The sequence below is a fragment of the Streptoverticillium olivoreticuli subsp. olivoreticuli genome (assembly GCF_003391135.1).
Lineage (GTDB): Bacteria > Actinomycetota > Actinomycetes > Streptomycetales > Streptomycetaceae > Streptomyces > Streptomyces blastmyceticus.
The window spans coordinates 4016761-4074431 of record NZ_CP031455.1 but is presented as its reverse complement, the minus strand read 5'-3'; the positions used below and the strand labels follow the sequence as shown (position 1 = coordinate 4074431).

The window sequence follows — 57671 nt, the reverse complement described above, 5'->3', positions numbered from 1 at the left end:
ACCCCGACGCCCCGGGCGTCGACTCCGACGCGACCAAGGTCGTCAACCTCGACCACCCCGTCCAGGTCGACGGCACCACACTGCGCCGCGTCGTCACCGTCTTCGAGCACCACCCGCCGGACCGCAACGTCCTCGCCCACGAGACCGGGCACGTCCTGGACCTGCCCGACCTCTACCACCGGCCCCAGGACGGCAAGGGCGACTGGGACACCCACGTCGGCGACTGGGACCTCATGGGCAGCCAGTTCGGACTGGCCTCGGACCCCTTCGGCTGGCACAAGTGGAAGCTCGGCTGGCTCGGCTCGCGGCAGGTCACCTGCGTCCGGGGGCGCGGCAGCAGCCTGCACACCCTCCAGCCGCTGGAGGCCCCGATGAAGCCGGGCGGCGACAACCGGACCCGCATGATCGTGGTCCGTACGGGCCCGGCGAGCGTCATCGCCGTCGAGGCACGCTCGGCGTCCGGCAACGACGCCGCCACCTGCGCGGAGGGCGTGCTCGTCTACCGGGTGCGCAGCGACACCGCCTCCGGCAGCGGGCCCGTGCAGGTGCTCGACGGCCACCCCGGGCACCAGGCGTGCTGGGGCGAGTCGGTCTACCCCGCGCTCGCGGACGCGCCGCTCGGCGTGGGGGAGTCCCTGCGCTCGGAGGCCGACGGGGTGCGGGTGTCCGTACGGGGGCGGACGGCGGGCGGCTCCTGGACGGTCGCGGTGACCCGGGAGTAACGCCGGACCGGCCCGCACGCTCCGCATACGACGAAGGCCCCTCACCGTGGTGAGGGGCCTTCGTCTGTCTGTGCGCCGCCAGGGACTCGAACCCCGGACCCGCTGATTAAGAGTCAGCTGCTCTAACCAACTGAGCTAGCGGCGCCTGCTGACGTGGAAGACTTTAGCACCCTGATCCGGTGGAACGAAAATCCATATGTTTCAGCGGGGAGAGTGCGCGGGAGCGCCGGTCACACGGCCGGCCGGGGCGTCGGCGTCCCCGTCGGCGCGACCGGTGCGACTCCTGAGGTCCGGGCCGGAGGTCTCCCGGGTGACCCGTACGCACGCCCACAGCAGCACCTCGGCGTCCGGCAGCCAGGGGTGGCGCACCTCGGGGGCGACCAGCCAGCGCGAGGCCGGGGGCACGGGCTCGTCCTCGGCGGGGGGATAGAGCGGGGGGACGGTCACCGCGTCGCCCGTGCCGTGACACAGCAGCGGGGGCATCGCCCGGGCCCACTCCTCCCAGGTGAGCAGCGCGGGCAGCCGCTGGGCGGCGCCGGGGGCGGCGAAGAGCAGCAGGCGGCCGCGCTGGACGGCGACCGGCCCGGAGCCGGGGCCGCTCGCCCATAACCGGTCCAGGACCTTCCGCCCGAACAGGGCCGGGAGCCCGACCACGTCGAACGCCGTGCCGCACGGCAGCACCATGGGGGCGCCCGGGTTCTCCGCCCACAGGGCGTGCACCTGGTGCGGCGCCGACCCGGCGGAGGCGAGCCAGTCGGCCCCCGCGAGCGTGACGTGGGCGGCTGCGGGCTGGTGGGCGGCGCGCCGCGGGGCGGTGCGCGGGGGCGTGGGGCGCCGGAAGCGGATGGAGTGCGGGTCGTTCGGCCAGGAGCTCATGTCCTATGGTCTGCGCCACATCCCCGCCCGCTCGCGGTAGTTGCCGGAAATCGGGACAGCGGGGCGGGTGGTGCGCTATCTTCCGCGGCGCATATGCCAACGGCCCATGGTCGGGGACCACGGGCCGGGCCGGTCAGTCGACGGTGCTGCTGCCCCGCTGCAGGCCGCGGCCGAACTCCACCATCTTCTTCGCGTAGTCCTCGCTCCACTCGGCGCGCTCCGCGATCACCGCGGTCGGCAGCCGGTCGAAGCGCCCGGGGTCGGCGAGCTGGGCCGCGGCCACCGCCTGGAACTCGGTCGCTCTGTCGGCCGCCGCGCGGAAGGCCAGCGCCAGCTCGGTGGAGCGGGCCAGCAGCTCACGCGGGTCCTCGATCGATTCGAGGTCGAAGAAGTGCTCCGGGTCGGCGACGGCCTCGGGCGGCTCGAAGAGCAGCTGCGCGGGCTTCAAGCGGCGCTGCCCACTGTCGCGCGCGCCGGGAGCCGGCTTCGGCTCGCACATGTACATACCTCCAGGATCGTCTGCACCGCCATCCATTGTCCTGCGCCGCGCAAGTGCGCCCACGGGGGAGGGGCTCACGGCCGCCGGGTGACGCGGTGTTCCAGCAGGTGCGCCCACACGGCGTGGTTCGCTTCCCAGCCATCGGGGCTGCGTCCATCGGCCGCCTCCGGCCGGCGGTCCGGGGGTGCCCGTTCGGATGTCCGGCTCACTGCCGCCAGGGGATGCGGTGTTCCAGCAGGTGCGCCCACACGGCGTGATTCGCCTCCCAGCCATCCGGGCTGCGTCCATCGGCCGCCTCCGGCGGCGTACCGGCCTCCGGCCGGCGGTCCGGGGCGCCCGTTCGGATGTCCGGCTCACTGCCGCCAGGCGACGCGGTGCTCCAGCAGGTGCGCCCACACGGCGTGATTCGCCTCCCAGCCATCCGGGAACTTCATCGTCACCCCCAGGCGCACCGGATCCGTCGACGGATGTTCGTCCAGCAGCTGGTCGACGCCCGCCCGGCCCACCACCACGCACGCGTGCCGGTGGCGCGAGGCCAGCACGCACAGCCGGCCCGTCTCCAGATGGAAGGCGGTCGCGTCCGGCCGCCCGGACAGCGGGTGCAGCACCACGGTCACGTCGAACTCCCGGCCCTGGAGCCGGTTCGCCGTGTCCACGGCCACCCCGCGCACCCCGAGACCGGCCAGCGCCGACCGCACGGCGGCCGCCTGGTCGCGGTGGGCCGTGCCCACCGCGACGCGGTCCGCCGTCAGCGGCACCGGGTCGGGGGAGAGCTCGCTCGTCGCCGCGCCGCCCCGGTCCAGCAGCCGCCGGACGACGTGCGCCACCGCGCCCACCGCCTCCGGATCCGTGCGCGGCGTCCGGCGGGCGGGCAGCTCCAGCAGGCCCCAGCCCGTCTCGGCCGCCTCGTCCAGCACCCGGTCCGGCGCCGAGCCGTCCGAGCGCACCCCGAAGGCCAGCCGCCGGTCGCCGGGGCCCGTGCCGCTGCGGAACGGGGTGTACGGATAGAAGGCCGCCGAGACCAGCGGCGCCGCCGAGGCGGGCAGCCGCCAGGAGACGGGCAGCCGGTGCTGGGGCAGGCCCGGGTTGTGGGCGAGCAGGGTGGACACCGCGCTCGCCGAGGGGTCGTACGACAGCCCGGCCCACTGCGCCGCGCCCTCCGCGCCCACCACGCTGAACGGGTCCAACTGCCCCGGGTCGCCGACGAACAGCGCCCGCTCGAAGAGCCCGGCCACCGCCAGCAGCGCGTCCGACCGCATCTGGTACGCCTCGTCGACGATCGCGTGCCCCCAGGGCCCGTCGACCTTGGTGTGCGCCCACTTCGCGGCCGTGGAGACGACCACGTCGAGCCCCGCGAGATCGGCCGCCCGCGCCGACTTCACCACCGACGGGAGCGCGTCCAGCGCCGCGTCGTACGGCTGCGCCTCACTGCTGTGCAGCCGCCCGACCGGCAGCTCCGGGTCCTTCGCGGCGAGCCGCAGCACCAGGTCGTCGACCTGCGCGTTGGTCTGCGCGACGATCATCAGCGGGCGGCCCGCGGCCGCCAGCTCCCGCGCGGCCCGTACGACCAGCGTCGACTTGCCCGCGCCCGGCGGGGAGTCGACGACGACGCCGCGGTGCGCGCCGTGCAGGGTGTCGCGCAGGATCGCGTCGGTCGCGGCGGCCGCCGCCGCGGACGGGTCGAAGACGGCGGCGGTGCGGGCCCGCGGCGCCGGGACGGCGGGCGCCGCGTCGGTCGGGTTCACAGACGGTCCTCCGTCGCGCTCATTAGGGGACCATCCCTTCTGCAGCCCTCTTCGGTAGGGTTGTGACCTCTCGGTCCCGGTGGGTGCATGGCTTGTGGCGCGAGCCATTCGATGGCCACTGTGAGTTGTGCCAGCCCCGCCGGGCCGAGGCCGTCTGATCGGCATCAGGGACACGCCCCGCAGAGGGCCGATTAATGAGCTTCCGGCAGACGTCCTCACCACCGGGCAGGTGCTCCGCGCACGACACAGGAGTACTTCTTTCGTGTTCATCGGATGGGACTGGGCGACCGAGACCCACGACGTGACTGTCATGGACAACTCCGGTGCCCGAGTTGCCCGTTGGGAGCTCGCGCACACCGAGGAGGGCATCGCCCGAACCCTGGCCAAACTGGCGAAGCACGGCAGTCCGGCGGATCTTCCGGTCGCCATCGAGACCACCCGCGGCCTGGTGGTGGACCGGCTGCTGGCCGCCGGGCACCCGGTGGTGCCGGTGCACCCCAACGCCTTCCACGCGATGCGTCCGCGCTGGGGCGCCTCCAAGGCCAAGACGGACGCCGGGGACAGTCTCAAGCTCGCCGACTACCTGCGCACCGACGGGCACTTCCTGCCCCGGCTGGAGCCGACCGAGCAGGTCACGATGGAACTGCAGGCCCTCACCCGGCAGCGGGCCGACCACGTCGCGGCCCGCATCGCCGCGATCAACCAGCTCGCCGCGCTGCTGGATACGCACTGGCCCGGAGGCAAGGCCGTCTTCTCCAGCCTCGACAGCGACATCGCCCTGGCGTTCCTGGAGCGATACCCCACCCCAGCCGCGGCCGCCAAGCTCACCGCCGGGCGCCTGGAAGCATGGTGCAAGCGCCGCGGCTACTCCGGCAAGAAGCCCGGAAGCGTCCTCATCGAACGCCTCCGGTCCTCGCCGAAGCCGGCCTCCCGGCTCAGCGACAGCGTGATCGCACAGCTGGTCCGTGTCCAGGTCCAGCTGGTCAAGGGCATCCGGGCCACGATCCGCTCGCTGGACGAGGCCATCGCCGACGCGGTCGCCGCCCACCCCTACGCACAGCTGTTCGCGACCATGCCCCGCATTGGGACGGTCAACCTCGGGCAGATCGTCGGCGAGATCGGTCCGATCCTGGAACGCTCCAAGACCAGCGAACAGTTCATCGCCGAAACCGGCGTCGTCCCGGTCACCCGGGCGTCCGGCAAGTCCCGCGTGGTGACCTTCCGTTACGCGGCCAACCGTCGCGCCCGCCTGGCCGTCGTCGGCTACGCCGACAACAGCAGGCACGCAAGCGACTGGGCTGCGAAGATCTACAACGACGCGCGGGCGAACAAGAAACGCCATCCACACGCCGCCCGCATCCTCGCCCGCGCCTGGCTGCGGGTGATGTGGGCCTGCTGGCGCACCGGCACCTGCTACGACCCCGATACCCATCGGGCCAACAACAAGATCAATCAGGATCCCGAGGCGGCTCTGGCGGCATAGAGGTTGACTCAGGGAACTCACAGGTGGTCCTCCGGAGTCACCGGATCGGGGGCTTCCACGGCCTCGCCCGGCGGGCCGCCGTGGGTCCAGGGTGTCCGCTCGGGGTCGGGCAGCTCGGGCCCGCCGCGGGGGGAGTGCTCGAAGAGGGTCCAGCAGACGCGGTCGCCCTTCTCCGGCACCGAGCCCGCGTCGGGGACCTTGCCCCGGCCCATGCCGCCGGTCAGCCGGACCGTCAGCGCGCCGGGCTCGCCCGCCACCGGGCCGACGAACTCCGCGGTCTGCGCCGTCGCGCCGTGCGCCCGGAAGATCTTCGCCCCCTCGGCGAGCAGCGGGCTGTCGTCCGTGCGCACCGTCACCAGGGGCCTCGGCCGCGGCACCTTCGCCGTCGAGTACTCCATCACCACCTCGATGACCTCGCCCGCGAACGCCTCCCCGGCGAGCCGCCGCGTGGCCATCACCAAGGGGTCGTCCAGCGCCTCCTGGGCGTCCAGCCGGGCCAGCGCGGTCTCCCGCGTCGCCAGCTTCCGGGCGGCCGTCACCGCGTCGTCCCGCCTCGGCTGCGGCGGCTCCCCGGCGCGCACGCGGTCGCGATGCGTGGTGTACGACCAGCGGTCCCGCTTCCACCGGTCGGCCACCCGCTCGCCCGCGCGCAGTTCCCGCAGCAGGTCGACGCCGTGCCACACGGCGTCCCACGTGGGCCGCAGCTGCGACTCCAGCAGGGCGCGGATCTCCCGCTCGGCGCTCTCCACGGCGGCCGCGGCGGCCCGCTGCCGGGCGCGGGCCATGGGCGCGCCCGCCCCGCCCGCCGCCTCCAGCGCCGCCGCTGCCTCCGTCGCTTCCGCGCGGGCGCGGTCGTAGCGGGACGTGGCGGGCGCCAGCCGCTTGTTGTCGAAGGCCGGGTCCGTCGCGGGGCCCGCCGGGGGACAGCGCAGCAGGCCGTCACCGTCGCGGTCCAGCTCCGCGCGCAGCGCCGCCTCGGCGCCCGTCGATCCCGGCGGCGGCGCGATCCAGGCGAGCAGCGAGCCCAGGTGCTGGTCCTCCGGATTGCTCTGCCCCGTCGCCCAGTGCCTGCTCAGCAGCTGCGTCATCGGCAGCAGCAGCGACGAACCGGGCACCCGCGCCCGCTCCCCGAAGTGCGTCAGCCAGCGGCCGAGCAGCGGCACGCGCGGGGGCGCGGGATACGCCGCCTCCGGGTCCTGCTCGGCGGTGCGCCGGAACCGCATGGAGCGCCCCAGCAGCCGTACGTACTCCACCGCGGCCGTCCCCGGCACCAGCAACTGCGGCGCCTCCGCGCACAGCTCGACCTCGACCGGCACCTTCTTGCCGGTCTCCGGGTCGGTCTCCTTGCGCTCCTCCGTCTCCACCGCGTCGGCGAACCCCTCGACATAGGGCAGCACCGCGTCGGCCAGCTCCGCGAGGAACGCGAACCGCAGGTCCCTGTCGCGCGGCTGCGCCACCACCAGCAGCCGGGGGGCGTCCCGGTCGGTGCCCACCAGCGCCCCCAGCGGGGCGCCCGCCTCACCGGCCGTGGTGAGGGGGACGAGGACGAGGGGCCGCTCCGCGAGGTGCCGGTGCCGCACGGTGGTCAGGGGCCGGGCCCTGCCGTCCCGCACGGCCTCCATGCGCGCGAGCGAGGTGATCAGCGACATGCGGCCTCCGTCCGTACGTCGATGGGGGCGCGGTGCGCCCGGAGGGGCGTCGTCATACGGCGGCCTCCGTGCCCGTGCCCGCCGAGGCCAGCGCCTCCGCGCGCAGGGCGGCCGCGCGGCGGAGCGCGGCGACGGCGGGGTCCTCGGGATCGCCCGCCCCGCCCAGGGCGGCGGACAGCACCGCCCCGACCGTGGTCAGCCCGCCCAGCTCCCCGCGCAGGCCGCGCCCCAGGGACTCCACCGCGCCCGCCTCCCGGGCCCGCGCCCGGCAGTGGAACGCCAGCTCGCACGCGGCCAGGCACTCCGGGGCGTACGCCGCCTCGACGCACTCGACGGCCTCCAGCAGCTGACCGGCGGGCCGCGTAGCCGTGCGGCCGTCCTCGGCGAGGCACAGGTCGAAGGTGGTGCCCTCGGGCAGGGCGGCCGCGATGTCCTCGACGCGGGCCAGCCGGCCGAGCTGCCGCCGGGTGGTCGCGAGCTGCTTGCGCACGTCGACGAGCTCCGCGGCCGGGAGGTTGGAGAAGTCCTTGGGGCAGACGAGCAGCACGCGCGCGTGCACGCGCGGGAGATCCTCCGTCCGCGCCGCCACCTCCTCCAGGGCGAGGACGTAGACCGCGGCCTGCCGGGCCGCAGCGCCCACCTTCGTGGCGTGCGCCGCGCCGTCGATCATCGCGAAGGACTTGATCTCCACGACGGTCCAGCTCCCGTCGGGGTGGACGACCACGGCGTCCGGCTCCAGATAGGCCGGGGTGCCCGCGATGCGCAGGGCCAGCAGGGGGTGGTCCAGGAGCGCCCAGCGCCCGGCGGCGGTGGCCTCGCGCAGGGCCAGCGCCGTACGCGCGGTGCGGCCCTCGGGACCGGCGGCACAGAGGTCGGGGGCGTCGACGGAGCCCGGCTCCGGCGCGGGCGAGCCGTCGCCCAGCCGCTCGTGCAGCAGGCGGATCAGGGCGGCCCCGCCGTCGGCCTTGACCCGCTGCTCGAAGGAGTGGCCCCGCACCAGCGCGAACTGCGACTGCCCGAAGGCCGCCGGGGCGCCCAGGGCCTTTGCCAGCGCCCCCTTGTCGATCCCGGCGCCGTCGAGCAGCATCCGGCGCCGGCAGCCGGGGTTGGCGGCCAGGGCCGCCAGGGCGCGGGCGTCGAGCGGGCGGGCGGGGACGTCCGGCCCGCGGAGCTCAGCGAGCCGCTGCCGCAGCGCCGTCGGCGCGGCTGTCCCCGGCCTCGCCGGGGGCCTGCTGTCGAGGGATCTGGTCACTGGCGTCCGCCTCGCGAAGTCTCTCCGGCGCGCCCCGGGAGCCGTCGCCGGCCGGGGAGCCGGAGGCCGCGGCCCGGGGAAGCGCTGTACCTGCCGAAGTCTCGCATCCGGCAGTGACATTCGCGGGCGTACCGGCAGTTTCCTTGCCTGTCGACCGGGAGAAACGGTGCCTGATCCGGTCGGCGGCCCGCACCGCCGGCTTGGCCAGCAGGAACCCGGCGCCCATGACGGCGGTCCCGGCGACGGCGTCCAGGAAGTAGTGGTTGGCGGTGCCCATCACCACGAGCGCGATGGCCAGCGGATAGCCGACACCGGCGATCCTCGCCCAGGTGGTGCGGCCGTGACGGAACATCACGACGCCGCACCACAGGGCCCATCCGACGTGCAGGCTCGGCATGGCGGCGTACTGGTTGGTCATCCCGCCGAGGCCCCGCGGGGCACTGGCGTCGCCGCCCCACCAGCCGTACTCGGCGTACATCCGCATGGTGTCGACGAAGCCCTCGGACGGGTCCAGCAGCCGGGGCGGGCAGGTGGGCAGCAGGGTGAAACCTATGAGGCCGATGAGGGTGGAGATCATCAGCCAGCTGCGCAGGAAGCGGTAGTCGGCCGGGCGGCGGCGGAAGGCCCAGACTAGGAGCGCGGGGGTGAGGATGTAGTGCAGGGACGCGTAGGCGAAGTCGGCGGGTATGCCGAGGGCCGGGTGGTCCGTGAACAGCCGGTTGAGCGGGTGCTCGAAATTTATTCGGAAGGTCTTCTCGAGGTCGAGGATCGACAGCCCGTGGTCGACGGCCGACTGCACATCGCCCCTGACCAGCAGGCGGCCCGCCGAGTACAGGGCGTACACCACGGCGATCAGTGGCAGCTCGGTCCACCAGCGCGGCCGCTTCCCGAGTGGTGCGGTGCGGTACATCCGGACGCTCTCCATATGTTCAGGCGGCCAACAAGCGCGCATGCCACCGTACGGTGTACGCCGCATCGTTCGCACACCGCCCCGCGACTTATCGGAAACGCCGAGTTCGCCCGCTGTTCGGCCGGGGTGGGCGGAGTGCGAGGAAGGAGACGCCGGGAACCACTGGAGGGTTGCCCGGGACGGGCGTGAGCGATGATGGAGAGCGAGCAGATCGTTTCTGTCGGAGATTGTAATTATCTGCCGGGATCTGTAGCCAAAATCACCGAAATCTTCTGAAGGGTCCCTCGTCATGGCACCGCGCATCCTGCTGGCCCGGCACGGACAGACGGAGTGGTCGCTGTCCGGGAAGCACACCGGCCGCACGGACATCCCGCTCCTCGACGAGGGCCGGCGCGGCGCCAAGCTGCTCGGCGAGCGCCTGCACCGCGCCCCCTGGGACGGGCTGCCCGACGTCGAGATCCGTACGAGCCCCCTGGTGCGCGCCAAGGAGACCTGCGAGCTGGCCGGCTTCGGCGACCGGGCCACCGACTGGGACGCGCTGATGGAGTGGGACTACGGCGCGTACGAGGGCATGACCCCGGCCGAGATCAAGGCGCAGCGCCCCGGCTGGCTGATCTGGCGCGACGGCGTCCCGGAGGGCGAGACCCTCGCGGAGATCAGCGCCCGCGCGGACGAGGTCGTCCAGTGGGCGCGCTCGGCCGACCGCGACGTGCTGATCTTCGCGCACGGGCACATCCTGCGGACGATCGGCGCGCGCTGGCTGGGCCTCGACGTGTCCTTCGCGGCGCGCATCCGCCTCGACCCCACGTCGCTGTCCATCCTGGGCTGGGCGTACGACGCCCCGGCGATCGAGCGCTGGAACGACACGGGGCACTTGGCGTGAGGCAGCGGATGTGAGCGGCTGGGCCTCGTCGCCCTTCTGCGGGCCGTGTCGCCCGCACCACCGCTCCTCCATCGCCGGACGGGCCGGGTTGCCACGGATCGCGGTCGCGGAGGGTCAGCCCCCACTCGCCACCGCGTGCCGGTAGCGGGCGAGGAAACCTTCCGCTTCGCGGGGGTGGTGGCGGAGCCGTCGGGCCGTCGCGGCCAGCATGGTCCGGATCCGCGTCGAGTGGATCTCCGTCAGCAGGTCCAGCGCCCGGTCACCCGCGGCGGCCGCCGCGTCCGGCTCGCCGCCGTGGGCCAGATCGCTCGCGAGCTGGGTGGTGAACAGCGCGATGTTGCGGGCGAAGTGCGGATTCTGCAGGTCGACCGCGCGCCGCGCGTGCTCGGCCGCGCGCGCCCAGTCGCCGAGCGCGGACCAGCACTGCGCCTCCAGCCCCTCCAGCTCCGCCTCGCCGAAGAAGGACATCCACTCCGGATCCGCGGCGGCGGCCCCGCGCCCGAAGAGCGTGCGCGCCCGCGCCAGCGCCTCCTCGCACGCCCCCCGGTCCCCGAGCCCGGCCCAGCCGCCCGCCTCCCGCAGGGTCAGCAGGGACATCAGCCGCGGCGACGCCAGCCGCCGCCCGGCGCGCTGCGCGGCCTGCGCCGCCCGTACGGCCTCCCGCGGGCGCCCCGCGTCGCGCGCGAGGAAGGAGGTGTTGCAGAAGGCGTGCGCCTCCAGCGCCGGGTCCCCGGCGACCCGCGCCGTGGCGAGCGCCTCCGCGTAGTGCGAGCGGGCGTCCGCGAAGCGGCCCGAGTCGTGGGCCAGCCAGCCGACCGAGATCGCCAGTTCGCCCGCCCCCGTGTGCAGCCGGTCCGCGACCGACTGCCGCCGGGTGTCCGCGTCGAGCAGCTCGTACGCGACCCGCAGTGGCCGCGCGGCGCGCCGGTAGAGGCCGTCCGCGCCGTGCCGGTCGTCCAGCAGCCGGATGCGGCGCACGGCCTGTTCGACGGCGGCGGCCTCGGTCTCGCCCGCGCGGCGCGGGGAGCGGGGGCCCGGGACGGTGCCCAGGGAGACCGCGGCCATCGCCGCGGTGCCGTTGGTCATGAACGCGCGACGCAACACGTCGCTCTCCTTGTGGCTGTCGAAGGGAGTGCCGGGAGCCCCGGGGATCCGGTCACGGACCGGGCCCCCGGGCTCCGGAGGCGGCGCCTCGGCGGTTTCGCGCGCCCTCTTGCCGCGTACCACGTTCCGCGGCGCGAAACCCATGTCGACCGGTTCCCTGCCGGGAAACATGTGCCGGAACACCCGCTCGTAGGCGTAGTTGGGGCAGCGGATCTCCCCGGACTCCACGCGCCCGATGTAGCGCGCGTCGCACGAGACCTGCTCGCCGATCTCCCGGGCCGCGCGCCGTACGGCCGCCGCGAACTCGCCCGGCGACCGGCTTCCCCGCAGCTGCCGGAACGCCTCGTTCGGGCAAGGTGGCGGTGACGAGGACGCGTGGGACGACGCCATGGCCGGCCCCTCTCCCTGGCGACTGCCGCCCCACGCGGTACGAGCGGGGCGTGGGCTTGTGCTGCCCGCTGGGCTGCCGGAGCGGCGGAGCTGCCGTTCGGCGGAGAAGACCGTACCGGCAACGAGGGGGCCACTACCGAGTGTTTGGCTACAAAACGGATATCTCACCCGTGATCCGCCATGAAGTGCCATCCTTTGTGACGGCATGGCGCCGTTGCCGTTGACGGGGTTCGCGCGTTGTACCTACGAGCGCGCTCGACGCGGAGTGGCACGGCGGAGGAGGGGTTTCCCTTGGTGGAGGCCGGAGTGGACATCAGCAGCTCGCGGACGACGGCCCTGCACCAGCCGCGGGAGGACCACAGCCCGTCGCCTTCCCCGTGCGCGGCGCAGGAGGCCGTCGAGGCCGGGCCGTGCGACCTGGTCACCGTGCCCGCCCGGCAGGGCCTTGAGGCGGTCGACATCCTGCGGCTGCGCGACGGCGTCGGCCCCGTGCTGCACGACGGCGAGTGCGACACCCTCGGCTTCCTGGTGCCGCCCGGCACGGCGGACGCCTGGGACGTCCCGGGCAGCGCCTGCACCCAGACGCACGGCCGCGGCTTCCAGGCCGACCCGGCGGAGCCGCCGCCCATCACCGGGACGGGCTGGCTGGTCGCGCCGGACGCGGCGATCTCGGACGCCACGGATCCCGCCGTCCTGCGCGCCGCGCTCGGGGAGGCGGCCCGCACGATCGAAGCGGTGGACCGCTGCCGCTAGGTTCGCCGTCCCTTCCGTTGACTGGGGCTCCGCCCCGGACCCCGAAGCACGCTTCGCGCGCTGTCCTCAAACGCCGGACGGGCTGAATTCCGTGCCCCACCTGGTTGTGGGCAGTTGTTCCGCAGGGCGGAACGGGTGGGCACAACCGACCACCGGGCCGCACCCGAGCGGGGGTCCGCGGCGGAGCCCCGGCCGCGGCGGAGCCGCGCATCAGATGTTGCGGGAAGGGGCGGGGCTGGGGAACAAAGCCCCGCCGCAGGCGGCGGACCGGCCCGTGGGGCGGCCCCGGGGGATACTGGTCCGATGGCGAAGAGCAAGAAGCAAGGAGGGCGCGGGCGCGCCACCGTGGAAACGGTCGGCGCGGACGTGGACGGCGGGCACGCCGAGCTCGTGCCCGACCGCGACCGCCCCCGCGGCTTCACCCTGCTGATCGACTCCGCACCGCAGTCCCACGTCGATCTCGACGACCCCACGTATCTCGAATTCGCCTACCAGCGCAGGCTCGGCCACATCGCCGACCTGGTGGCCCCGCCGGGCAGGCCGGTCCAGGCGCTCCACCTGGGCGGCGGCGCCTTCACCTTGGCCCGCTACGTCGCCGCGACCAGGCCCCGCTCCACCCAGCAGATCGTGGAGATCGACGCCCCCCTCGTCCAGCTCGTCCGCCGCGAGCTGCCCCTGGACGGCTCCTGGCGGATACGGGTGCGGGGCGGCGACGCCCGCGAGGGCCTGGCCAAGGTGCCGGACGGCTGGGCGGACCTGATCATCGCCGACGTCTTCAGCGGCGCCCGCACCCCCGCGCACCTGACCAGCACGGAGTTCGCCGCCGAGGTGCGGCGCGCGCTGCGGCCGGGCGGCTTCTACGCCGCGAACCTCGCGGACGGTCCGCCCCTGTCCTACGTCAAGGCGCAGATCGCCACCGTGCGCACCGTCTTCCCCGAGCTGTGCCTGACCGCCGACCCCGCGGTCCTGCGCGGGCGCCGCTTCGGCAACGCCGTGCTGCTGGCCTCGGACCACGAGCTGCCCATCGCCGAGCTGACCCGGCGGGCCGCCACCGACCCGCACCAGGGGCGGGTCGAACACGGCCGCGCCCTGGCCGACTTCACGGGCGGGGCGGCCCCCGTCACCGACGCGAGCGCCAAGCCGTCACCGGCGCCGCCGCCCTCCGTCTTCGAGTAGCTCCCGTCAGTACGGCGGGAGTTGACCCGTCCGCATCACCTGGGAGTACCAGCGGGCGCTCGACTTGGGCGTGCGCGCCTGCGTCGCGTAGTCGACGTACACCGCGCCGAAGCGCTTGCTGTAGCCGTACGCCCACTCGAAGTTGTCGATCAGCGACCACAGGAAATAGCCGCGCACGTCCGCGCCGTCGGCCAGCGCCCGCCGGACCGCGTCGAGGTGGGCGTGCAGATACGCGATGCGCTCCGGGTCGTGCACCGCGCCGTCCCCGTCCGGCTTGTCGTCGTACGCGGCCCCGTTCTCGGTGACCATGAGCGGCAGGCCGGGGAACTCGCGGGTGAAGCGCATCAGCAGCTCGTGCAGGCCCGTGGGGTCGACGGACCAGTCCATCGCCGTCCGCTTGCCGGGCGGCCGGTGGAAGGCGACGCGGTCGGCGCCCGGCCAGGGGGAGTGGCCGGCGGAGCCCTGGCCGTCGTCGCGGGGCGGGGCGTTGTCAGTGGCGGCTGATACCACTGTAGGTGCGTAGTAGTTGATGCCCAGAGAGTCGAGGGGGTGCTCGATGACGCCCGGGTCGCCGTCGTGCACGAAGGACCAGTCGGTGATGCCCGCCGTGTCGGCGAGCAGGTCGGCGGGGTACGCGCCCCGGAGCATGGGCTCGGTGAAGATACGGGTGGCGAGCGCGTCCACGCGCCGCCGGGCGTCCCGGTCCGCGGGGGAGTCCGTGCGGGCCCTGACCGCCGCCGGGTTGAGCGTCACGGAGACCTGTGCCCGCGAGGGCAGGGCCGCGCGCAGCGCCTGGGCGCCGAGACCGTGGGCCAGGTTGAGGTGGTGGGCGGCGCGCAGCGCGGCCACGGGGTCCGTGCGGCCCGGGGCGTGCACCCCCGAGCCGTAGCCCAGGAAGGCGCTGCACCAGGGCTCGTTGAGGGTCGTCCACAGCTCCACCCGGTCGCCCAGCGCCTCGGCGACCAGCTGCGCGTAGTCGGCGAAGCGGTGCGCCGTGCCGCGCTCGGGCCAGCCGCCCGCCGACTCCAGCTCCTGCGGCAGGTCCCAGTGGTAGAGGGTCAGTACCGGCCGGATGCCCCGGTCGAGGAGGTCGTCGACGAGCGCGCGGTAGAAGTCGAGCCCGGGCCGGGAGGCGGGCCCCCGGCCGCCGGGCTGGACCCGGGACCAGGAGACGGAGAAGCGGTAGGCGCCCAGGCCGAGTTCGGCCATGAGGCGGACGTCCTCGGCGCGCCGGTGGTAGTGGTCGGCGGCCGTGTCACCGGTGTCGCCGCCGAGGGTCCGGCCGGGCGTGCGGGAGAAGGTGTCCCAGATGGACGGGGTGCGGCCGTCCTCCTGGGCCGCGCCCTCGATCTGGTACGCGGCGGTCGCGGCGCCCCAGAGGAATCCGGGCGGGAAGTTCACGGTCATGGAAGTGCTCCCGGGTGGGGGGAAGTCGGAAGGAGGGGACGATGAGGCCATCAGCCCTTGACGGCGCCCTGCATGATGCCGCCGACGATCTGTCTGCCGAAGAGGGTGAAGGCGAGCAGCAGCGGCAGGGTGCCCAGCAGCGCCCCGGCCATCACCACCGCCTGGTCGGGTACGTAACCGCGGCCGAGCCCGGTGAGCGCGACCTGCACGGTGGGGTTCTCCTGGGTCAGCGCGATGATCGGCCAGAAGAAGTCGTTCCACGCCTGCACGAAGGAGAGCATCCCGAGCACGGCCATCGCGGGCCGCGCGACGGGAAGGACGATGTGCCACACCACCCGCAGGCTGTTCGCGCCGTCCACGCGGGCCGCCTCGATCAGCTCGGTGGGCAGCGCCTCCACGAGGTACTGCCGCATGAAGAACACCCCGAAGGCGCTGACCAGGGTGGGCAGCACCACCGACTGCAGCTGGTCGGTCCAGCCCAGCCCGGCGACGACCATGAAGAGGGGCACCACGCTCAGCTGCGGCGGGATCATCATGGTGCCGATCGTCAGCAGCAGCAGCGCGTCCCTGAACCGGAACCGCAGCTTGGCGAAGGCGAAGCCGGCGACGGTGCTGAACAGCACCGTGCCCAGCGCGATCGTGCCCGCCACCAGTGTGGTGTTGAACAGCGCCAGCCCCATGTGGGCGTCGCCCCACGCCGTCCCGAGGTTCTTCAGCAGCCTGCCGCCGAACCAGAAGGGCGGTGGGGTGCGGGCCAGCCGGGTGTTGTCGCGCGACGCGGCGATCGCCGTCCACACCAGCGGGAAGAGCGAGCCCGCGGTGAACAGCGTCAGCACCGCGTAGGTGACCGGCCCGCCGTGCAGCTGCCGCCCGGCCCGCCCGGTCGAAGTGATCGTCACATCAGCCCCTCACCGGGTCTTCCCCAGCTGTCGCGCGATCACGGCATTGACCGCGCCGATCAGCAGCAGGATCAGGAACATCGTCCAGGCGACGGCGGAGGCGCGCCCGAGGTGGAAGTCGTACCAGCCCTGTTCGTAGAGATAGAGCCCCAGCGTCTGGAACTGGTGCGCCGCGCCGCCCTTCTGCCCGCCCGCCCCGCCGAACAGCAGCGGCTCGCCGAACAGCTGCGTCGCCCCGATCGTGGAGACGACCACGGTGAAGAGGATCGTCGGCCGCAGCGCGGGCACGGTGACGTGGCGGAACTGTTGCGTCCGCGACGCGCCGTCCAGCGCCGCCGATTCGTAGAGCTCGTCCGGCACGGCCTGCATCGCGGCCAGGTAGATCAGCGCGTTGTAGCCCGTCCACCGCCAGATCACGATCGAGGAGACCGCCAGCTGGGAGGTCCACCGGCCGCTCTGCCAGTCGACCGGCCCGATCCCGGCCGCGCCCAGCGCCCAGTTGACCATCCCGTAGTCCCGCCCGTAGAGCAGCACGAAGACGAGCGTCGCGGCGGCGACCGAGGTGGCGTACGGGGTCAGCAGCGCGACCCGCCAGAAGGAGGCGGCGCGCAGCCGGAAGTGGAGCAGATGGGCCAGGCCCAGGGCCATCAGCAGCTGCGGGACCGTGGAAAGGACCCCGATGGTGAAGGTGTTGCGCAGCGCGTTCCAGAAGAAGTCGTCGTCCAGCAGCCGGAGGTAGTTGTGCGCGCCCGCCCACTCCATGTGGTCCGGCGACGACAGCTCCACCCGGTGCAGCGAGGCCCAGCCCGTGTAGAGGAGGGGGAAGACCCCGAAGGCGGAGAAGAAGAGGAAGAAGGGCGCGACGAAGGCGTACGGGCTGTAGCGGACGTCCCAGCGGCACAGCCGGCTGCGCCACGGCCGCGGCCGGGTCCGCTCCTTCCCCGGGCCCTCGGGCGGCGGGGCCTGGGTGTCCCGGGCCGCCTCGGCGGTCGCCGTCATGCGTCCACCGCGTTGTCGATTTCCTTCTGCGCCGCCTTCCAGGCCGCCCGCGGCGACCTGCCCTGCTGCTCGACCTGGGGGATCGCCACATCGGTGAAGGCCGTTCCGATCTGCTGCTCCTTGGGGCCGATCACCAGGGTCGGGATGTTCCTGGCCGCCTCCGCGAAGATCCGCCCGGTCGGCGCGCCCCCGAAGTAGGGATTGCGCGCGTCCCGGACCAGCGGCATGGCGTACGAGGCGGGGGTGGAGGGGATGCTCGCCTGCCGGTCGAAGAGCTTGGCCTGCTGCTCGGGCGCCGTCAGCCAGACCGCGAGCGCGACCGCCGCCGCCCGGTGCCGGCCCGCCCTGGGCACGGTGACGAAGGAGCCGCCCCAGTTGGCGGGCCGCGGCGCGGCGGCCACGTCCCACTTGTCCTTGCCCGCCGGGCCCGCCTTCTCCTTGATGTAGCCGAGCATCCACGGCGGACAGGCGACGGTGGCGAAGCGGCCGTTGGCGAACGCCTGGTCCCAGGGCTTCTCGAACTGTTTGAGCCGGGCCGTCAGCCCGCCCCGCGCCGCCTGCACGGCCAGTCGCCAGGAGGCCCTGACCGCCGGGCTCTTGCGGTAGACGGCTCTGCCGCGCCGGTCGTAGTAGCGCTCGGCGTATCCGTGGATGGACGCGTTGTAGATCCCGGCCGCGGAGTCGGTGAAGACCGTGCCGGACGGCGCGTTCCTCCGGTACGCCCTGCCGACGTCGAGGTACTTCTGCCAGTCACCGGCCCAGAGCCTGCCGACGCGATCGCGGTCCGTGGGCAGCCCGGCCTTCTGGAAGAGATCCTTCCGATAGCAGACGGCGATGGGCCCGATGTCCGTGCCGAGGCCGACCGTCCTGCCGTCGGCGGCCGTGGCCTGGGCCCACTTCCAGTCCAGCCAGTCGCCCTTGTGGACGCCCCGGGCCCGGGAGAGGTCCTCGAAGCGGTCGGCCTGGGTGGTGGCCACGTCGTGGATGTTGCCCACCTCCACGGCCTGGATGTCGGAGAGGCCGCTGCCCGCCGCGAGGTGCGTCAGCAGCTGGGGGTAGTAGGTGTCGTTCCGTTCGATCACGCTCTCCTTGATCGTGACGTCCGGGTGCAGCCGCTCGTACTCCGCGTAGAGGCCCGCCTGCTTGTAGCCGAAGACCCCGAAGGTGCCGACGGTGACGGTGGTCCGGCCGCCGCCGCCCGGCTCGGTGCCCCCGCCGTCCCTCGCGCAGCTGCCGAGCAGGGCCACGGCGAGCGCGGTGACGGTGGCGAGCGCGACGACGGCCGGCCCGGGGCGGCGCGGACCGCCCACCGGGGCGCTCACGGTTGCCCGGGACGGGATCCTTCGCGGGGGGTGCGGCGTTCCACCGGGTCACGGGCCATCGGTCACGACCTTCCGTCAGATGCCACGGCGCGCCGCCGGCCGCAGCGCGCGCCACTGCGACATCTGAGCCTTCCCCCGGACGGGCGCCGAACTCTCCCCGCACCGGCCCCGGCTCACTCCTAGGGACTACAGGCGCACGCCCCGGGGGAGCAGCCGCAAACGCCGAGGGCCCCGATCCGCTTTCGCGGATCGGGGCCCTCGATCAGGGTGAGTAACGGGACTTGAACCCGCGACATCCTGGACCACAACCAGGTGCTCTGCCAGCTGAGCTATACCCACCATGTCCGGTGTGTTTCCCACCGGCTGAGAAAAAGTGTACAGGGTCTTGAGGGGTGCTCGCTCCCAGGTGGTGCCTGTCCTGGGAGCGAGCTGCGTCACTGTCCCTGAGCGGGCAGCACGTGCCGGGCCGCGATGGCCTTCGCGGTGTCCGAGTCCGGGCCGGGCTGCGGCACGAAGATCGCCTCGCGGTAGTAGCGGAGCTCGGCGATCGACTCACGGATGTCCGCGAGTGCCCTGTGGTTGCCGTTCTTCTTGGGGCTGCTGAAGTAGGCCCGCGGATACCAGCGGCGGGCCAGCTCCTTCACCGAAGACACATCGACGATGCGGTAGTGCAGGTGGTCCTCCAGCGCCGGCATGTCCCGCGCGAGGAAACCGCGGTCGGTACCGACCGAGTTTCCGCACAGCGGGGCCTTGCCCGGCTCCGGGACATGCTCGCGGATGTACGCCAGGACCTGTCGCTCCGCGTCCTCGAGCGTCGTCCCCTTGTCCAGTTCCGCGAGCAGCCCGGAGGCCGTGTGCATCTGGCGGACCACCTCGGGCATGGTGGTCAAAGCCTCGGCGGGCGGGCGGACGACGATGTCCACGCCGTCGCCGAGGATGTTCAGCTCGGAGTCGGTGACCAGGGCGGCCACCTCGATGAGCGCGTCGTTCGACAGCGAGAGCCCGGTCATCTCGCAGTCGATCCACACCATGCGATCGTTCATGCGTCTCACCCTACGGGGCGTTCCCGCTGGCCGGGCAGGCGTGGGGTGTAGAGGTCCGACTCCGGCTTGCCCGGATCCGGCCCGCCGGTGGCGCCGAGATGGCCGCCACCGTGACCGCCGTGCGAGGCGGATTGTGCGATATGTCCTCCATGTCCACTATGTGGTGGCGGGGTGGTCATGATCGCACCGGAGACGGCATGGGCGCCGGCCAGGGCCGTCCGCCGCATCGCCATCACCGACGGCTCCCCGCTCCGCTGCTCGCCCAGCTCCGCCCGGTCGAACCGGTCGGAGCGCTCCGACCGGTCCACGCGGTCCGGCCGCTCGCCCCGCTCGGGGCGGTCGGCCGAGCTCTGTGGCCGGCGCGCCCGGTACGCGGCGCGGTAGGCGGCCGGGGAGGACCCCAGCTGCCTGCGGAAGTGACCCCGCAGGGCCACGGGCGAGCGGAAGCCGCAGCGCCCGGCGACCTCGTCCACGGAATAGTCCGAGGTCTCCAGGAGCCGCTGTGCCTGGAGCACCCGCTGGGTGATCAGCCACTGCAGCGGGGCGCTCCCGGTGAGCGAGCGGAACCGCCGGTCGAAGGTCCGGCGGCTCATATAGGCGCGGGCCGCCAGCGTCTCCACGTCGAACTGCTCGTGGAGGTGCTCCAGCGCCCAGGCGACGACCTCGGCGAGCGGGTCGGCGCCGATCTCCTCCGGTAAAGACCGGTCGAGATAGCGCTCCTGTCCGCCACTGCGGCGGGGCGGTACGACGAGACGGCGGGCCAGGGCCCCCGCCGCGTCGGCGCCGTGGTCGGTACGGACGATGTGCAGGCACAGGTCGATGCCTGCCGCGGTGCCCGCGGAAGTCAGTACGTCGCCGTCGTCGACGAAGAGCTCCCGGGGGTCCACATGGACCGACGGATAGCGCTTCGCGAGTGTGGGCGCGTACATCCAATGGGTGGTGGCGGGCCTGCCGTCGAGCAGGCCCGCGGCGGCCAGTACAAAGGCCCCGGTGCACAGCCCCACGATGCGGGCACCCTCTTCATGGGCGCGGCGCAGTGCGTCGAGTGCGGCGGTGGGCGGCGGCTGGGTGATCGACCGCCAGGCCGGTACGACGACGGTGCCGGCCCGGGAGAGCGCCTCCAGGCCGTACGGTGCGGTCAATTCCAGGCCGCCGGTTGTTCGCAATGGCACATCTTCGCCCGCGCACACCAGCAATCGGTAGCGGGGTACCCCAGCGTCCTGTCGGTCGATCCCGAACACTGAGAGCGGAATGGAGCTTTCGAAGATGGGGCCGCCGCTGAAAAGCAGCACTGCGACGATCTCCCGGCGGCGGCGTCCGGAGAGCTTGCGCGTGGTCTCCGGTACGGTCGTGGAGTCCTGGCTCATGGCGCTAAGCCCTGATCCACCGACGTGGTTTGGGGAGTGATCTTGTGACCGGTTTCGAGCCGGTTTGAGGTCGGTGGTTGGGCATGGGCAGGTTGTAGTCGCTGGTCTGCCCAGCTTTTCCACGGGTTCGGTTCCGGTTGGGCCCTGGCGGTGGGCGGGTCGGGTAGGGGCTGGTCGTGTCAGCCGGGTGGGCCGTGGACGGTGTCGAAGAGGTGTGTCCAGGCATGCTGCCAGGGCCAGTTGTGCGGCAGGTGCAGGGTGATGCGTCGTGCGGAGCGGGCGATCCGGGCCGGAACCTGGACCAGGTGGGTGCGGAGAGTGGCGGTGGTGGCCTTGGCGTGGAAGGCGGAGGCCAGTGCGCCGGCCGCCCGCAGCAGGTTGCAGGTCATCGCCCACAGGGTCAGCCAGGCGGAGTTGGCATGGAAGTGTCCCGAGGGCAGGTGGGCCAGGGCGGAGGCTTTGCTGTCGGCGATGACCTGTTCGACGACGGCGTGGTGGCGGTGTTCTTGCTCGGCCTGGAGGGTCCGGGCGGGATTGTCGGTGAAGAACGGGTGGTAGCGCCAGACGGGGAACAACTCGCCCTGCTCGCCCACGGTGGCGGGTTTGGCGAGGTCACGGACCCGGCGCACGATCAGCCGGGCCGTGACCCGCGAGGCTTTCCTGCGGCTGACGAAGGCGGCGTAGACGGGTATCTCGGCGACTTCGGCGTCCGAGATGAGGTCGCCGGTCTCCGGGTCGGGCACTGCGGTCGGGTAGGTGATCTGCTGCCAGGCGGTGTCGGGGATGCTGTGGATGGCCCGTTTGATGGAGGGGTTCATGCCGGTGGTGACCGAGAAGTGGGCGCCGGCCCGGCGGCAGGCGGCGATGACACCGGCGTTGTAGAACTGCGAGTCCGCGCGCAGGATGCGCATGCCGGTGCAGCCGGCCTCGACGGCGGTGGCCAGGGCCTCGCTGACGAGTTTCGGGGCGCCGCGGGAGTCGGCGGCTTTGCCGCGGCGCATCCGCACGGTGGCGATCACCGGCCGGGAGGCGGGGGTGCAGATCGTGGCGAGCAGGGGGTGCAGGGTGCGGATGCCTTTGAACCGGCCGTACTCGGCACCCTGCTTGGCCCGGCCGTAGACGCGTTTGTGGGTGGAATCGACATCGATGAATGCCTTCTCGTCGGAGCCGGGCAGCAGCGGGGTGTGCGCGGCCAGTTCCGCGAGGAACCTGCGGTGGACAGCGTGGAGTTGGAGGGCATGGCCATGGGTGAAGGAGCGGAGGAAGGTGCCCAGGGTGGACGGGGCACGGATCCCTCGGAACACGGTCGGCATCGCGCCGTGGCGCAGCGCGCCCAGGTCGTCGATGCTGTCGGCCCCTGCGGCCATGCCGGCCACGATGCTGGTGACCTTGGCGTCCGCCGCCGCACCCGCGCCGTTCTTCGCCCCGGTCAGCCTCACCTTCTCCGTCACCAGCCGGGGCAGACCGCACCGCCCGGCCAGTCGCATCACCGGGACCAGCCCGGCATGCGCGATCAGATTCGGGTCATCGAACACGGCGGAGACCGCCGCTGGCGTGTGGGAAACTTGCATCTCGGAAGTGCCTTGCTGATTATGCGTGCTGGAAGCCTGAAGAACTCCCATCATTGCAGGTCACAAGGCACTTTCTTGTTTTCCAAGACGTTATCCACAAGGCGTCCGGCGGTGGATCAAGGCTAAGCCCCCCTCGGCGGTCGAGTCCTCTCGGTCCTGCACGTTTCCCCTCGGTCCTGAACGGTTCCCCCGCCGGTCATGGCCAAGATCGAATCTACTGCGTCACACGGAGTCGCGGTGACCAGTTCACCACCCGGCTCTATGTCGACATGACAACTTGGCGCGAAGCGTTCGATCACGAAGCGTTGCACTTGCAGGGCTCGGTGAAAAGTACGCCTCTCGCCCATGCCCAATCCCCGTAGGGTGCAACCGCCCTCGGCGGTCCTTTCCTTGCTGGTCGACCGGCTGTTGGGGGCTGCTCAGGCCAAGGTGAGGGGTTCGGCCTGAAGTTGGCTGAAAAGCAACGGGTGCATATGTACGAAGGTGTCATTCACCGGGCGTACTACCCGGCGTATCGGTACGGGGAGAGCCCTGGGCGCCGCTCTGCGCGGGCGCGCCCGGATGGCGGTTGCCGCGGTGGCTGCCGGAGCCCGTGCGGCCGTGGCGGCCGCGATGCGGAATTGATGATTCCGGTGCGGGCGCGCTCGCGCGGGGCCCCGACGGGACGTGGGCGGCGGTGCGTTCGGACCGGCGCAGCAGCGCGCGGCAGACACAGGTGAGGGCCACCAGCCCGGCCGCGGTGCCGGCGGCGCCGCCGAAGGACTGACCGCACATCAGCAGGACCACAGGGACCAGCACACAGCTGAAGGCCGCCCAGCGGACCACATCGCTCACCGGATCGGGGGAGTCCGCCCCGGGGTCGTCGGCGCGGGCGTGATCACGGGTTCCGGGCACGGAGCGGCTCCCTGCTGGCGGCGGCTGACGGTGGTACAACGCCGGGCCGGGCGCCTGGGTCACTGCGCCGCGCGCATCAGGAGTACGGCCGCGTTGCGGCGAGGGCATTGCGCTGCGCGCCGCCCTCGTGCATGCTCCGGGGAACGCCCGGCGTCCCTGTGTCCCCGGGGCCGGGGACGGCGCCGCCGTCCCGTCCCGCGGGGGCCGTCCCGCCGGGCGGCCTCTGGGCACGCGGCGGGTGGCGCCGTACCCTGGAAGGTAAGTGCTTGAAAAGATGAATCCCGGACGGATTTTTCGTCCATGATCCTGCGGGACGCTCCGGGCTGCGTCTTTCCCGGCGCTCGCGCTCGCTCCTCACCCTGACAACTGCAACCAGTCCACCGCTGATCCCTCCGCACGAGGACATCCTTCGCCGAGACACCGATGGCCGGTCACGAATTCCCCGAACCCGCGGACCGCAAGCGGGTCGCCGATCACGCGGCGCACCCCGAAGCGGCGGAAGAATCACGCCATTCCTGCGATCCTGCGTTCCAGCACGGTGTCGTGGTGGGCTTCGACGGTTCCACGTCCAGCGAGCGAGCGCTTGCGTATGCAATCGGGATGGCCCGGCGCTCCGGCTCGGGCCTGATCATCGTCCATGTGGCCAACCGGCTGCCGACGACCGTGTGGGCGGGCTGCGAGCCGCCGGTCTTCGTGGACGTCCCGGATCACCGCACGGAGGTCCTGGGCCTCGAACTGGCCTGTGCGGACCACCTGTCCGAGGTGCCGTGGATCCTCGTCGAGCGCGGTGGCGACATCTGCCACGAGCTGGAGGAGGTCGGCCGGGAGTACGCGGCGGACGCGATCGTCGTCGGCTCCACCCACGGTCTGGTCGGCCGGATCTTCGGCTCGGTCGCGGGCCGGCTGGCGCGGCGCGCGCAGCGGCCGGTGGTCGTCATCCCGTGACGGCGGCCCGCCGGGTTCACGTCAACTTCCGTCGCCCGTGGGGGCGATGATCCCGGACCGTACATTGACGGCTGTTGAATCTACCCGCGCGTAGGGGGTGGGGAGCGGCTCGACGGCGGGTAGGAACCGGAGCGTGACGTGCCACCGGACGGGAGGTGACGGTTCCCGGAACCGGCGGCATCACCGCCGGCGGGAGAGTGCCGCCGGCAAGGGGAGGCAGCCCTCCCCGCGCGCCGGGTGGCACGCGCGAGGAGGGCTGTCCCGGACCCGCCGCAGGACAGGTGCGACAGGACCGAGTTCAAGGGGCGCGAGGGCCCCGGGGCGGGCTACTCGACGGTGACGGACTTCGCCAGGTTGCGCGGCTTGTCGATGTCACGGCCCATGGCCTTCGCCGTGTAGTAGGCGAGCAGCTGGAGCGGGATGCCCATGAGGATCGGGTCCAGCTCGTCCTCGTTCTTCGGCACCACGATCGTGTGGTCGGCCTTCTCCTGCACCTGGTGCGCGACGGCGAGGATGCGGCCGCTGCGGGCCTTGATCTCCTCCAGCGCGGCGCGGTTCTTCTCCAGCAGCTCGTCGTCCGGCACGATCGCCACGGTCGGCATCGCGGGCTCGATCAGGGCCAGCGGGCCGTGCTTGAGCTCGGAGGCGGGGTAGGCCTCGGCGTGGATGTACGAGACCTCCTTGAGCTTCAGCGAGGCCTCACGGGCGACCGGGTAGCCGCGCACCCGGCCGATGAACATCATCGACTTGGCGTCCGCGTACTCCGCGGCCAGCTTCTCGATCTCGGCCTCGTTCGCCAGGATCTCGGAGATCTGCGCGGGCAGCTTGCGCAGGCCCTCGATGATCCGCTTGCCGTCGGCGACGGACAGGTCGCGGATGCGGCCCAGGTGCAGGGCGAGCAGGCCGAAGGAGACCACCATGTTGGTGAAGCACTTGGTGGAGACGACGCAGACCTCGGGGCCGGCGTGGACGTAGATGCCGCCGTCGGTCTCGCGGGCGATCGCCGAGCCGACCACGTTCACCAGGCCCAGCACCCGCGCGCCCTTGCGCTTGAGCTCCTGGACGGCGGCGAGGACGTCGTAGGTCTCACCGGACTGGGACACCGCGATGTAGAGGGTGTCGGGGTCCACGACCGGGTTGCGGTAGCGGAACTCCGAGGCGGGCTCGGCGTCGGAGGGGATCCGCGCGAGCTCCTCGATCATCTGGGCGCCGATCTGGCCCGCGTGGTAGGAGGTGCCGCAGCCGAGGATCTTCACCCGGCGCACGGCGCGCGCGTCGCGGGCGTCGAGGTTCAGGCCGCCCAGGTGCACGGTGGAGAAGCGGTCGTCGATGCGGCCGCGCAGCGCGCGGTCCACGGCGTCGGCCTGCTCGTGGATCTCCTTGTGCATGTACGTGTCGTGGCCGCCCATGTCGTACGACTCGGCCTCCCACTCCACGGTGGTCGGCTGGGCCGAGGTGGAGGAGCCCTCGGTGGTGTACGTGCGGTAGTCGTCGGCCTTCAGGGTGGCCATCTCGCCGTCGTCGAGGGTGACGACCTGGCGGGTGTGGCTGACCAGGGCGGCGACGTCGGAGGAGACGAACATCTCCTTCTCGCCTATGCCCAGCACGACCGGCGAGCCGTTGCGGGCGACGACGATGCGGTCCGGGAAGTCGGCGTGCAGCACGGCGATGCCGTACGTGCCCTCGATGTGCCGCAGCGCCTCGCGGACCTTCTCCTCCAGCGTCTCGGCCCGGGAGCGGGCGATGAGGTGCGCGAGGACTTCGGTGTCGGTGTCGGAGAGGAAGACGACGCCGTCCGCGGTCAGCCGGGTGCGCAGGTCCGAGGCGTTGTCGATGATGCCGTTGTGGACGACGGCGACCTTCTCCTCCGCGTCCACGTGCGGGTGGGCGTTGACGTCGTTGGGCGCGCCGTGGGTGGCCCAGCGGGTGTGGGCGATGCCCGTGGAGCCCGCGAAGCGCTTGGGCAGGCGCGACTCCAGCTCGCGGACGCGGCCCTTGGCCTTGGCGGTCTTCAGGCCGCCCGCCTTGCCGCTCGCGTGCAGGGCGATGCCGGCGGAGTCGTAACCGCGGTACTCCAGGCGCTGGAGGCCCTCCAGCAGCAGCGGAGCGACATCGCGCTTACCGATATATCCGACGATTCCGCACATGGTGTTGACCCTCCCAGGCAAACGATCAGTGATGCTCGACGACGGCAGCAGCCGTCGTGTTCAGCCGTAGACGATGCGGCGCAGCTGCCGCAGCGAGAGTTCGGGCGGTGCCACCGCGCGGTGCGGCAGCTCTGCCGCGATCCGCTCGAAGATCTCCGCGTTGTGCAGTCCGCCGGACTGGAGCTCGCGGTGGCGGCGGCGCACGAACGCCTCGGTCGTCTCGTCGAAATACGCCAGGACGTCCAGGACCACCCGGGCGGCCTCGCCGCGCTGTAGCGGCGTGCTGCGCACCAGGTGGTCGACCAGGTCGTCATGGTGGGTACGGCGTTCGAGCACCCGTCGATACTGCGGGGTGCCGCGACCTTTGGCAAGAATCCTGCCCGATATCGGGCAGGGGTGGAGGGAAAGGGTGGGTAAAACGGGCAGAGGTCTGGACCAAGGGGGGTTCCGGCGGATCAGAAGCGCTTGATCACGGCCTGCTTCGCCGCCGAGAACTCCTCCTCGGTCAGGACGCCCAGCCGGTGCAGCTCGCCCAGCTCGCGCAGGCGGCGCAGCAGCGCGTCGTGATCGGACTCCGGCCGCGCCGCCTCCCCGGTGAGGGCGGGGCGCGGGGCGGACGGGTGCGGCAGCCGGCAGGTGACCGCCGCCGCGACCAGCGCCATCAGCAGGTCCTTCTTGAAGCCGTACAGCTCGATCGCGTGCGGGTCGGTCTTCGGCGGCGTCCTGGCCGTCCCGCCCGGCAGGAAGAAGCGCAGGTGGCCGTGGTCCAGCCCCCGCGCCGGCTGCCACTCCACCGCGGCGATCTCCGACAGCGCCAGCGACCGTGGGCCGGCCGACCGCTTGTCCTCGTCGGTCTTCCAGTTCCACTCCAGGCCGACCCGCTCGCCGTCGAAGCTCACGGTGCCGTCCCCGGCGCCCACCGACAGCGGCACGGCCGGGCCCGGCAGCAGATAGCGGTCCGTGGGCCCGTCCGGCACCTGCTCCACGACGAGGGCGTTGCGTACCTCGTCGACGAGGTACTCCGCCACGCCCGACTGGCCGGGGTCCACGGCCAGCTGGTACGGATCCGCGCCTTCCGGCAGCTGCCCGCGCGTGGCCTGGAGCAGCGGGTCCGCCCCGTCGCGCAGCCGCAGCCGGAGCCGCCCGCCCTTGCGGCCAGGCTCGAAGGAGACCCCGGCCACCGCCGCCAGCGGGACGGCCAGCTCACCCAGGGTCTGCCGGGCCAGGTGCACTCCGCGCTCCCGGCCCGGCACGATCCGTATCGTGGCGCCGTCGAAGGTCCACGTACCGTCCTTCTGAAAGATCTCAGCCATGCGCACGATTCTCGCAGGGCTGATCAACCGTCAGCGGGCGGATCAGAGGCCCAGTTCGCGGGCGATCAGCATCCGCTGGACCTCGCTGGTGCCCTCGCCGATCTCCAGGATCTTGGAGTCGCGCCACATGCGGGCCACCGGGTATTCGTTCATGAAGCCGTAGCCGCCGTGGATCTGGGTGGCCTCGCGCGCGTTGGTCACCGCGATCTCCGAGGAGTACAGCTTCGCGAGCGCCGCCTCCTTCTTGAACGGCTCGCCGTGCACCAGCCGGGACGCCGCGTCCCGCCAGGCGATCCGGGCCGTGTGCGCCCGCATCTCCATGTCGGCGATCTTGAACTGGATGGCCTGGTTCGCGCCGATCGGGCGGCCGAACGCCTCGCGCTCCTTGGCGTACTTCACCGACTCGTCCACACAGCCCTGCGCCAGGCCGGTCGCCAGCGCCGAGATCGCGACCCGCCCCTCGTCCAGTATCCGCAGGAACTGGGCGTAGCCGCGTCCCTCCTCGCCCAGCAGGTTCGCCCTCGGCACCCGGACGTCGGAGAACGACAGCTCCCGGGTGTCCGAGGCGTTCCAGCCGACCTTGGAGTACGGGGCCGCGACCGTGAAGCCGGGCGTCCCGGACGGCACGATGATCGAGGAGATCAGCGGCTTGCCGTCGGGCTTGCGGCCGGTGACGGCGGTGACCGTGACCAGGCCGGTGATGTCCGTGCCGGAGTTGGTGATGAAGCACTTGGTGCCGTTGATCACCCACTCGTCCGTGGCCTCGTCCAGCCGGGCGGTGGTGCGGGTGCCGCCCGCGTCCGAGCCCGCGCCCGGCTCCGTCAGCCCGAACGCGCCCAGCATCTCGCCGGAACACAGCTTGGGCAGCCACTCCCGCTTCTGCTCCTCGGTGCCGAAGCGGAAGACGGGCATCGCGCCCAGCGACACCCCGGCCTCCAGGGTGATCGCCACCGAGGAGTCGACCCGGGCCAGCTCCTCCAGCGCGAGGCCGAGCGCCAGATAGTCACCGCCCATCCCGCCGTACTCCTCGGGGAACGGCAGGCCGAACAGGCCCATGCGGCCCATCTCCCGCACGATCTCGTACGGGAACTCGTGGCGCTCGTAGAAGTCGCCGATCTTCGGCGCGACCACGTCGTGTGCGAACTCCTCGACCGTACGGCGGAGTTCCTCGTGCTCGGGGGAGAGGCGGTGGTCCAGCGACATGGCTCAGGGCTCCTGGTGGGAGAGGGCACGGACGGTGCGGGACGGGCTGGGACGGCCCAGCCGGTCGGCCATCCACACGCTGGTGGCGGTGAGCAGGCCGAGGTCGACCCCGGTGTCGATACCGAGGCCGTCGAGCATCCAGACGAGATCCTCGGTGGCGAGATTGCCCGTCGCGCTTCTGGCGTACGGGCAGCCGCCGAGGCCGCCGGCGGAGGCGTCGACCGTGGTCACGCCGTGCCGGAGCGCCGCGAGGGTGTTCGCGAGGGCCTGGCCGTACGTGTCGTGGAAGTGCACGGCGAGCCGGTCGGTCGGCAGCCCGGCGCCGTTGAGCGCGGTCAGCAGCGCGGTGACGTGGCCCGGCGTCGCCACGCCGATCGTGTCCCCGAGGCTCAGCTCGTCACAGCCGAGGTCCAGCAGGCGGCGGCCGACCCGCACCACCTGCCCGATGGGCACGGCCCCTTCCCAGGGGTCGCCGAAGCACATGGACAGATAGCCGCGCACCCGTACGCCCGCCTCGCGGGCCGTGGCCACGACCGGGGCGAACATCTCCAGGGACTCGTCCACCGTGCGGTTGAGATTGGCCTTCGCGAACGACTCGGTCGCGCTGCCGAAGACGGCGATCTCCCGTATGCCCAGCGCGAGGGCGCGGTCCAGGCCGCGCGCGTTGGGCACCAGGACGGGGAGGCGGGCCGCCACCCCGTCGAGCATCGGCACCAGCTGCTCGGCGTCGGCCAGCTGGGGCACCCACTCGGGGCGCACGAAGCTCGTCGCCTCCACGGTGCCGAGCCCGGCGGCGGCGAGGCGGTGGATGAACTCCGCCTTCACCTCGACCGGCACGACCGTCTTCTCGTTCTGCAGACCGTCGCGCGGGCCCACCTCGTGGATCCGCACGCGCGCCGGGAGGCCGGGCTCCGGCACGGCCATGGGCAGTCCCTCGATCATGATTCCTCCCGGGGGGTGACGACGGCCAGGACCTGGTCCATGGCGACCGTGGCACCGGCCGTGACGTCCAGCTCGGTGACGGTGCCGTCGTGCGGGGCGGAGATGACGTGCTCCATCTTCATCGCCTCCACCACGAGCAGGCTCTGCCCCGCGGTCACTTCGTCCCCGACGGCCGCCTTCACGACGGTGACGGTGCCGGGCATGGGGGCGGTGAGGGTGTCGGCCCCGGCGGCGCTCGCGCTGCCGCGCGCGTCTATGGGGTCGTGCTCCCGCACGAGCCAGGCGTCGCCGTCGCGCCCGAGCCAGGTCCCCTCCGGGGAGGGGGCGTGGGCGAAGCGGTGGGTTAGGGCGTCGAGTTCGACGGTGAGGGCGGTGGGGTCGAGCCGGACGACGCGTGTGGGCTGCGGCTCCGCGCCGTCCAGGGCGATCTCGGTGGCCGTTCCGATGTCGCGCACCCTGAGCGTCACCGGGTCGTGGCCCGCCACGCGGACGTGGTGCGGTGTCCAGGCCGGCTCGCCGCCGAGGCGCCAGCCGGTGGGTACGGAGAAGGGGTCCACCCACGTGGGGGGCTGGGAAGGGGCGGGGCCGGGGAACAGATCCCGCTGCCGCAGCAGCGCGCCCGCCGCGTACACCTCCCCCGGCACATCGGACCGCACGAGCGTCGCCGCGTCCCGGTCCACCAACCCCGTGTCGAGCGCCCCCGACACCACCGCCGGGTGCGCCAGCAGCCGCCGCAGGAAACCCGCGTTGGTGTCGACGCCCAGCACCACCGTCTCCGCCAGCGCCGCGCGAAGGCGGCGCAGCGCCGTCGCCCGGTCCGGGCCGTACGCGATGACCTTGGCGAGCATCGGGTCGTACGACGTGCCGACCTCCGTGCCCTCGGAGAGGCCCGAGTCGACGCGCACGCCTTCGCCCGCGGGCTCGCGCAGCAGCCGCACCGTGCCCGCCGACGGCAGGAAGTCGACGCGGTCGCCACTGACCCGCGCGGTCTCCGCGCAGATGCGGGCCTCGACCGCGTGCCCCGTCAGGGTCACGTCCTCCTGGGCGAGCCCCAGCCGCTCGCCCGCGGCGACCCGCACCTGCCACTCGACCAGGTCGAGCCCGGTGATCAGCTCGGTGACGGGGTGCTCGACCTGGAGGCGGGTGTTCATCTCCATGAAGTAGTACGAGGCGGGGTCGTCGCCCGGCACGATGAACTCCACCGTGCCCGCGCCCGTGTAGCCGCACGAGCGCGCGGCCTGGACCGCGGCCTCGCCCATCGCCGCGCGCGTTGCCGCATCCAGCAGCGGGGACGGCGCCTCCTCGACGATCTTCTGGTGGCGGCGCTGGAGGGAGCACTCGCGCTCTCCCAGGTGGACGACGTTGCCGTGGCCGTCGGCGAGCACCTGGATCTCGATGTGCCGGGGGCGGTCCACCCAGCGCTCGACGAGCAGCGTGTCGTCGCCGAAGGAGCCGCGCGCCTCGCGCCGGGCGGCGGCGATCTCCTCGCCCAGCAGCGCCTCGTCGCGGACGAGCCGCATGCCCTTGCCGCCGCCGCCCGCGGAGGGCTTCAGCAGGACGGGCATGCCGATCTCGCGGGCCGCGGCGGTCAGTTCGGCGTCGCTCAGCCCGCTCCCGGAGGAGCCGGGGACGACGGGCACGCCCGCCGCCCGGACCGTCTCCTTCGCGCGGATCTTGTCGCCCATGAGCGAGATCGCGTCGGCGGGCGGGCCGATGAAGACCAGGCCCGCGTCCGCGCAGGCCCGGGCGAAGCCCGCGTTCTCGGCGAGGAAGCCGTAGCCGGGGTGGACGGCCTGCGCGCCGGTCCTGCGGGCCGCCTCCAGCAGCCGCTCGACGGACAGATAGCTCTCGGCGGCGGCCGCCGGGCCGATCCGCACGGCCGTGTCGGCCTCCCGTACGTGCCGGGCGTCGGCGTCCGCGTCGCTGAACACGGCGACGGAGCGGATGCCGAGCGCGCGCAGCGTGCGGATGACCCGCACGGCGATCTCGCCTCGGTTGGCGACAAGGACAGTGTCGAACATGCTCCGCCTCACATCCGGAAGACGCCGTAGCCGGGCTCACCCAGCGGGGCGTTGGCACAGGCCGTCAGCGCCAGGCCCAGCACCTGACGGGTCTCCAGCGGGTCGATGACGCCGTCGTCCCACAGCCGGGCCGTCGCGTAATAGGCGTTCCCCTGGGTGTCGTACTGCTCGCGGATCGGGGCCTTGAACTCCTCCTCGGCCGCCGCCGGCCACTCCTCGCCGCGCGCCTCCAGCTGGTCGCGCTTGACGGTCGCGAGGACGGACGCGGCCTGCTCGCCGCCCATCACGGAGATCTTGGCGTTGGGCCACATCCACAGGAAGCGCGGCGAATAGGCGCGCCCGCACATCGAGTAGTTGCCCGCGCCGTACGAACCGCCGATGACGACCGTCAGCTTGGGGACACGCGCGCAGGCGACCGCCGTCACCATCTTCGCGCCGTGCTTGGCGATGCCGCCCGCCTCGTACTGCCGGCCGACCATGAAGCCCGAGATGTTCTGGAGGAAGACCAGGGGGATGCCGCGCTGGTCGCACAGCTCTATGAAGTGCGCGCCCTTCTGGGCGGACTCCGAGAAGAGGATGCCGTTGTTGGCGATGATGCCCACCGGGTGGCCGTGGATCCGGGCGAAGCCGGTCACCAGGGTCTGCCCGAACTCGGCCTTGAACTCCGCGAACCGCGAGCCGTCCACCACGCGCGCGATGACCTCGCGCACGTCATAGGGCGTGCGGGAATCCACCGGCACCGCCCCGTACAGCCCCGCCGGGTCGGCCTTGGGCTCCTCGACCGGCTCCACCGGCCAGGGCAGCGCACCGCGCTCCGGCAGGGTGGAGACGATCGTCCGCACGATCCGCAGGGCGTGCGCGTCGTCCTCGGCGAGGTGGTCGGTGACGCCGGAGACCTTGGAGTGGACCTCGCCGCCGCCCAGCTCCTCCGCGGTGACGACCTCGCCGGTGGCGGCCTTCACCAGCGGCGGGCCGCCCAGGAAGATCGTGCCCTGGCCGCGCACGATGACCGCCTCGTCGCTCATCGCGGGCACGTACGCGCCACCGGCCGTGCAGGAGCCCAGGACCGCGGCGATCTGCGGGATGCCCGCGCCGGACATCCGCGCCTGGTTGTAGAAGATCCGGCCGAAGTGGTCGCGGTCGGGGAAGACCTCGTCCTGCATGGGCAGGAACGCGCCGCCGGAGTCCACGAGATACAGGCACGGGAGCCGGTTCTCCAGGGCGATCTCCTGCGCGCGCAGGTGCTTCTTCACCGTCATCGGGTAATACGTGCCGCCCTTGACGGTGGCGTCGTTGGCGACGATCACCGCCTCGCGCCCCGACACCCGGCCGATCCCCGCGATCACGCCCGCCGCCGGGGCGGACCCGCCGTACATCCCCTCGGCCGCCAGCGGCGCGAGCTCCAGGAACGGCGACCCCGCATCCAGCAGGGCGTCGACCCGGTCGCGCGGCAGCAGCTTGCCACGGGCGGTGTGCCGCGCCCGCGCCTTCTCGCCGCCGCCCAGCCGCGCCGCGGCGAGCCGCTCCCGCAGCCCCGCGGACAGCTCGCGGTGCGCCGCCTCATTGGTCCGCCAGGAGTCGGACGCGGGATCCGCGGCGCTCCCCAGCACCGGTGCCTGCTGCATGTACTCGAGCTCCCTTGCTCGGTTAATGAGCGTTAACACATTGCCTCCAGGTTAACGACCACTAACGCCGCTGTCTAGAATCGATTTCGTGAACAACGCAGCCACCCGCACGTCAGCCCCCAACCGCCGCGCGCAGATCCTGGAGGAGGCCGCCCGCCTCTTCGCCGAGCGCGGCTTCCACGGGGTCGGCGTCGACGAGATAGGGGCGGCCGTCGGCATCAGCGGGCCCGGCCTCTACCGCCACTTCGCGGGCAAGGACGCGATGCTCGCCGAGCTGCTGGTCGGCATCAGCGAGCGGCTCTTCGCGGGCGGCCGCAAGCGGGTCGCCGAGGCCGTGGCGGCGGGCGGCGGACCGGCCGCCGTGCTGGACTCGCTCATCGACGGCCATATCGACTTCGCCCTCGACGACCGCGCGCTGATCACGCTCCACGACCGCGAGCTGGGCCAGCTGCGCGACAGCGACCGCAAGCAGGTGCGCTCCCTCCAGCGGCAGTACGTGGAGCTGTGGGTCGACGTCGTCCGCGGGCTGCACCCGGACGCCCTGGAGGCCGAGGCACGCGCCGCCGTGCACGCCGTCTTCGGCCTGCTCAACTCCACGCCCCACCTCGGCCGCCCCGGCGCGCTGCCCAGCCGCGCGGCCACGGCGGCCCTCCTGCGCCGCCTGGCGCTGGGCGCGCTCGCGGCCCTCTCGGACGGCTCGCCGGCCCGCGAGGACGGGCATCCGGCCTCTGGACAGTCCCGGTGACCGCCGGGTAACTTTCGCCCTGAGCAAGCGCTTAGTCGATACGCATGCTGGGTTGACACGCATACGGGGGGATGGCCATGCGTCGGACTGTGTACGGCGAGGACCACGAGGCGTTCCGGGAGACCATCCGCGACTTCGTCGCCGCGGAGGTCGTGCCGTTCTACGAGCAGTGGCGGGAAGCCGGTGCCGCGCCGCGCGAGTTCTACAAGAAGCTCGGCGAGCTGGGCGTCTTCGGCATCGAGGTGCCCGAGGAGTACGGCGGTGCCGGTGAGCACAGCTTCAAGTTCCACGCCGTCGTCACCGAGGAGTGTGCCCGCGCGGGCGTCAGCTTCGGCGGCAGCAGCGTGCACACCGCGCTGTGCCTGCCCTACCTCCTGAAGTACGCCACCGAGGAGCAGAAGCGGCGCTGGCTGCCGTCCTTCGTCTCCGGCGACATGATGACCGCCATCGCCATGACCGAGCCGGGCACCGGCTCCGACCTGGCCGGCATGAAGACCACCGCCAAGCTCTCCGAGGACGGCACGCACTACGTCCTCAACGGCGCGAAGACCTTCATCACCGGCGGTGTGCTCGCCGACCGCGTGCTCGTCTGCGCCCGCACCGCGCCGCCCACCCCCGAGGACCGGCGCTCGGGCATCTCCATCCTCGTCGTCGACACCTCCTCCGAGGGCTACGCGGTCGGCCGCAAACTCCAGAAGCTCGGCCTGCACGCCTCCGACACCGCCGAACTCTCCTTCACCGACGTCAAGGTGCCCGTGGAGGACCTCCTCGGCGAGGAGGGCAAGGCGTTCGGCTACCTCGGCCACAACCTGCCGCAGGAGCGGCTCTACATCGCCGTCGGCGCGTACGCCCAGTCCGCCGCGGCCGTCGAGTTCGCCAAGGCGTACGTGAAGGACCGCACGGTCTTCGGGCAGTCCGTCGCGGCGTTCCAGAACACCAAGTTCGTGCTCGCCGACTGCAAGTCCGAGGTCGACGCCATGGAGGCGGTCGTGGACCGGGCCCTGGAGGCGCACGACGCGGGCGAGCTGACCGCCGCCGACGCCGCCTCCGCGAAGCTCTTCACCACCGAGCGCGCCGCCGTCGTCATCGACAAGTGCCTCCAACTGCACGGCGGCTACGGCTACATGATGGAGTACCCCATCGCCCGCCTGTACGCGGACACCCGCGTCAGCCGGATCTACGGCGGTACGAGCGAGGTCATGCGCTCGATCATCGCCAAGTCCATGGGCCTGTAGCGGCCGGTAAGCCCCAGACGCCATGAACGAGCCCCTTACACCCCTGGACGACCTGCTCACCGTGCTCGACCCCGAGCAGATCGAGCGCGACATCTTCCGCGGCACCAGCCGCCCTTCGCTGGTGCCGCGCGTCTTCGGCGGCCAGGTCGCCGCACAGGCCCTGGTCGCCGCCGGGCGCACGGTCCCCGAGGACCGGCTCCCGCACTCCCTGCACTCCTACTTCCTGCGCCCCGGCGACCCCGAGGTGCCCATCGTCTACAGCGTGGACCGCATCCGCGACGGCCGGTCCTTCACCACCCGCCGGGTCGTCGCCGTCCAGCACGGTCGGCCGATCTTCCACCTCTCCGCGTCCTTCCAGACGTACGAGGAGGGGCTGGAGCACCAGGAGCCCATGCCGGCCGCGCCGGACCCGCTCTCCCTGCCCACCGCGGCCGAGATGCTCCCCCGCCACGCGCACCGCTTCGCCGACCCGCAGCTGCTGGACCGGCTGCTCGACGCCCGCGCGGCGGTCGACCTGCGCTACGCGGACGAGCCGCCGTTCGCCAAGGTGGGGGAGCCCCGTGAGGCGAAGTCGCAGGTTTGGTTCCGGACGAACGGCAAACTGGCGGACGACCCGCTGCTGCACATCTGCCTGGCCACCTACGTCTCCGACATGACCCTCCTGGACTCCGTGCTCCTCGCACACGGCCGCGGCGGCTGGGCCGTCGGCGACGTCGTCGGCGCGAGCCTGGACCACGCGATGTGGTTCCACCGGCCGTTCCGGGCGGACGAGTGGCTGCTGTACGACCAGGAGAGCCCTTCCGCTTCCGGGGGGCGGGCGCTGGCCCGGGGCCGCATCTTCACGGAGAGCGGTGCGCTGGCGGTATCGGTGATCCAGGAGGGCCTGGTGCGGGTCCCGCGGGGCTGACCGGGGTTTGTTCCCCACCCCGCCCCTTCCCGCAACTGGGGCGCGTGCCCCAGGCCCCCGGCCGCGGGTCCGTTGCCTCCCCCAGCGGCGGGAGCGGCCTGCGGCCGCGTCCTCAAACGCCGGACGGGCTGAATTCAGCCCGTCCGGCGTTTGAGGACAGCGCGCGAAGCGTGCTTCGGGGTCTGGGGCGGAGCCCCAGTTCGGGAAGGGGCGGGGCTGGGGAAAAGGCCCGCCGCAGGCGAAACAGGTCTACAGACCCGCCGCCGCCAGCAGATACGCCGTCACCGGCTCGTAGAACCGCGGATCCACCACATGGTCATCCAGCGGCACGGCCACCCGCAGCACCCCCTCCGCCTCCGCCAGGAAGAGCGCCGGGTCGTTGCTGTCCGCGTAGCCCACCGTCTCGATGCCGCGCTGCGCCGCGCAGCCCGCCCAGCCGTGGTCGGCGACGACCAGGTCGGGCAGCGGGCTGCCCTCCCGCGCGAGGGCGTCGAGGATGGTGGCCATCGGCGCGGGGGAGTGCGTGTGCCACAGCGTCGCCCCGCCCTCGAACACCGCGACGTCCGCGAACTGGCAGACCACGCCGTCGTCGGCCCGCAGCCCGCCGGGGATGCGGACGATCTCGCAGCCCGCCGCGCGCAGCGCCTTCGCCGTCGTGTGGTGCACGTCCAGCAGCCCGCCCGGGTGCCCGGTCGCGAGGAGCACCCGCTGCCGCCCCTCGGCCGCCTTGCGCAGCACCGTCGCCATGCGCTCCAGGGCGTCCACCGTCAGCTCCGGGTCGATCGTGTCCTGGCCCGAGCGGTGGGCGAGATCGTCGCTGACGCCGCAGCGCTCCGCCATCACGGCCAGCACGTCCTGCTCGTCCGTCCAGCGGTCGCCCAGCTCCAGGCCCAGCCAGTGGCGCCGGTCGCCGGACGCGAGCCTGCGGTAGTGGTCGAGGTTGTTCTCGCGCGGAGTCGCCACGGCGCCCGCGATGCGCGTACGGACAAGGTGGTCGATCAACGCGGCACGGCTCGGTATCGGCATGCGGCTCATTCTCTCCCCCGACGATTTTTCGATGGACGCGATGTCCATATGGCGGGGCCGGACCCTTCAGTACGTACATGTGCGGAATCCGCCGCCCTGCTTACCCTCGGGTACGTCCACAGCCGCCGCCCCGACGTTGATTCGACCGTAACGCGTCCGTGATTCGAGAGGCTCCAGAATGAGCACCACCCCCGCCCCCCGTGAACCGCGCGGCCCCGTCGACTCCTCCCGGATCCCGCGCTACGCGGGCCCGGCGACCTTCGCCCGCCTGCCGCGCCTGGACGAGGTCGGCACCGCGGACGTCGCCGTGGTCGGCGTGCCCTTCGACTCCGGCGTCTCCTACCGGCCCGGCGCCCGCTTCGGCGGCAACGCCATCCGCGAGGCCTCGCGCCTCCTGCGCCCGTACAACCCGGCGCAGGACGCCTCCCCCTTCGCGCTCGCGCAGGTCGCCGACGCCGGTGACATCGCCGCGAACCCGTTCAACATCAACGAGGCCGTGGAGACCATCGAGGCCGCGGCCGACGACCTGCTCGGCACCGGCGCCCGGCTGATGACCCTGGGCGGCGACCACACCATCGCGCTGCCGCTGCTGCGCTCGGTCGCCAAGAAGCACGGTCCGGTGGCCCTGCTGCACTTCGACGCGCACCTGGACACCTGGGACACCTACTTCGGTGCCGAGTACACCCACGGCACGCCGTTCCGCCGGGCCGTCGAGGAGGGCATCCTCGACACCTCCGCGCTGTCCCACGTCGGCACGCGCGGCCCGCTGTACGGCAAGAAGGACCTCACCGACGACGAGAAGATGGGCTTCGGCATCGTCACGTCCGCCGACGTCATGCGGCGCGGCGTCGACGAGATCGCCGACCAGCTCCGCCAGCGCGTCGGCGACCGCCCGCTGTACATCTCCATCGACATCGACGTCCTGGACCCGGCCCACGCCCCCGGCACGGGCACGCCCGAGGCGGGCGGCCTGACCTCGCGCGAGCTGCTGGAGATCATCCGCGGCCTGTCCTCCTGCAACCTGGTCTCGGCGGACCTGGTCGAGGTGGCCCCGGCGTACGACCACGCGGAGATCACGTCGGTGGCGGCGTCGCACACGGCGTACGAACTGACGACGATCATGTCGAGGCAGATCGCGGCGTCGCGAGGCTGACCGCTGGAGCTGCGCACCGGACCTGTGTCCTCGATCGCCGGACGGGCTGAATCGGCACTCACATCAGCCGAATCCAGCCCGGCCGGCGATTGAGGCCGCCCGCCGCAGGCGTGACGGACCCGCACTGTGCAACGGCGTCAAAGCGCCATCAGGTCCGCGCCGGCAGGCGTAAAGGCCCCGTCAGACCCGCGTCGGCAGGCGACAAGGGTTCGTCAGGACATCCGCGCGCCCCCCGCCCGGCCGATTGGGTGAGGTGATCATTCACCTCACCCAAAGGCCCCTGATGCTGCACCTGGTCCCCGAGCAGGACACCACCCCGCCCCCCGCCGTCAGGCAACGGCACAGGGCCGTGGCGGGCGGTGCCATCGACCCCAAGCAGCTGCTCGCGTCCCTTCCGGACGCCGTGCGGAAGCTGCATCCGCGGGTGATGGTCAGGAACCCCGTGATGTTCGTGGTCGAGGTCGGCTCGGTGCTCACCACGCTCTCCGCCGTGCTGGACCCGTCCGTCTTCACCTGGCTGATCAGCGGCTGGCTCTGGCTCACCGTCATCTTCGCCAACCTCGCAGAGGCCGTCGCCGAGGGCCGTGGCAAGGCGCAGGCGGAGACCCTGCGCCGCACGCGCTCCACCATCGTCGCCCGGCGGCTGCAGACCTGGCGGGTGGGCATGGACCGGCGCGACTGGGAGGAGCGGCAGGTGCCCGCCGCCGAGCTGCGGCCGCACGACGTCGTGGTCGTCGAGGCGGGCGGGACCGTGCCGGGCGACGGCGAGGTCGTCGAGGGGGTCGCCGCCGTGGACGAGTCGGCGATCACGGGGGAGTCCGCGCCGGTCATCCGGGAGTCCGGCGGCGACCGGTCGGGCGTCACGGGCGGTACGAAGGTGCTCTCCGACCGCATCGTCGTACGGATCACCTCCCGCCCCGGCCACACCTTCCTCGACCGCATGATCGCCCTGGTCGAGGGCACCAGCCGGCAGAAGACCCCCAACGAGCTGGCGCTCAACATCCTGCTCGCCTCGCTCACCGTGATCTTCATCCTGGCCGTGGTCTCGCTCCAGCCCATGGCCGACTGGGCGGGCGCCCCGCAGACCATCACCGTGCTGGTCGCCCTGCTGGTGACCCTGATCCCCACCACCATCGGCGCGCTGCTCTCCGCGATCGGCATCGCCGGGATGGACCGGCTCGTCCAGCGCAACGTCCTCGCCCTGTCGGGGCGTGCCGTCGAGGCCGCGGGCGACGTCAACACCCTGCTCCTGGACAAGACCGGCACCATCACCCTCGGCAACCGGGAGGCGGCCTCCTTCGTCCCCGTCCAGGGCGTCCCGCACGACCTCCTGGCCGACGCCGCCCAGCTCTCCTCGCTGGCCGACGAGACGCCCGAGGGCCGCTCCGTCGTCGTCCTCGCCAAGCAGTACGGGATCCGGGAGCGCGACGAGGGCGAGCTGGCGCACGCCTACTTCGTGCCGTTCTCCGCGCAGACGCGCATGAGCGGCGTCGACTTCGCCTGGGGGGACGAGATCTGCCGCATCCGCAAGGGCGCGGGCAGCGCGGTGGCGCAGTGGGTCGCCGCGCGCGGCGGCAGCGTCCCCACCGACGCCCGCTGGATCGTCGACTCCATCGCGGCGGGCGGCGGCACCCCGCTGCTGGTGGCCGTCGAGGACCGCGACGGCGCCCGCGTCCTGGGCGCGATCCACCTCAAGGACATCGTCAAGCCCGGCATCGCCGAGCGCTTCGCCGCCCTGCGCAGCATGGGCATCAAGACCGTCATGGTCACCGGCGACAACCCGCTGACCGCCAAGGCGATCGCCGCCGAGGCCGGCGTCGACGAATTCATCGCCGAGGCCACCCCCGAGCAGAAGCTGGCCCGCATCCGGGAGGAACAGGCGGGCGGCAACCTCGTCGCCATGACCGGCGACGGCACCAACGACGCCCCGGCCCTCGCCCAGGCGGACGTCGGCGTCGCCATGAACACCGGCACCTCCGCCGCCAAGGAGGCCGGGAACATGGTCGACCTGGACTCCAGCCCCACCAAGCTCATCGACATCGTCGAGGTGGGCAAGCAGCTGCTCATCACCCGCGGGGCGCTCACCACGTTCTCGATCTGCAACGACGTGGCGAAGTACTTCGCGATCGTCCCCGCGATGTTCGGCGGGGTCACCGGCTACGAGGGCCTGGAGAAGCTCAACGTCATGGGCCTGCACAGCTCCACGTCGGCCATCGCCTCGGCGATCATCTTCAACGCCCTCGTCATCGTCGCCCTGATCCCCCTCGCCCTGCGCGGCGTCCGCTACGTCCCCTCCACCGCGCACGCGCTGCTGCGCCGCAACCTGCGCGTGTACGGGCTGGGCGGGCTCGTCGCGCCGTTCGTCGGCATCAAGGCCATCGACCTGCTGCTCCAGCTCGTCCCCGGTATGTGAACCGGACGTTCACCGCGAGTTCCGGCAACCTCGCTCCCGCCCGGAGCGAGGGCCTCTACCGTCGGCAGCAGCCGAAGACCGCCCGATTCCCAGGAGGCCCGCCCGTGCGTATCCGACCCGCGCTCGCCGCCGCCACCGCCGCACTGGCGGCGGCCACCTGTCTGACCGCCGCCACCGGTCAGGCCCAGGCGCACGGCGCGTCGCGCGCCTGCTCGCCGTACGCCCGGATCGACGGCTTCTCCGACGGCCTCGACAAGACGACGTTCCAGGGCGCGTTCGTGGGCAACCTCTCGGCGCTCGCGGTCGACCGGGACGGCACGGTCGCCGCCCTCTCCGACCGGTCGCAGCTGTTCTCCCTGGACGTACGGAAGGGGCCCACGGCCAAGCCCGTACGGGTCGTGCCGCTCGCCGACGAGAAGGGCGCCGAGCTCGACTCCGAGGCGCTCGTCGTCGACCGCGACGGCACCCGTCTGATCACCTCCGAGACCGAGCCGTCGGTCCGCCGCTACGACGCCTCCGGCAAGCTCCTCGGCAGGCTGCCCGTCCCCGACGCGCTGCGGGTCGCCCCCGCCGGGCGCGCCCGCCCCAACCTCACCTTCGAGGGCCTCGCCCTGCAGCCCGGCGGCCGCACCCTCATAGCGTCCATGGAGGGCCCGCTCACCGGTGACGGGCCGGACGCCGCCGGGCACCCGCTCGTACGCTTCCAGAGCTGGCAGCGGCACGGCACGGGGGACTTCCGCCTCGCCCGGCAGTACGCCTACCCCGTCGACGCGGGCCTCGGCGTCTCCGAGGCCACCGCCACGGGCGACGGCCGCCTGCTCGTCCTGGAGCGCGGCTTCACACCGGGGGTCGGCAACACCGTGCGGCTGTACGTGGCGGACCTCCGGGACGCGAGCGACGTGAGCGGCGTCCCGGCGCTGCCGGGCACGGGGGTGCGGCCGGTGCGCAAGACGCTGGTCGCGGACATCGGGGCGTGCCCTTCGCTGGGCGCGACGGCGAAGCAGCCGCAGCGGAATCCGCTGCTGGACAACATCGAGGGCACGGCGGTGCTGGGGCGCGGCCCCGGCGGGCGGCTGCGGCTGCTGCTCGTCAGTGACGACAACCAGAACCCTGTGCAGGTCACCCGGCTGTACGCCTTGACGGTCCGGCTGCCGTAACCGGGGCTCCGCCCCGGGAGCGCGCTGCGCCCTGCGCGCGCCCCCAAATTGTTGCAACGGGATGAAATCCGCAGTCCAGCGCGTTGGGCCCTCCGGACGAGAAACGTGGGGACAACGGGAGGTCTCGGGTGGGAACGACGGATACAAGCGGTCAAGGATGGGCCCGGCGCCTCGCAGGTCACTGCTGGCGCTACCGCCGCACTGTGCTGCTCGCGCTCGGGTCCTCCCTCGCCGGCATGGCCGTCATGGCGCTCGTCCCCCTCATACCCAAGCTGATCATCGACGACGTCATAGGCGCGCAGGACCGCCCGCTGGCCCCCTGGGCGACGCTCCTGATCGTCGCCGCGGTCGTCGTCTACGGCCTCACCTACCTCCGCCGCTACTACGGCGGTCGCCTCGCCCTCGACGTCCAGCACGACCTGCGGACCGAGATGTACGCGTCGATAGCCCGGCTCGACGGCAGGCGGCAGGACGAGCTCTCCACCGGCCAGGTCGTCGGCCGCGGCACCAGCGACCTCCAGCTGGTGCAGAGCCTCCTCTTCATGCTGCCGATGATGATCGGCAACATCCTGCTGTTCGTGATCTCGCTGGCCGTCATGGTCTTCCTGTCGCCGCTGCTCACGGTCATCGCGCTCGCCGTCGCACCGGCGCTGTGGTTCCTGGCGAAGCGCAGCCGCACCAAGCTCTTCCCGGCCACCTGGTACGCCCAGGGCCAGGCCGCGGCGGTCGCGGGCGTCGTGGACGGCGCGGTCACGGGCGTACGCGTCGTCAAGGGCTTCGGCCAGGAGGCGCAGGAGGCCGGGAAGCTGCGCGAGGTCAGCCGCCGGCTGTTCGCCGGGCGGCTGCGCACCGTGCGGCTCAACTCCCGTTACACCCCGGCCCTCCAGGCCGTACCGTCCCTCGGCCAGGTCGCGATGCTGGCCGTCGGCGGCTGGATGGCCACGCGCGGGCAGATCACCCTCGGCACGTTCGTGGCCTTCTCGACCTACCTGTCGCAGCTCGTCGGGCCCGTACGGATGCTCGCCATGATGCTGACCGTCGGTCAGCAGGCCCGCGCCGGAGTGGAGCGCGTCTTCGAGCTCATCGACACCGAGCCGGCCGTCGAGGACCGCCCCGGCGCCCACGCGCTGCCCGAGGACGCCCCCGCCACCGTCGAGTTCGACGGCGTCACCTTCGGCTACGACCCGGAGCGGCCCGTCCTGGACGACTTCTCCCTGCGCATCGAACCCGGCGAGACCGTCGCCGTCGTCGGCACCTCCGGCAGCGGCAAGTCCACCGTCTCGCTGCTCCTGCCGCGCTTCTACGACGTCACCGGCGGCGCGGTACGGGTCGGCGGCCACGACGTGCGCGACCTGACGCTGCCCTCGCTGCGGGCGGCCATCGGGCTGGTGCCGGAGGACAGCTTCCTCTTCTCCGCCTCGATCCGCGACAACATCGCCTACGGGCACCCGGACGCCGGCGACGAGGAGATACGGGCCGCGGCGCGCGCCGCACAGGCCGACGGCTTCATATCCGAACTGCCCGACGGCTACGCCACCGAGGTCGGCGAACAGGGCCTGACCCTCTCCGGCGGCCAGCGCCAGCGCGTGGCACTCGCCCGCGCCATCCTCACCGACCCCCGCCTGCTGCTCCTGGACGACGCGACCTCCGCGGTCGACGCACGCGTGGAACACGAGATCCACGAGGCGCTGCGCGGGGTCATGGCCGGCCGCACGACCCTCCTCATCGCCCACCGCGCGTCCACCCTGGCACTCGCCGACCGCATCGCCGTACTCGACGGCGGCCGGCTCGCCGACATCGGCACGGCGGAGGAGCTGGAGAGCCGCTGCGAGCTGTACCGCAGGCTGCTCACCGACCCGGAGGAGCTGGCGGGCGTGACGAAGGACCCCGCGGGCCTGGCCCCGGGCCCCGACGCCCCGGTCCTCGGCGCCGCGCCCCTCGCCCTCGCGGGCGCCTTCGGCGGGGAGGCGTCGGCCACCGGCCTGGCGGACCCCCTGCCCGCCCCCCGCACCACCTCAAAGCGGACCGTCGTCGACGGCGTCACCTCGTCCCTCTGGGTCCGCAAGGACACCGACGGGACCGCCGACATCGCCGGGATGCCCGCCACACCCGAACTGCTCGCCAAGGTCGCCGCGCTGCCGCCCGCGACCGACACCCCCGACGTCGACGAGGAGCGCGCCGCGCGGCCGGAGGAGTCGTACGGCCTGCGGCAGCTCCTGCGGGGCTTCGGGGCGCCGCTCGCGCTGGCCCTGCTGCTGGTGGCCGTGGACGCCGTCGCCGGGCTGCTGCTGCCCATCCTGATCCGGCACGGCATCGACCAGGGCGTCCAGCGGCTGGCCCTCGGCGCCGTCTGGGCGGCCTCCGGGCTGGCGCTGCTGGTCGTGGCCGGGCAGTGGGCCGCGCAGGTCGCCGAGACCCGGCTGACCGGCCGCACGGGCGAGCGCGTGCTCTACGCGCTGCGCGTGAAGATCTTCGCCCAGCTCCAGCGGCTCGGGCTCGACTACTACGAGCGCGAGCTCACCGGCAAGATCATGACCCGGATGACGACGGACGTGGACGCCCTGTCGTCCTTCCTCCAGACCGGCCTGATCACCGCCGTCGTCTCCGTCCTCACCTTCTTCGGCATCCTCGTCGCCCTCCTGGTCCTCGACGTCCAGCTGGCCCTCGTCGTCTTCGCGACCCTGCCGCTGCTGATCGTCGGCACGGTGGTCTTCCGCAGGAAGAGCGTCAAGGCGTACGAGCTCGCCCGCGAGCGCGTCGGCGTCGTCAACGCCGATCTCCAGGAGAGCGTCGCCGGGCTGCGCATCGTGCAGGCGTTCCGCCGCGAGGCGGCCGGCGCCCGGCGGTTCGGGGAGCGCAGCGACGGCTACCGGCAGGCGCGGGTGCGCGGCCAGTGGCTGATATCGGTCTACTTCCCGTTCGTCCAGCTGCTGTCGTCCGTCGCGGCGGCCGCGGTGCTGATCGTGGGCGCGGGCCGGGTGGGCGACGGCACGCTGACGGCGGGCGCGCTGGTGGCGTACCTGCTCTACATCGACCTGTTCTTCGCGCCCGTGCAGCAGCTGTCGCAGGTCTTCGACGGCTATCAGCAGGCGACGGTCTCCCTCGGCCGGGTGCAGGGGCTGCTGCGCGAGCCCACCACGACCCCGGTGGCCGCCGAGCCGCGCGAGGTGCGGGAGCTGCGCGGCGAGATCGCCTTCGACGGGGTGCACTTCCACTACGGCACCGGGGAACCGGCCCTGACCGGCATCGACCTCACCATCCCCGCCGGGCAGACCGTGGCGTTCGTCGGCGAGACGGGCGCGGGCAAGTCCACGCTGGTCAAGCTGGTGGCGCGGTTCTACGACCCGTCCTCGGGCGCCGTGCTCGTGGACGGCCACGACCTGCGCGAGCTGCACCCCACCGGCTACCGGCACCGGCTCGGCGTCGTCCCTCAGGAGCCCTACCTGTTCCCCGGGACGGTGCGCGACTCCATCGCGTACGGCCGCCCCGACGCCACCGACGCCGAGGTCGAGGCCGCGGCGCGGGCCGTGGGCGCGCACGGGATGATCGCCGGGCTGGAGGACGGCTATCTGCACCGGGTCACCGAGCGCGGCCGCAACCTCTCCGCCGGACAGCGGCAGTTGATCGCCCTGGCGCGCGCGGAGCTGGTCGACCCGGACATCCTGCTCCTGGACGAGGCGACCGCCGCGCTGGACCTGGCCACCGAGGCCCTGGTCAACCAGGCCACGGACCGGCTGGCGGGCACGCGCACGACCCTGGTCGTCGCCCACCGCCTCACCACGGCGGCCCGCGCGGACCGTGTGATCGTGCTGTCCGACGGCCGTGTGGCGGAGGACGGCACGCACGACGAACTGCTCGCCAGGGACGGCCGCTACGCGGAGCTCTGGCGCACGTTCACGGGGGCGGCGATCGCCGCCTGACGGCAGAGCACCATCAAGCACGCGACCGGCCCGGTAGTTGGCCCGAAATTCGGGCAACATCCGGGCCGGTCGGGCATTTGGGGACTCCCGCCGCACTCGTGACGGAAGACGCCCGAGACAAATACCCGCCCACCCCGGTAAGTTCGCCGCGACCTATGCGAACCCAAGGGGAGGGCGAATGCGCAAGGTACTCAGATGGCTGATGGCGCTGACGGTGCTCATGAGCACCATCGGCATCGGGGCGGCGACCACGGCCACCGCGGCGACCACAGAGCCGGACATCAAGCAACGCATCCTCGACATTCCGGGAATGAACTTCGTCGAGGAGAAGCCCTATGACGGCTACCGCTACTTCGTCCTGACCTACGACCAGCCCGTGGACCACCGCGACCCGTCCAAGGGCACGTTCAAGCAGCGCTTCACCCTGCTGCACAAGTCCACGGACCGCCCGACCGTGTTCTTCACCTCCGGCTACAACGTCAACACCAGCCCCGGCCGCAGCGAGCCGACCCGGATCGTCGACGGCAACCAGGTGTCGCTGGAGTACCGTTTCTTCACCCCGTCCCGCCCGCAGCCCGCCGACTGGTCCAAGCTCGACATCCGGCAGGCGGCCGACGACCAGCACCGCCTCTTCCAGGCGCTCAAGCCGGTCTACCGCAAGAACTGGCTGGCCACCGGCGGCAGCAAGGGCGGCATGACCGCGACGTACTACCGCCGCTTCCACCCGCAGGACATGGACGGCACCGTCGCCTACGTCGCGCCCAACGACGTGAACGACGCCGAGGACTCGGCCTATGACCGATTCTTCGCGAACGTCGGCGACAAGGCATGCCGCACCCAGCTCTACTCCGTGCAGAAGCAGGCGCTGGTGCGCCGTGACGAGATCGTCGCCCGCTATCAGAAGTGGGCCGACGCCAACAGCAGGACGTTCAAGGTCGTCGGCAGCGCCGACAAGGCGTACGAGAACGTCGTCCTCGACCTGGTGTGGTCGTTCTGGCAGTACCACCTCCAGAGCGACTGCGCGTCCGTGCCCGCGACCAACGCCTCCACCGACGACCTCTACAAGTTCGTCGACACCATCTCCGGCTTCGACGGCTACACCGACCAGGGCCTGGAGAAGTTCACGCCGTACTACTACCAGGCGGGCACCGAGCTCGGTTCGCCCACCGTCAAGACGCCGCAGCTCAAGGGCCTGCTGCGGTACCCCGGGATCAACACCCCGCGCAGTTACGTCCCGCGGGACATCCCGATGAAGTTCCACCCCGGCGTGATGGCCGACATCGACCGCTGGGTCCGCAAGGACAGCGAGCGGATGCTCTTCGTCTACGGCCAGAACGACCCGTGGAGCGGTGAGCCCTTCACCCTCGGCAGGAACGCGGCGGCGCGCCACGACTTCCGCTTCTACGCCCCCGGCGGCAACCACGGCTCGAACATCGCCCAACTCGTCGCCGACGAGCGGGCGAAGGCCACGGCCGAGGTGCTGCAGTGGGCGGGCGTCGCGCCCAAGGCCGTGCAGCAGGACGCGTCGCACGCCAAGCCCCTCGCGCCGTACGACGCGAAGCTCGACCGCCCGGTCGTCGAGCGGCAGCAGAGCCTGCGGCCGTAACGGCGGGTGTCAGGACAGGCGGCGGGCGCACCCGACGGGTGCCTCGCCGCCCACCTGCACATAGAGGTCCGTCGACGGCGGGCACGCGGCGCGCGTGGTGACCTCGTCGATCACCCGGTACTCCGGCGCGTGCGCCCCCGAGCCGTCGCAGGCGGTCTCCTTCACCACCCCGTCCCGCTGGGCGTAGACGCAGTCGCCGGTCACCGTCAGCGGGCCGCCGCCCTGCCCCGGGTCGCCCGGGTGCGGCGGCCGGAGGTAGCGCATGCAGGCGTATCCCTCCGGCGAACTCTCCTTCTCCGAGTCGCCCTGGTCCACCGCCGCGATGTGCAGGACGAAGTCCGTGGCGGCCGGACAGCGCGGGCCGCTCGCCTGCGGGCCGTTGTAGCGGGCGAGGACCCGCGCGGCGGCACGGCCGTCCGCGCAGTCGACCTCGGTGTACGACTGGCGGCCCCCGCCCGCGCACGCGTCCTCGGCCAGGAACTCCGGCCTGCCCCCGGAACGGGGCGGCGACGGCGGCGGTGTGACGACCGAGCCGGCCCGCTGCGGCGCGTGGCAACCGGACAGCGCCACCGGCCCCGTGAGTCCCATGAGTGCGAGCAGCGCGCCCGGCAGAGCGCGATGGCGCATGCTGTCCCCCGTCCGTCCCTCCACGCGCTCCAGCGTGCTGCCTGGAACCGGCGCGCGCCAGACGCGTGGGGCGCGTACGGAGGGAGGGAACGGAGCGTGTGCGGGGCGCACCGCAGGGGCCGTACGCGGGAGCGTGCGGTCATCGCCCGCGCGCCCGGGGTGTGTCGAGCCACCGCCGGCGCTGTTAAGGGGGGTGCGCCGGCGGCGGTGCCATCGGGAAGCAGGCGGCGGAGAGGGAGTTCAGCGACGCGGTCGGTGGCGTACGCCGATACCGCACTGCGGTGCCCCGACGGCGGCACGCCCCTTGGACGGGCGGTGCCACGGAGCGGTTCCGTGCGGGGCGCGCGTCAGCCGAGCGCGCGCCGCTTGGTGCCGAGCCGGGCCGGCAGCCGCCGGGTGAGCAGCCGCGCGCGGGGGGCGAGCCGACGGGCCATCGCGAACACCGACTCCGTGCGCGAGCGGTCGGAGTCCAGCACGGTGAAGAGGTTGACCCCGAGATAGAACGTGATCGCCGCGTTGGCCAGGTCGCGCGGCGGGGTCAGCCGGGCCAGCGGCGTCCCCCCGATGACGCGCTCCAGCGTCTCCTCGACGAAGGCCATCCACGGCTCCGCCCGCACCTTGATCCCGTCCCGCAGCTCCGGCTTGGCGACGGCGGCGGCGACGAGCTCGGAGAAGAGGGTCAGATGCCCGGCGTCGATGTCGTGCCGGTAGACACGGGTGCCCGCCTCCACGAGGTCCTCGAGGGTGCGGCAGTCGGTGACGGCGTCCGAGAGCACGGCCATCCGCTCGGCGGACGACCGGTCGAGCGCGGCGAACAGCAGCGGGTCGACACCGCCGAAGTGGTAGAAGACCAGAGCCGAGTTGACTCCGGCCTCCTTGGCGATCGTCCGCGCGCTGGACCTGCCGTAGCCCTGCGTCCTCAGCACGGTGCCGGCCGCGCCGATCAGCCGTTCCTTGGTGTCCTCCACCGTCATGTGCAGCCCCCTCGCCAGGGCTGATCATACGGTTCGCGCGGTGACCGGCTCCGGCCGAGCGGCCGGTCGGAGGTCACGGCGCCGCGCCCGCCAGCAGGCCCTCCACGTATGCCCGCCCCGGACCCATCAGCCGGTCGAAGTCGGCCGCCGCCGGGTGCCACCGGCGCTCGTACTCCCAGCACAGCCACCCGTCCCAGCCTGCCCGGCCGAGGACGTCCACGCAGGCGCCCAGCGGCAGCACGCCCGCGCCCAGGGGCAGCGGGGCCGTGTCGTCGGGGGAGGCGACGTCCTTGAGCTGGACGTAGCCCAGGTGCGGGGCGAGGACGGGGAAGCTGACGTCCGGGGTCTCGCCGCCCAGCCAGGTGTGGAGGACGTCCCAGAGCGCGCCGATGTCCGGGTGGCCCACGGGGCCCAGGACGCGTGCGACGTCCCGGGCCCGGCGGTGGGAGTCGTGGGTCTCCAGGAGGATGTGGACGCCGAGGTCCGCCGCGAGCGGTGCCACCGCGCCGAGCCGGCGCGCGGCGTCCGCGTCCGCCTCGGCCGCGGGGCGGTCCGCGCCGCCGGGGAACACGCGGGCGTACCGGGCGCCGACGTCGGCCGCCAGCCGGATCAGCCCGTTCAGCCCGTCGAAGACGGCCTCGTCCGCCTCCGGGGAGGCCACCCGGACGTACCCGGCGACGCTCAGGATCTCCACCCCCGCCGCCGCGAACGCGGCCACCGCCCCGGCCCGCTCCCGCGGCCCCGTCCCGGGGTGCAGGGGCTCCTCGGGGTGGGCCCGCAGCTCGACGCCGTCATAGCCGTGGGCGCGGGCGAGGCGGGCCACCTCGGGGAGGGGCATACCGGGCACTCCGAGCGTGGAGAAAGCGAGTTTCATGGGGACCGGGTTCCCCGGCGGCGTGCGGGAAATGCTTCCCGTACGGCAGAAGGGGGTGACCGGAACGGACACCAGAGCCTTACGGATAGCCATGAACGGTGTCACCGGACGCATGGGACACCATCAGCACCTCGTCCGCTCGATCCTCGCCCTGCGCGAGCAGGGCGGCATCGACGTCGGCGACGGCACCCGGCTGTGGCCGCAGCCCGTCCTCGTCGGACGCAGCGAGCAGAAGCTCAGAGCACTCGCCGGGCGCTACGGACTGGACGCGTGGACCACCGACCTCGACACCGTCCTCGGCGACCCGGCGATCGACATCTACTTCGACGCGCAGGCCACCCGCGAACGGGAGGCCGCCCTGCACAAGGCCATCGACGCGGGCAAGCACGTGTACTGCGAGAAGCCGACCGCCCTCGACCACGGCGGCGCCCTCGTCCTGCACCACCGGGCCGTCGCCGCGGGCGTCAAGCACGGCGTCGTCCAGGACAAGCTGTTCCTCCCGGGCATCCGCAAGCTGAAGCGGCTGCTCGACGGCGGCTTCTTCGGCCGGGTGCTGTCCGTCCGCGGGGAGTTCGGCTACTGGGTGTTCGAGGGCGACTGGCAGCCCGCCCAGCGGCCCTCCTGGAACTACCGCGACCCGGACGCGGGCATCACCTCCGACATGTTCCCGCACTGGGAGTACGTCCTGCGCGAGCTGTTCGGCCCCATCAGGTCCGTACAGGCGCACCTCGCCACGCACATCCCGCGCCGCTGGGACGAGCACGGCGCGCCTTACGAGGCGGCCGCCGACGACGCCGTCTACGCGATCCTGGAGCTGGAGGGCGGGATCGTCGCCCAGCTCAACTCCTCCTGGGCGGTGCGGGTGCACCGCGACGAACTGCTGGAGTTCCAGGTCGACGGCACCGAGGGCTCGGCCGTAGCGGGCCTGCGGAACTGCCGCGCGCAGCACCGCTCCGCCACCCCGCGGCCGGTGTGGAACCCCGACGCCCCGGTGACCGAGGACTTCCGCGCCCAGTGGCAGGAGGTCCCGGACAACGGGGAATCGGGGGAGGGCGTCAACGCCTTCAAGGCGCAGTGGGAGCTGTTCCTGCGCCATGTCGCCCTGGACGAGCCCTGGCACTTCGGCCTGGACGCGGGCGCGCGCGGCGTACGGCTCGGGCTGCTGGCCCGGGACTCCGCGCGGGACGGCCGCAGACGGATCCTCGCGGCGCCCGGGGGCGCACCGTGATCCGGCTGCCCGACGCCCGCGGCGCCCTGCGCCCGTACGAACCCCGGAAGCGGCCGCTGGAGCTCGCGGCGGGAGGCGGGCCGCCCGCCTCCCGCACGCTCTTCGCCGCCGCCCACATCGTCGCCGACCCGTACGGCGACACCACGCCCTACGGCCCCGCCGACCTCGACTGGGACGCCACCCTCGCCTTCCGCCGCCACCTGTGGGCGCACGGGCTCGCCGTCGCCGAGGCCATGGACACCGCCCAGCGCGGCGCGGGCCTGGACTGGCCGCGGGCGGCCGAGCTGATCCGGCGCTCCGCCGCCGAGGCGCGCGCCGTGGGCGGCCGGATCGTCTGCGGGGCGGGCACGGACCAGCTCACGCCCCCGTACGGCACGCTGGAGGACGTCACGGCGGCCTACGAGGAGCAGCTGGACGTGGTGGAGGCGCACGGCGCCCAGGCCGTCGTCCTGGCCTCCCGCGCCCTCGCGGCCGTCGCCAGGGGACCGGACGACTACCGGGAGACGTACGGGCGGCTCCTGAGCCAGACGTCGGGGCCCGTGATCCTGCACTGGCTCGGCCCGGTCTTCGACCCCGCCCTGGAGGGCTACTGGGGCGACGACGACCTGGACGGCGCGGCGCGGACGCTCCTCGACATCGTCCACGCCCACCGGGAGAAGGTCGACGGCGTGAAGGTGTCCCTGCTGGACGCCGGGCGCGAACGCGCCCTGCGCAGGCGGCTGCCCGCCGGAGTGCGGTGCTTCACGGGGGACGACCTGCACTATCCCGAGCTGATCGAGGGCGACGCGCACGGCCACAGCGACGCGCTCCTCGGGGTGTTCGACCCGCTGGGGCCGCTCGCCGTGGACGCCGTGCGGCGGCTCGACTCCGGTGACCGGCAGGGCTTCCGGGAGCGGCTGGACCCGGCCGTCGCGCTGTCCCGGCACCTCTTCGAACCGCCCACGCGCGCGTACAGGACCGGTGTCGTCCTGCTGGCCTGGCTCGCGGGCCACCAGGACCACTTCACGATGGCCGGTGGGCTGCACGCCGCGCGCTCCCTGCCGCATCTGGCGCGCGCCTATGAACTGGCCGACGAGCTGGGCCTGTTCCCCGATCCGGAGCTCGCGGAGGACCGGATGGCGCGGCTGCTGGCCGTGCACGGGGCAGGGCCGTGACGGCTCCCGCGCGGTTCAGCCTCAACCAGCAGACCGTGCGGCAGTGGTCCCTGCCCGAGCTCGCGGCGGGCTGCGCGGCGGCCGGGGTGCGCCGGGTGGGGCTGTGGCGCGGGCCCGTGCGGGAGTACGGGGCCGAGGCCGCCGCCCACCTGGTGCGGGACGCCGGACTGACCGTCAGCAGCCTGTGCCGGGGCGGCTTCCTGACCGCCGCCGACCCCGCCGGCCGGGCGGCGGCGCTGGCCGACAACCGGGCGGCCGTCGAGGAGGCGGCCACGCTGGGCACCGGCACGCTCGTGCTGGTCGCGGGCGGTCTGCCGGCGGGCTCCCGGGACCTGCCGGGGGCGCGCGAGCGGGTCGCCGACGCGCTGGCCGAGCTCGGGCCGTACGCGGCCGGGTGCGGGGTCCGGCTCGCGATCGAGCCGCTGCACCCGATGTACGCCTCCGACCGCTGCGTCGTGTCGACCCTCCGTCAGGCCCTCGACCTGGCCGAGCGCTTCCCGGCCGACCAGGTGGGCGTGGTGGTCGACACCTACCACCTGTGGTGGGACGACACCGTGGCCGGACAGCTCGTACGGGCCGGGGAGGGCGGCCGGATCGCGGCCTTCCAGCTCGCCGACTGGGTCACCCCGCTGCCGGAGGGCGTGCTGCTGGGGAGGGGGCAGCTGGGGGACGGATGCGTGGATCTGCGGTGGTTCCACGAGCGGGCCGACGCCGCCGGATACCGGGGGCCGGAGGAGGTGGAGATCTTCCATCCGGGGCTGTGGGCGCGGGACGGCGCGGCGGTCCTGGCGGAGGTGCTGGATCGTTACGAGCGGTATGTGCTGGGGATACCCGCGGTAATGGGCGGGTGATCGTTCCCGGCTCCGATAACGGAACGATAACTCCTTGAAGGCGGTGCAACCCTTTCGCGGTCCAGTGGGTCGTACCTTGCATCGGGCTTCCTGGGGAGGGATCCGGGGGGATTTCAGAGGAAGCCGGTTTCAGGGGGGTGCCCGAGGGGCCCGGTCGTCGGACCGGGCCCCTCGGCTTGTCCCGGGGGCTCATTGGTGAGTTATCCACAGCCCCGAACGCCTGTCGTACCCCGGCGGTACCGTCGGGTCCATGGTGAACATGGCAGTGGTCGAAGGGGTCCTGGAGCGGATCACCTACGCCAACGAGGAGAGCGGCTATACGGTCGCCCGCGTCGACACCGGCCGCGGCGCAGGCGATCTCCTCACGGTCGTCGGCTCCCTGCTCGGCGCGCAGCCGGGGGAGTCGCTGCGCATGGAGGGCCGCTGGGGCTCCCACCCGCAGTACGGCCGCCAGTTCACCGTCGAGAACTACACGACGCTGCTCCCCGCCACGATCCAGGGCATCCGCCGCTATCTGGGCTCCGGCCTCATCAAGGGCATCGGCCCGCGCATCGCGGACCGCATCACCGAGCACTTCGGCACCGACACCCTGGACGTCATCGAGAAGGACCCCGAGCGGCTGATCGAGGTGCCCGGCCTCGGCCCCAAGCGGACGAAGATGATCGGCGCCGCCTGGGAGGAGCAGAAGGCCATCAAGGAGGTCATGGTCTTCCTCCAGGGCGTCGGCGTCTCCACCTCCATCGCCGTGCGGATCTACAAGAAATACGGCGACGCCTCCATCTCCGTGACCCGCCATCAGCCCTACCGGCTGGCCGCCGACGTCTGGGGCATCGGCTTCCTGACCGCCGACCGCATCGCCCAGGCCGTCGGCATCCCGCACGACAGCCCCGAGCGCGTCAAGGCCGGTCTGCAGTACGCCCTTTCCCAGTCCACCGACCAGGGGCATTGCTACCTCCCCGAGGAGAAGCTGATCGCCGACGCCGTCAAGCTCCTCCAGGTCGACACCGGGCTCGTCATCGACTGCCTCGCCGAGCTCGCCGGAGACGAGGAGGGCGTGGTCCGCGAGAGCGTCCCCGGCCCCGACGGCGAGCCCGTCACCGCCGTCTACCTCATCCCCTTCCACCGCGCCGAGCTCTCCCTCGCCGCCCAACTGACGCGGCTGCTGCGGGCCGAGGACGACCGGCTGGGCGCCTTCCGGACCGTCGAGTGGGACAAGGCGCTGGCCTGGCTCGCGGACCGCACGGGCGCGGAGCTGGCCCCCGAGCAGCAGCAGGCGGTCCGGCTCGCGCTCTCCAGCAAGGTCGCGGTCCTCACCGGCGGGCCGGGCTGCGGCAAGTCCTTCACCGTCCGCTCGGTGGTCGAGCTGGCCCGCGCCAAGAAGGCCAAGGTCGTGCTCGCCGCCCCCACGGGGCGGGCCGCCAAGCGGCTCTCCGAGCTCACCGGCGCCGACGCGTCCACCGTGCACCGCCTCCTGGAGCTCAAGCCCGGCGGCGACGCCGCGTACGACAAGGACCGCCCGCTGGACGCCGATCTGGTGGTGGTCGACGAGGCGTCCATGCTCGACCTGCTGCTGGCCAACAAGCTCGTCAAGGCCGTGGCCCCGGGCGCCCACCTGCTGCTCGTCGGCGACGTCGACCAGCTGCCGTCCGTGGGCGCGGGGGAAGTGCTCCGCGACCTCCTCGCGCCCGGCAGCCCCGTCCCGGCCGTGCGGCTCACCCGCATCTTCCGGCAGGCGCAGCAGTCCGGCGTGGTCACCAACGCCCACCGCATCAACTCCGGCGTGCAGCCCATCACCCAGGGGCTGGCCGACTTCTTCCTCTTCCCCGAGGAGGACACCGAGGAGGCGGGCCGGCTCACCGTGGAGGTGGCGGCCAGGCGCATCCCCGCGAAATTCGGCCTCGACCCGCGCCGCGACATCCAGGTGCTGGCCCCGATGCACCGCGGTCCGGCCGGCGCCGGCAACCTCAACGCGCTGCTCCAGCAGGCGATCACGCCCGCCCGCCCCGACCTCGCGGAGCGCCGGTTCGGCGGCCGGGTCTTCCGCGTCGGCGACAAGGTCACCCAGATCCGCAACAACTACGAGAAGGGGGAGAACGGCGTCTTCAACGGCACGGTGGGCGTGGTCACCGCCCTGGACGCGGTCGAGCAGCGGCTCACCGTGCGCACCGACGAGGACGAGGAGGTCGGCTACGACTTCGACGAACTCGACGAACTGGCCCACGCCTACGCGGTGACCATCCATCGCTCGCAGGGCAGCGAGTATCCGGCGGTGGTGATCCCGGTCACCACCGGCGCCTGGATGATGCTCCAGCGCAATCTCCTCTATACCGCCGTGACCCGGGCAAAGCGCCTGGTGGTCCTGGTGGGCTCCCGCAAGGCCCTCGGCCAGGCCGTGCGCACCGTTTCCGCAGGCCGCAGATGTACGGCCCTGGACCACCGGCTGGGGAGGGGTGCCTGAGGGAGTGACGCACATGGCATTCGTCCCCAGACGGTTTACCAACCGGGGCGAACGGGGCAGTATGGCCAGGCTGGGCGGCACTGAGTGCCGTCTTTAGGCCCTATGGCCGACCCCGAGTGCACGTGCATCGTCCAAATGGGGGAAGGTAGGGGTAGTCAGGGCACCTCGAAGAAGAGGCACAACGTCGGTGAGGGATGACGTGAGCGACAACTCTGTAGTACTGCGGTACGGGGACGGCGAATACACCTACCCGGTGGTCGACAGCACCGTCGGCGACAAGGGCTTCGACATCGGCAAGCTCCGCGCCGAGACCGGGCTGGTGACCCTGGACTCCGGTTACGGCAACACCGCCGCGTACAAGTCCGCGATCACCTACCTCGATGGCGAGCAGGGCATCCTCCGCTACCGCGGTTACCCGATCGAGCAGCTCGCCGAGCGCAGCACGTTCCTGGAGACGGCGTTCCTGCTGATCAACGGTGAGCTGCCGTCCGTCGACGAGCTGGCCACCTTCAAGGGTGAGATCACCCAGCACACGCTGCTGCACGAGGACGTCAAGCGCTTCTTCGACGGCTTCCCGCGTGACGCCCACCCGATGGCCATGCTGTCGTCCGTGGTCAGCGCGCTGTCCACCTTCTACCAGGACAGCCACAACCCGTTCGACGAGAAGCAGCGCCACCTCTCGACGATCCGTCTGCTCGCCAAGCTGCCGACGATCGCCGCGTACGCCTACAAGAAGTCGATCGGTCACCCGTTCGTCTACCCGCGCAACGACCTCGGCTACGTCGAGAACTTCCTGCGGATGACGTTCTCGGTCCCGGCGCAGGAGTACGACCTCGACCCGGTCGTCGTCTCGGCGCTCGACAAGCTGCTGATCCTGCACGCGGACCACGAGCAGAACTGTTCGACCTCCACCGTGCGCCTGGTCGGCTCCTCGCAGGCGAACATGTTCGCCTCGATCTCCGCCGGCATCAGCGCCCTGTGGGGTCCGCTGCACGGTGGCGCCAACCAGTCGGTCCTGGAGATGCTGGAAGGCATCCAGGCCAACGGCGGCGACGTCGACTCCTTCATCCGCAAGGTGAAGAACAAGGAGGACGGCGTCCGCCTGATGGGCTTCGGCCACCGCGTCTACAAGAGCTTCGACCCCCGGGCGAAGATCATCAAGGCGGCGGCCCACGATGTCCTCTCGGCGCTCGGCAAGTCCGACGAGCTGCTGGACATCGCGCTCAAGCTGGAGGAGCACGCGCTCTCCGACGAGTACTTCGTCTCGCGCAACCTCTACCCCAACGTGGACTTCTACACCGGTCTGATCTACCGGGCCATGGGCTTCCCGACCGAGATGTTCACCGTGCTCTTCGCGCTCGGCCGCCTTCCCGGCTGGATCGCCCAGTGGCACGAGATGATCAAGGAGCCCGGCTCCCGCATCGGCCGCCCGCGCCAGATCTACACCGGCGTGGTGGAGCGCGACCTGCCGCTCGACCGCAGCTGACGTCCGAAAGGCCCCTCGCGGGCCGATAAGCACGGGCAGAGAAAAGCGCCCCGCTACCGATCCCCCCACGGGTCGGAGCGGGGCGCTTTCCATTCCCCGGTACGGATTCCCCCCACGGGATCCGGCCGGGAGCCGCGGTGCGCGGAGCCGACGCGATCTGCCGGGACCCGTACGAATCGGGAGGGCCGCTCAAAGCTCCCCGGCGTACGTGCCCCGGCCACGCGTGGCCGGTACCGTCCCCCAAGACGATCCAGCACTGCCTGGTTAGACCCGCGACCCCCCGCAATGGTTACCTCGAAATGGCTGTGATCTAGGTCTCCTGCCATAACTGGACGTAAAAGGGCAAGGGGTCGAATGTGTGGGTGTTGTGTCGCTTATGCGGATTACATGAATCCGGCTCCGGGTGGCCCGGGGCTCACCGGAAAGAGCGCAGCCGCAGGCTGTTGGTCACGACGAACACCGACGAGAAGGCCATCGCCGCCCCCGCGATCATCGGGTTGAGCAGCCCCGCCGCGGCCAGCGGCAGCGCCGCCACGTTGTAGCCGAACGCCCAGAAGAGATTGCCCTTGATGGTCGCGAGGGTGCGGCGCGCGAGCCGGATCGCGTCCGCCGCGACCCGCAGGTCGCCCCGGACGAGCGTGAGGTCGCCCGCCTCCATGGCCGCGTCCGTGCCGGTCCCCATGGCCAGCCCCAGATCGGCCGTGGCCAGGGCGGCGG

Annotated in this window: 46 protein-coding genes and 2 tRNA genes (2 of these 48 only partly in view); 19 read left to right on the top strand and 29 right to left on the bottom strand. The window is 72.6% G+C overall.

Annotated features, from left to right (window positions below; translation table 11 throughout):
• Positions 1–722, top strand: the 3' portion of a protein-coding gene (locus tag DXZ73_RS17700; protein WP_116211966.1) for a M6 family metalloprotease domain-containing protein. Its footprint begins 496 nt before the window's first position; 722 of the gene's 1218 nt are visible here — the last part of the coding sequence; its start codon lies beyond the left edge, outside the window; the stop codon is at positions 720–722.
• A gap of 71 nt (positions 723–793) precedes the next feature.
• On the opposite strand, the gene DXZ73_RS17695 is transcribed toward DXZ73_RS17700, so the two are convergent.
• The 4 genes from DXZ73_RS17695 to DXZ73_RS17680 form a co-directional block, all read right to left on the bottom strand.
• A tRNA-Lys gene (locus DXZ73_RS17695) sits at positions 794–867 on the bottom strand.
• 56 nt (positions 868–923) lie between these two features.
• On the bottom strand, positions 924–1598 hold the full coding sequence (locus DXZ73_RS17690) for a bifunctional DNA primase/polymerase (RefSeq protein ID WP_116211965.1): 675 nt from the start codon (positions 1596–1598) through the stop codon (positions 924–926).
• A 133-nt stretch (positions 1599–1731) separates the two neighbouring features.
• Entirely contained in the window at positions 1732–2097 is a 366-nt protein-coding gene (locus DXZ73_RS17685) for a hypothetical protein (RefSeq protein WP_116215676.1), read from the bottom strand.
• Positions 2098–2450: 353 nt separating this feature from the next.
• Positions 2451–3842 carry an AAA domain-containing protein gene (locus DXZ73_RS17680; protein WP_425315845.1) on the bottom strand — a complete coding sequence of 464 codons (1392 nt, stop codon included), beginning with the start codon at positions 3840–3842 and terminating at the stop codon, positions 2451–2453.
• A 262-nt stretch (positions 3843–4104) separates the two neighbouring features.
• Between DXZ73_RS17680 and DXZ73_RS17675 the strand changes: the two genes are divergently transcribed.
• Entirely contained in the window at positions 4105–5325 is a 1221-nt protein-coding gene (locus DXZ73_RS17675) for an IS110 family transposase (RefSeq protein WP_116211963.1), read from the top strand.
• A gap of 17 nt (positions 5326–5342) precedes the next feature.
• On the opposite strand, the gene DXZ73_RS17670 is transcribed toward DXZ73_RS17675, so the two are convergent.
• Genes DXZ73_RS17670 through DXZ73_RS17660 form a run of 3 tightly spaced genes read right to left on the bottom strand, consistent with a single transcriptional unit; the run spans position 5343 to position 9136 of the window.
• Positions 5343–6974 (bottom strand): hypothetical protein, encoded by a 1632-nt coding sequence (locus tag DXZ73_RS17670; protein ID WP_116211962.1) that lies wholly within the window; start codon positions 6972–6974, stop codon positions 5343–5345.
• 52 nt (positions 6975–7026) lie between these two features.
• Positions 7027–8226, bottom strand: a complete 1200-nt coding sequence (locus DXZ73_RS17665) for a hypothetical protein (protein WP_240351392.1) — start codon at positions 8224–8226, stop codon at positions 7027–7029.
• The gene (locus DXZ73_RS17660; protein WP_116211961.1) at positions 8147–9136 is read right to left on the bottom strand and encodes a phosphatase PAP2 family protein; all 990 of its coding nucleotides are present in this window, start codon (positions 9134–9136) and stop codon (positions 8147–8149) included. The genes DXZ73_RS17665 and DXZ73_RS17660 overlap by 80 nt, the downstream gene beginning before the upstream one ends.
• A gap of 289 nt (positions 9137–9425) precedes the next feature.
• On the opposite strand from DXZ73_RS17660, the gene DXZ73_RS17655 reads away from it, so the two are divergent.
• Positions 9426–10019, top strand: a complete 594-nt coding sequence (locus DXZ73_RS17655; RefSeq protein WP_116211960.1) for a histidine phosphatase family protein — start codon at positions 9426–9428, stop codon at positions 10017–10019.
• Positions 10020–10133: 114 nt separating this feature from the next.
• On the opposite strand, the gene DXZ73_RS17650 is transcribed toward DXZ73_RS17655, so the two are convergent.
• Positions 10134–11513, bottom strand: a complete 1380-nt coding sequence (locus tag DXZ73_RS17650) for a tetratricopeptide repeat protein (protein ID WP_116211959.1) — start codon at positions 11511–11513, stop codon at positions 10134–10136.
• A gap of 306 nt (positions 11514–11819) precedes the next feature.
• Between DXZ73_RS17650 and DXZ73_RS17645 the strand changes: the two genes are divergently transcribed.
• The gene (locus DXZ73_RS17645; protein WP_240351391.1) at positions 11820–12266 is read left to right on the top strand and encodes a hypothetical protein; all 447 of its coding nucleotides are present in this window, start codon (positions 11820–11822) and stop codon (positions 12264–12266) included.
• Positions 12267–12569: 303 nt separating this feature from the next.
• On the top strand, positions 12570–13442 hold the full coding sequence (locus DXZ73_RS17640; protein WP_116211957.1) for a spermidine synthase: 873 nt from the start codon (positions 12570–12572) through the stop codon (positions 13440–13442).
• 6 nt (positions 13443–13448) lie between these two features.
• On the opposite strand, the gene DXZ73_RS17635 is transcribed toward DXZ73_RS17640, so the two are convergent.
• The 9 genes from DXZ73_RS17635 to DXZ73_RS17595 form a co-directional block, all read right to left on the bottom strand.
• A complete protein-coding gene (locus DXZ73_RS17635) occupies positions 13449–14849 on the bottom strand; it encodes a GH1 family beta-glucosidase (protein WP_116211956.1) in 1401 nt (466 codons plus the stop codon).
• A 50-nt stretch (positions 14850–14899) separates the two neighbouring features.
• Positions 14900–15748 (bottom strand): carbohydrate ABC transporter permease, encoded by an 849-nt coding sequence (locus DXZ73_RS17630; protein ID WP_116211955.1) that lies wholly within the window; start codon positions 15746–15748, stop codon positions 14900–14902.
• A 9-nt stretch (positions 15749–15757) separates the two neighbouring features.
• Positions 15758–16747, bottom strand: coding sequence for a carbohydrate ABC transporter permease (locus tag DXZ73_RS17625; protein ID WP_116211954.1), 990 nt, complete (start codon positions 16745–16747; stop codon positions 15758–15760).
• On the bottom strand, positions 16744–18069 hold the full coding sequence (locus DXZ73_RS17620; protein ID WP_425315844.1) for an extracellular solute-binding protein: 1326 nt from the start codon (positions 18067–18069) through the stop codon (positions 16744–16746). Before DXZ73_RS17620 ends, DXZ73_RS17625 begins: the two co-directional genes overlap by 4 nt.
• Before the next feature lie 266 nt (positions 18070–18335).
• A tRNA-His gene (locus DXZ73_RS17615) sits at positions 18336–18408 on the bottom strand.
• Between the two features lie 95 nt (positions 18409–18503).
• Positions 18504–19112 carry an oligoribonuclease gene (gene orn / locus DXZ73_RS17610; protein ID WP_116211952.1) on the bottom strand — a complete coding sequence of 203 codons (609 nt, stop codon included), beginning with the start codon at positions 19110–19112 and terminating at the stop codon, positions 18504–18506.
• A gap of 5 nt (positions 19113–19117) precedes the next feature.
• Positions 19118–20479, bottom strand: coding sequence for a helix-turn-helix domain-containing protein (locus tag DXZ73_RS17605; protein WP_116211951.1), 1362 nt, complete (start codon positions 20477–20479; stop codon positions 19118–19120).
• A gap of 179 nt (positions 20480–20658) precedes the next feature.
• Entirely contained in the window at positions 20659–22050 is a 1392-nt protein-coding gene (locus DXZ73_RS17600) for an IS1380 family transposase (protein WP_116211950.1), read from the bottom strand.
• A gap of 486 nt (positions 22051–22536) precedes the next feature.
• Complete coding sequence (locus tag DXZ73_RS17595) at positions 22537–22944, bottom strand: hypothetical protein (RefSeq protein WP_240351390.1); 408 nt, start codon at positions 22942–22944, stop codon at positions 22537–22539.
• Between the two features lie 423 nt (positions 22945–23367).
• On the opposite strand from DXZ73_RS17595, the gene DXZ73_RS17590 reads away from it, so the two are divergent.
• Complete coding sequence (locus DXZ73_RS17590; RefSeq protein ID WP_116211949.1) at positions 23368–23889, top strand: universal stress protein; 522 nt, start codon at positions 23368–23370, stop codon at positions 23887–23889.
• 326 nt (positions 23890–24215) lie between these two features.
• On the opposite strand, the gene glmS is transcribed toward DXZ73_RS17590, so the two are convergent.
• The 7 genes from glmS to DXZ73_RS17555 form a co-directional block, all read right to left on the bottom strand.
• Entirely contained in the window at positions 24216–26036 is a 1821-nt protein-coding gene (gene glmS / locus DXZ73_RS17585) for a glutamine--fructose-6-phosphate transaminase (isomerizing) (RefSeq protein WP_116211948.1), read from the bottom strand.
• 60 nt (positions 26037–26096) lie between these two features.
• Positions 26097–26372 carry a hypothetical protein gene (locus DXZ73_RS17580; RefSeq protein WP_116211947.1) on the bottom strand — a complete coding sequence of 92 codons (276 nt, stop codon included), beginning with the start codon at positions 26370–26372 and terminating at the stop codon, positions 26097–26099.
• A 119-nt stretch (positions 26373–26491) separates the two neighbouring features.
• Complete coding sequence (locus DXZ73_RS17575; RefSeq protein ID WP_116211946.1) at positions 26492–27349, bottom strand: DUF4429 domain-containing protein; 858 nt, start codon at positions 27347–27349, stop codon at positions 26492–26494.
• A gap of 42 nt (positions 27350–27391) precedes the next feature.
• The gene (locus DXZ73_RS17570) at positions 27392–28546 is read right to left on the bottom strand and encodes an acyl-CoA dehydrogenase family protein (RefSeq protein WP_116215674.1); all 1155 of its coding nucleotides are present in this window, start codon (positions 28544–28546) and stop codon (positions 27392–27394) included.
• Positions 28547–28555: 9 nt separating this feature from the next.
• Complete coding sequence (locus tag DXZ73_RS17565) at positions 28556–29494, bottom strand: hydroxymethylglutaryl-CoA lyase (protein ID WP_116211945.1); 939 nt, start codon at positions 29492–29494, stop codon at positions 28556–28558.
• Positions 29491–31515 carry an acetyl-CoA carboxylase biotin carboxylase subunit gene (locus DXZ73_RS17560; protein ID WP_116211944.1) on the bottom strand — a complete coding sequence of 675 codons (2025 nt, stop codon included), beginning with the start codon at positions 31513–31515 and terminating at the stop codon, positions 29491–29493. The genes DXZ73_RS17565 and DXZ73_RS17560 overlap by 4 nt, the downstream gene beginning before the upstream one ends.
• Before the next feature lie 8 nt (positions 31516–31523).
• Positions 31524–33140, bottom strand: a complete 1617-nt coding sequence (locus tag DXZ73_RS17555) for a carboxyl transferase domain-containing protein (RefSeq protein WP_116211943.1) — start codon at positions 33138–33140, stop codon at positions 31524–31526.
• Positions 33141–33228: 88 nt separating this feature from the next.
• Here DXZ73_RS17555 and DXZ73_RS17550 point away from each other — a divergent pair, with 88 nt between their 5' ends.
• The 3 genes from DXZ73_RS17550 (at position 33229) to tesB (ending at position 36027) form a co-directional block, all read left to right on the top strand.
• Positions 33229–33885, top strand: coding sequence for a TetR/AcrR family transcriptional regulator (locus tag DXZ73_RS17550; RefSeq protein WP_116211942.1), 657 nt, complete (start codon positions 33229–33231; stop codon positions 33883–33885).
• 77 nt (positions 33886–33962) lie between these two features.
• Positions 33963–35120 (top strand): acyl-CoA dehydrogenase family protein, encoded by a 1158-nt coding sequence (locus tag DXZ73_RS17545; protein ID WP_116211941.1) that lies wholly within the window; start codon positions 33963–33965, stop codon positions 35118–35120.
• A 22-nt stretch (positions 35121–35142) separates the two neighbouring features.
• Positions 35143–36027, top strand: a complete 885-nt coding sequence (gene tesB, locus DXZ73_RS17540; RefSeq protein WP_116211940.1) for an acyl-CoA thioesterase II — start codon at positions 35143–35145, stop codon at positions 36025–36027.
• 249 nt (positions 36028–36276) lie between these two features.
• Here the strand turns inward: tesB and DXZ73_RS17535 are convergent, their stop codons facing one another.
• On the bottom strand, positions 36277–37053 hold the full coding sequence (locus DXZ73_RS17535; protein ID WP_116211939.1) for a phosphatase: 777 nt from the start codon (positions 37051–37053) through the stop codon (positions 36277–36279).
• 178 nt (positions 37054–37231) lie between these two features.
• Here DXZ73_RS17535 and speB point away from each other — a divergent pair, with 178 nt between their 5' ends.
• The 5 genes from speB (at position 37232) to DXZ73_RS17510 (ending at position 47302) form a co-directional block, all read left to right on the top strand.
• Positions 37232–38206 (top strand): agmatinase, encoded by a 975-nt coding sequence (speB, locus tag DXZ73_RS17530; RefSeq protein ID WP_116211938.1) that lies wholly within the window; start codon positions 37232–37234, stop codon positions 38204–38206.
• A 283-nt stretch (positions 38207–38489) separates the two neighbouring features.
• Positions 38490–40619, top strand: a complete 2130-nt coding sequence (gene kdpB, locus DXZ73_RS17525) for a potassium-transporting ATPase subunit KdpB (RefSeq protein WP_116211937.1) — start codon at positions 38490–38492, stop codon at positions 40617–40619.
• A gap of 104 nt (positions 40620–40723) precedes the next feature.
• Entirely contained in the window at positions 40724–41776 is a 1053-nt protein-coding gene (locus DXZ73_RS17520) for an esterase-like activity of phytase family protein (protein WP_116211936.1), read from the top strand.
• Between the two features lie 128 nt (positions 41777–41904).
• Complete coding sequence (locus DXZ73_RS17515) at positions 41905–45696, top strand: ABC transporter ATP-binding protein (protein ID WP_116211935.1); 3792 nt, start codon at positions 41905–41907, stop codon at positions 45694–45696.
• A 178-nt stretch (positions 45697–45874) separates the two neighbouring features.
• Positions 45875–47302: a S28 family serine protease gene (locus DXZ73_RS17510; protein WP_116211934.1), complete on the top strand. Its 1428-nt coding sequence runs from the start codon at positions 45875–45877 to the stop codon at positions 47300–47302.
• 9 nt (positions 47303–47311) lie between these two features.
• Here the strand turns inward: DXZ73_RS17510 and DXZ73_RS17505 are convergent, their stop codons facing one another.
• The 3 genes from DXZ73_RS17505 to DXZ73_RS17495 form a co-directional block, all read right to left on the bottom strand.
• Complete coding sequence (locus DXZ73_RS17505; protein ID WP_116211933.1) at positions 47312–47929, bottom strand: hypothetical protein; 618 nt, start codon at positions 47927–47929, stop codon at positions 47312–47314.
• Between the two features lie 347 nt (positions 47930–48276).
• On the bottom strand, positions 48277–48903 hold the full coding sequence (locus DXZ73_RS17500) for a TetR/AcrR family transcriptional regulator (RefSeq protein ID WP_116211932.1): 627 nt from the start codon (positions 48901–48903) through the stop codon (positions 48277–48279).
• 73 nt (positions 48904–48976) lie between these two features.
• A complete protein-coding gene (locus DXZ73_RS17495; protein ID WP_116211931.1) occupies positions 48977–49777 on the bottom strand; it encodes a sugar phosphate isomerase/epimerase family protein in 801 nt (266 codons plus the stop codon).
• Between the two features lie 112 nt (positions 49778–49889).
• Here DXZ73_RS17495 and DXZ73_RS17490 point away from each other — a divergent pair, with 112 nt between their 5' ends.
• The 5 genes from DXZ73_RS17490 (at position 49890) to DXZ73_RS17470 (ending at position 56954) form a co-directional block, all read left to right on the top strand.
• Positions 49890–51005, top strand: coding sequence for a Gfo/Idh/MocA family oxidoreductase (locus DXZ73_RS17490; RefSeq protein ID WP_338059124.1), 1116 nt, complete (start codon positions 49890–49892; stop codon positions 51003–51005).
• Positions 51002–52159, top strand: coding sequence for a dihydrodipicolinate synthase family protein (locus tag DXZ73_RS17485; protein WP_116211929.1), 1158 nt, complete (start codon positions 51002–51004; stop codon positions 52157–52159). Before DXZ73_RS17490 ends, DXZ73_RS17485 begins: the two co-directional genes overlap by 4 nt.
• On the top strand, positions 52156–53010 hold the full coding sequence (locus DXZ73_RS17480) for a sugar phosphate isomerase/epimerase family protein (protein WP_116211928.1): 855 nt from the start codon (positions 52156–52158) through the stop codon (positions 53008–53010). Before DXZ73_RS17485 ends, DXZ73_RS17480 begins: the two co-directional genes overlap by 4 nt.
• 250 nt (positions 53011–53260) lie before the next feature.
• Positions 53261–55468 carry an SF1B family DNA helicase RecD2 gene (recD2, locus tag DXZ73_RS17475; protein ID WP_116211927.1) on the top strand — a complete coding sequence of 736 codons (2208 nt, stop codon included), beginning with the start codon at positions 53261–53263 and terminating at the stop codon, positions 55466–55468.
• Positions 55469–55667: 199 nt separating this feature from the next.
• The gene (locus DXZ73_RS17470) at positions 55668–56954 is read left to right on the top strand and encodes a citrate synthase (protein ID WP_116211926.1); all 1287 of its coding nucleotides are present in this window, start codon (positions 55668–55670) and stop codon (positions 56952–56954) included.
• Positions 56955–57369: 415 nt separating this feature from the next.
• Here DXZ73_RS17470 and DXZ73_RS17465 read toward each other — a convergent pair whose 3' ends face one another.
• Positions 57370–57671, bottom strand: the final stretch of a protein-coding gene (locus DXZ73_RS17465) for a heavy metal translocating P-type ATPase (protein ID WP_116211925.1). The gene runs 1951 nt beyond the window's last position; the window shows 302 of its 2253 coding nt (coding positions 1952–2253); its start codon lies beyond the right edge, outside the window; its stop codon occupies positions 57370–57372.

Bases quoted from the DNA above. Each gene is read 5' to 3' on its own strand.
- DXZ73_RS17500 (WP_116211932.1), bottom strand. From the start codon at position 48,903: ATGACGGTGGAGGACACCAAGGAACGGCTGATCGGCGCGGCCGGCACC.
- DXZ73_RS17505 (WP_116211933.1), bottom strand. From the start codon at position 47,929: ATGCGCCATCGCGCTCTGCCGGGCGCGCTGCTCGCACTCATGGGACTC.
- DXZ73_RS17690 (WP_116211965.1), bottom strand. From the start codon at position 1,598: ATGAGCTCCTGGCCGAACGACCCGCACTCCATCCGCTTCCGGCGCCCC.
- DXZ73_RS17640 (WP_116211957.1), top strand. From the start codon at position 12,570: ATGGCGAAGAGCAAGAAGCAAGGAGGGCGCGGGCGCGCCACCGTGGAA.
- DXZ73_RS17495 (WP_116211931.1), bottom strand. From the start codon at position 49,777: ATGAAACTCGCTTTCTCCACGCTCGGAGTGCCCGGTATGCCCCTCCCC.
- glmS (WP_116211948.1), bottom strand. From the start codon at position 26,036: ATGTGCGGAATCGTCGGATATATCGGTAAGCGCGATGTCGCTCCGCTG.
- DXZ73_RS17635 (WP_116211956.1), bottom strand. From the start codon at position 14,849: ATGACCGTGAACTTCCCGCCCGGATTCCTCTGGGGCGCCGCGACCGCC.
- speB (WP_116211938.1), top strand. From the start codon at position 37,232: ATGAGCACCACCCCCGCCCCCCGTGAACCGCGCGGCCCCGTCGACTCC.
- DXZ73_RS17605 (WP_116211951.1), bottom strand. From the start codon at position 20,479: ATGAGCCAGGACTCCACGACCGTACCGGAGACCACGCGCAAGCTCTCC.
- orn (WP_116211952.1), bottom strand. From the start codon at position 19,112: ATGAACGATCGCATGGTGTGGATCGACTGCGAGATGACCGGGCTCTCG.
- DXZ73_RS17600 (WP_116211950.1), bottom strand. From the start codon at position 22,050: ATGCAAGTTTCCCACACGCCAGCGGCGGTCTCCGCCGTGTTCGATGAC.
- DXZ73_RS17650 (WP_116211959.1), bottom strand. From the start codon at position 11,513: ATGGCGTCGTCCCACGCGTCCTCGTCACCGCCACCTTGCCCGAACGAG.
- DXZ73_RS17660 (WP_116211961.1), bottom strand. From the start codon at position 9,136: ATGTACCGCACCGCACCACTCGGGAAGCGGCCGCGCTGGTGGACCGAG.
- DXZ73_RS17555 (WP_116211943.1), bottom strand. From the start codon at position 33,140: ATGCAGCAGGCACCGGTGCTGGGGAGCGCCGCGGATCCCGCGTCCGAC.
- DXZ73_RS17590 (WP_116211949.1), top strand. From the start codon at position 23,368: ATGGCCGGTCACGAATTCCCCGAACCCGCGGACCGCAAGCGGGTCGCC.
- DXZ73_RS17565 (WP_116211945.1), bottom strand. From the start codon at position 29,494: ATGATCGAGGGACTGCCCATGGCCGTGCCGGAGCCCGGCCTCCCGGCG.
- DXZ73_RS17670 (WP_116211962.1), bottom strand. From the start codon at position 6,974: ATGTCGCTGATCACCTCGCTCGCGCGCATGGAGGCCGTGCGGGACGGC.
- recD2 (WP_116211927.1), top strand. From the start codon at position 53,261: ATGGTGAACATGGCAGTGGTCGAAGGGGTCCTGGAGCGGATCACCTAC.
- DXZ73_RS17655 (WP_116211960.1), top strand. From the start codon at position 9,426: ATGGCACCGCGCATCCTGCTGGCCCGGCACGGACAGACGGAGTGGTCG.
- DXZ73_RS17560 (WP_116211944.1), bottom strand. From the start codon at position 31,515: ATGTTCGACACTGTCCTTGTCGCCAACCGAGGCGAGATCGCCGTGCGG.
- DXZ73_RS17535 (WP_116211939.1), bottom strand. From the start codon at position 37,053: ATGCCGATACCGAGCCGTGCCGCGTTGATCGACCACCTTGTCCGTACG.
- DXZ73_RS17490 (WP_338059124.1), top strand. From the start codon at position 49,890: ATGGGACACCATCAGCACCTCGTCCGCTCGATCCTCGCCCTGCGCGAG.
- DXZ73_RS17625 (WP_116211954.1), bottom strand. From the start codon at position 16,747: ATGACGGCGACCGCCGAGGCGGCCCGGGACACCCAGGCCCCGCCGCCC.
- kdpB (WP_116211937.1), top strand. From the start codon at position 38,490: ATGCTGCACCTGGTCCCCGAGCAGGACACCACCCCGCCCCCCGCCGTC.
- DXZ73_RS17575 (WP_116211946.1), bottom strand. From the start codon at position 27,349: ATGGCTGAGATCTTTCAGAAGGACGGTACGTGGACCTTCGACGGCGCC.
- tesB (WP_116211940.1), top strand. From the start codon at position 35,143: ATGAACGAGCCCCTTACACCCCTGGACGACCTGCTCACCGTGCTCGAC.
- DXZ73_RS17510 (WP_116211934.1), top strand. From the start codon at position 45,875: ATGCGCAAGGTACTCAGATGGCTGATGGCGCTGACGGTGCTCATGAGC.
- DXZ73_RS17685 (WP_116215676.1), bottom strand. From the start codon at position 2,097: ATGTGCGAGCCGAAGCCGGCTCCCGGCGCGCGCGACAGTGGGCAGCGC.
- DXZ73_RS17545 (WP_116211941.1), top strand. From the start codon at position 33,963: ATGCGTCGGACTGTGTACGGCGAGGACCACGAGGCGTTCCGGGAGACC.